The following is a 57,671-nucleotide window of genomic DNA, read 5'->3' as shown; positions in this document are numbered from 1 at the left end:
TATGGAGTGGCGGTAAATCAAGGGTTTGGAGTTTTGGAGAAGTTTGTTATATAAGTTGGTTCCTGGTGGAATTTATGAAAGGACTATTAAAAATGATACTTACAAAGTAGTTATTGAAACTTATAAGAAACATGTTAAACAAGTTGTTACTGCATATATTACAGGGAAAGAAGGCTTTACAGTAAAGCATGTGCTGTGTGTATGATTAAGATACATTTATAGATTATGAAGATATAGAAAAAGAATTTGAAGATGACAAGGAGTATTTTTATGAATCATTTAATATAGCTGAGTAATGAATTAATAGAAGTAGAGACAACTGGATGAAGAATTAAAAAAATTCTATAATTTAAGAATATAGGAACTCTTAAATAGGTAATACTTCTTTAATGGGATATATACTTTTTAGCGTTGTTGAAATGCTGCTCAGAATATGTTTACAGTATTGTTACATAGGTAAAGAAAAGCAATAGAAATAATAGATGTTTATGCTACAATATAACTATAATGTATATTACAAGAAGTTAATTTAGAATTCATAATAAAAATATGAGGGGAAACTTGAAATTTATATGGATAAGATTTTAGATAAGATACCAAATAGAATATTAAATAATCTAGAAGTTCATGAAATGATAGATTATTTAAATGAAACACTAAAAGGTTTAGATGTTGTTGTTTTAGAAAGAATAAATAATTCTGAAAAAGATGCCTTCATTGTTGAACCAAAGGAAATATACGAAGAAAATTTGAGAAGAGAAAAAAATGATGAAAAAATCATCAGAGAAAAGAACGTAATAACATGTTGGGAATACATGAATTCCATTACGATAACTATAAAGCCAAATTTACAGCCTAAAAAGTTTTTTAGTAAATCACAGTTAGAAGAAGAAAAAGTACATGAGCTGATTATTAAAAAATACAATAACTTGCTGGATAAGAATGGTTTGTATGTAAAAATACACAATTCAGAAATTTTAATAGAGAAAGAACCCCAAAGTGAAGAAAGAGAGGTGGAATTAAATATGAATGGAAACAAAAACTTAATATTATAGGGACCACCTGGAACAGGAAAGACTTTCAACATAGTAAATAAAGCATTAGAAATAATTAATCCCAGAAGATATAGAGAGATGATGGAAGACAATTGCAGCAGAGAAGAATTAAGCAATGAATTTAACAAATTGCTTGAAATAGGCCAAATTTCATTTTGTACTTTTCATCAGTCATATTCATATGAAGATTTTGTTGAAGGATTACGAAGTGATGAGGAAGGGAACGGATTTGTTCCAAAGGATGGAATCTTTAAGCAAATCTGCAAAACTGCATCTGAAAAAATTGAAAAACGTGGTTCAAAATATGAATTTGATGAAGAGAATATCAATTTTTATAAAATGTCACTAGGAAGCAAAGATGGGGATTACGATATATATAAATATTGCATAGAAAATGACTGCATAGCCTTAGGCAAAGGGGGAGATGTAGACTATAAAAACTGCAGTAATAAAGAAGAGATAAAAAATGAATATTTAAAACAATATCCATCAGCTAAGAGTGATGAGTTTGACATAGATGCTATGAACAGGTTTAAGCTTTGGATGGAAAAAGATGATATTGTGATAATATCATATGGAAATCTAAAAGCTAGAGCTATAGGAAAAGTAACAGGAGATTACTTTTATGATCCTAATACAGAAATTTCTTATAGTCATTTTAGAAAGGTTGAATGGCTATATGTAAGCGATGGAATAGATGTAAAAAGAATATTAAATGAGAAGAAATTTTCTCAACAATCAATATATAAATTTTATAAAAAAGATTTAAATATTGAAAATATAAAGGAACTTATTTCAGCAACAGAAATAGACAATGAAGAAAAGAAATATGTTTTGATAATAGATGAAATTAATAGAGGTAACATTTCTAAGATTTTTGGTGAACTGATTACTTTGATCGAAGAAGATAAGAGATTAGGTGAGAAAAATCAAATAAAGGTTACATTGCCTTATTCAAATGAGCCTTTTTGGGTTCCAAGCAATCTATATATTATAGGAACAATGAACACAGCAGATAGATCTATAGCGCTTTTAGATACAGCCCTAAGAAGAAGATTTGAATTTATTGAATATATGCCAAATCCAGAATTATTAAGTGAAAATGTTGATGGAATTAATCTTAGAGAACTTTTAAAAGTTATAAATAAAAGAATAGAGTTTTTGTTTGATAGAGATCACACAATTGGACATGCTTTCTTTATAAAAGATAATTTGAGCTTTGATGGAATTGTTGAAATTATGAACAAGAAGGTCATTCCACTACTTCAAGAATATTTCTATGGAGATTTTGAAAAAATAGAACTTATTTTAGGGGGAGCAGGAAAGCCAGGAGATAATAACTACTTCATATCAAAAGAAGAAGTAAATCCAGGAATGTTATTCAACAAGAAAAACATTTCAAATGAATATCCTTCACAATATAAATATACAATTGTAGAAAATCCAACCAAGGATGCATTTATCAATTTGTATAGTGATGTTGAGATAGAGGATTAGTATTATGAAACATATTACTCTTTATGAATCCTATGATAATTTAGTAATTAGTGAAAATCGTGAGTTGAATACAATAACTAATAAAGAAGCAGACGAACTTTTTAGGTATGTTGAAAAAAATAAACTAGGTAAAGATAACTTTGTTTGGGGAAGAAATAATATAACATTTATAAACTATGTTGGTTATATAAAATTATCTAACTTTTCTATAGAGATACTGCCTAAAATTAATCTTAATGAAAATAATTATGAAGAAGGAAGAAAGTCATTAATTAATATGCTTCAAAAGTGTGGAATAATAAAAGTTAATTATTCAAAGATAGGGCTTTTAAATATGTATAAAATGAATTTAAACGAGATTTTTGCATACCTTTTTGCTAAAACATTACAAGATGAGTTAGCTAAAGGACCATATCTTGAATATGTTTATTTTGAAGATAATATAACAGCATTAAAAGGAAAGCTATTAGTACAAAAGCATATTAACAATATAGCTGCACATAGCAGCAGAGCAGCTTGTAGGTTTGAAGAATTTTCTAAAGATAATGTTCTAAATCAAATATTCAATTACTGCATATTAAAATTACTTACTAATGTAAAAAATAACGATACAATAAAAAGTTTACGTCATTCCATGGCTAATTTGGCCGATGTATCAAATATACAAATTTGTAGCAACGAAATACTTAATTATAAATTTAATAGACTTAATAATAGATTTAAAGAAACTTTTATATTGGCTAAAATGCTGATTAATGGGTATTCTTCTCTTGGAAGTAATGGTACAAATGAGTCGTTCTCAATATTATTTAAGATGAATGAAGTTTTTGAAAAGTATATATGCAATCTTTTAATCAATAATATTGAAGATGGTATTGTTTATCCTCAGCATAGCAAATATAAGCTTATGATTAAAGAAGATAATAATAGAAGTATTTTTCAATTAAAACCTGATATTGTAGTAGAAAAAGATGGAATGGAAAAAATAATTATTGATACAAAATGGAAAAGAATAGACAGTAGTTACAATAGACATGGAGTAAAAAGAGAAGATCTTTATCAAATGTATGCATATTTAACAAGATATAAGGATGCTGAAACTGTAATTTTATTATATCCATATAATGCTTCAATAAATATTGAAGATAGAAAATACCTTGAGTCTTGGTATTTAGATGACATGCCCGATAAAAAGATCAGAGTATATACTGTTGATTTATCTGAAGAAAGTAAAACTATTTATGAATTGAAAAAGATATTGGAATTGAATAGAAAAAGTAGTTAAATGTATTTTGAGAGCTTATGTTACAGTAAGTTCTTATTTTTATACAAAAATGTTAAAAGTATACTGGAAATTATGATAAAATGTACATAAGTGAGATTAAACTTCACTCTACTATGATATCTTTAAAGGAGAATATTATTTATGAAGCAGAATTTTTGTGAAAATGCTATTAATACATTTATATCAATAAATAACTCAAATGTTCAAGGAAGGACAGAACTCGCAGATAAATTTGGAGTTACTGAGAGAACTATAAGTAGTTATATTAAATATTTAAATGATGAACTGAATACTTGCATAAGATGGGACAAAAAATCTAAAAAGTATGTAATTGAGGACCAGGGAATATTCAAAGAAATAATTAATAACAGCAAACTTGAGCCAATGGATGTTTGGTTTATATTGATTATCTTATTAAGATCCCAATATATATTACCTACTAAAGTTAAGATAATAGAAAATGAATTACTAAAATTTGTTGGCAACAGAGAGAAAAAGGAAATGGAGAAATTATTTGCTTTTGAAAAGACTAATCATTTAGATGAGTATTATCATGAAGACATTTTAAAAAATATCTATAATGCATTTATAAATAAGAAGAAAATTAAAATTCGATATTATAGATCAAGTGAAGATATACGTAATTATATTATAGAACCTCAAAATATAACCTTCAATGAGGGAAGGGTATATCTTATAGCATTAAATGAAAAGAAGGAAGATAGAACCTATAGACTAGATAGAATAAAGAGCATAGAGATTTTAAATGAAGATAAAGAAGAATCTAGTTTTTCACTTTCAGATTATCTTTCTAAGTCATGGCATATGTTTGGTGGGAGAGAAAAAGAAACGAGAATCGTTGTCAAATTTAATAAGAGTGCTGCAAAGATAATTGATGAAAAAGTTGCTGTTAACAAAAGAATAATAGAGAAAGACAATGATTATGTTATATATGAATTTATATCGTATGGAATAGAGGGGATTTGTATTGAATTATTGGGATTAGGCGATAGATTTGAAGTTTTAGAACCAGTGGAACTTAGGGAGAAGATTTTGGAGATTGGGAAGAGGATTGTTGAGAATCACAGTAATTAAAAAAAGTATTATGAGTGATAGGAGAGCACTATAATGAAAATTGAAATGGGAGAGTCTTTGATATATTCATGGCTTAGACATATACAAAATTGCCAAATAGTTCAAACTAATTGGACTGCATCAACTGGAGTATGGAATTTATTAAATCGTGATGAATTAAAACAACTAATGGAAGATACAAATGTATATTTTTATAAAAAATATGGATATGCGATCTACAAAAACAATTCATCCTTAGAACAATTATTACAGCAAGCAGAAATAGATGTTATTGGTATGTCATTTGTAGAGAATGCATCTTCTATTATGGCAGTTGACATAGCGTTTCATGAGTTTGGCTTAAACTATGGTTCAAAAGAAGAAACAGTACAACGTGTTATAAAAAAATGTTTGCGCAGTGTTATGTGTTTATTAGGGTATTTTGGACATACTGGTGGGAAAGTAATTTTTGCATCACCTAAAATAAATAACGCTACAATAAATATCCTCTTACCTTGTATTGATGATATGAATGAACTTTTAAAGAATAACAATATTAGTTATGAAATTGAACTTATAGCAAATGAAGATTTTAACTTTAAAATTCTTCAACCTGTAGTAAATAGAATTAGTAATATATCTGATACAAATGAATTATTTGTGCGAAGCGTGCAAATGTTAAATCTATTTAGTAAGAATGAAGAAAAGTATAATACTATGATACCTAAAACAAGTGTCGATAGACATTCAGAAGACTATAATGTTCAAGTATCAAAAGAGGAAACAAATTCAAAAGAGTATCTAATTGAAGAATATAAAAATTTGAAAATCGGAAAATTAGCTCAAACAGTTATTCCTAGAATATTAAATAGCGATAAAATAACTGATGAGGAAATTAGGCTAGTGCAGGATAAGGATTATTCAAAAGAGACTTTTGATTTACAATTTCCTTTATTAGTTGAAAAATCTAATAATTTTGAGAAAATTAGATATTACTCCGATCCAATTATAATAAAGGGAAAATACTATTATTTATGTTCTCAATGGTATGAAACAAGCGCTAACAATGATAGGCTATATTTGGAAAAATGGCTTTTGTTGCATAGTTAAGAATTTAAACCGTATAAATTTTCACGATATTTAAGAGGTTTTAGACTACTACTATGTGAAGATCTACGTAAGGGTTAGATTAAATATTATATTACGATTGTAAAGAAGGAATTTAAATGGAAGCTTTTAATTTATCATGGACTAAATACGCACCATTAGAAGATGAAACAAGTGTATTAGATCCATTAGCCTTTGATTACTTTGCTCAGATTCTTGGGAATGTGGTTTTACCAAGTTTTACAACAAGAACATCTAGGGCAAGATATTATAGCATGGTTTGTTATGGAATATATATTTCAAAAAAATATTTGCAATTAGAAGGTAATCTTTACTATGAAAAAGATGTATTAGAAGTGTTTAAACTATATGAAAAATATTGGGCGAGAGCTGTAGTTGAGAATTATCAAGGAAAGCTTTTCGAACGTGATGGGAAGGAAAGAGATTTCAGAGGTAAAATGGGTGCTTTAAAATCTTATGAAAAGAATATAACTACTTTAGGTTTGGAATACAAGTTTTTATCAAGACAATTAGAACTTGGAGGCTTAGGTGCTTATAGGACTAGCCTAGAAGCTCTTCAATTAGTTGATGCATCATTAAATTTAACTCATAAAGGTGAGAAGTTAGCTAAGGCTTTTGTTGATACTGCTATATATGACAAATTAGTTTTAAAAGCTATAAGAGATCAAAGTGTAGTTATGAAGGAAGGAAGAGGATCAGTAAAATCCTTTGGATATCATGCTAGTCTTGATGGGTTTATAAATTTTGATGAATATCATGAAGAGGAAATGGGTCTATTAAAAGATTATATATTAAATGATGCTAAATCTATTATACCTGTTAGCTATATTTATCATAACTATGATTATGAAAATTCTAATGCTATGGAGACCATTAAAGATATATCGAATTCTAACGGAAAAACTGATGGAGAAACTTACATTATTCAAGGATATAAAACCATATTAGCATTTGAAAGACTTGCTATTTTATTCAATAGATTATGGTGTAGTATTATTAAAGCAGCAGAGGAGCAGTTTGGGAGCATTACTATAGATGAGTGTATACAAGCTTCCAGAGAAATATTAGATGATATCTTTGAAAATAACTATATTGGAAATCTTGTTACAAAACAAAATTATAGCAGCGTATCAGGAAGTTACCATGGAGGAAGTTTTAACATTTTTATATCTAAATATTCTAAAGGCGAAAATGTAAATTATGAATCTTTTATAATGGATTTAATTAAATATCATATTAAAGTTATGGAAAAGAGAAGAAGTGGAGCTTGGCTAGCAATTGATGGAAACAAAATAATTGTTTTAACAGGATATGACTATCCTAAGAAAACTGAAAATTTAGCTTATCTTCATAGTTATAAAATACCTAATATTATAACTTTAATAAATGATTTGAGGTGGGAACCAAATGATGAAGTACACTGATTTTTTTGAGTTAGTTGATAATGGGGGAAATAAACCTATTGCAGCTGTATTCATGACTTATGGATTTGATGCTGGATTATTTGAGCATCATATTCTTCCAGCTTTTTTAGGAATTGTTGATGATCCAAATGAAAATGAATTAAGATTTAGAAATCAAATAGCACTTAGATTAAAAGAAGTGCCTATACTTGTAATATCAGATGCAAATCAATTTAATGGAGGAAGAACTTTTTTATATGACCATATAGTAGTGGATACTGAAACATTCCATCCAAAATGTTATCTACTTTTATATAAAGAATTTTTAAGAGTTATAATTTCATCAGCCAATATTACAAAATCTGGTCTTTGCTATAATGCTGAACTTGTGTGGCACTATGATACTTATTTAGATGAAGAAGCAACATTATCAAATGATATAAATGAAATATTGTCATTTTTGCAAACAAAATATAATATTCATGATGTTCAAGCTATTAAGGAAATTATAAAATATCTAAAGCAAGTTAATAGAATTGAAGGTTTCCCAAAAGTAATATCAACATGTGCTAAAGAGTCTATATTTACAAGAATTATTGAAGAAATAAAAAAATGCAAAGGAATTTGCAAGTCTATGACAATCGTGTCACCATTCTTTGAAAATGATAAGGAAAAAGCTATGGAAGGCAGTCTTTTAGTTTCGTTTTTTAATGAGTTAATAGAAATTTACCCTGATGTAAAAATTAAAATATGTTTTCCAGCTAGTTTTAATGATTTAGAAAATAAGTATATGGTCAATGCTCCTATTGGCATTTTTCAAGAATTAGACAATAAATTCAAAAATATAAACTTTTTTGTTGTACCTAAGGAATGGGAAAGAGAAGATGAAGAAGCAGTTCCAAGAACACTCCATGGAAAGCTAATAATGGTTGAATTTGATAATGGATATAATCTTTATTTAACTGGTTCAGTTAATTTTACAAATAATGCAATGAGGTCTAAAATATCTAAACTTAATAATATAGAAGTTGGTGTTTTAAATTATACTAAGTCTAAACTTTTTATCCCTGATTGCACAAAGGTAGCTGTTTCAAAACTTAAGGTAATAGAAAAGGACATAGATGAAAATAAGAAACCTTATTTTGTTGAAAGTGCTATTTTTGATGGTGTGGATTTAACTATAAAATTTAAAGAAGATCAAATGATTCTACCATGTGAAATAAAATACAGTGATCATGTGATTTTTAAGCTTATAAAAAAGCAAGATGAGCTTATAATAAATAAATTTTCATTAGAAAAATCACAGGATATTGAAATAGTCTGCAATGACTACAGTTTCTTTGTTCCGATTTTAATTCCAAACAAAGACGAAATTATTACAGAGGATCTTAAGTTAAACTTTGAATTTGATATGAAGGATATTATTGATTACTTAGCAGGCAGATATAGGAGTTTAATTGAACTTGAAAGAATGAAAAGATTAAGTAGCCAAATGAAAGCAGATAGTAATTTATCAATTAATATTTACTTTAGGCAAAATCTTCAGCGTTTTTATAAGGCATTATCTTCTTAAAAAAATGGATTAGAGCAGCCATATTATTCAGAGTGTTCATTTATAAATTATATTAATAATCCAATTGGGATTAAAAATTTATTATCAATGATAATAAGAGATTATAAGAATAAGGTTTCAAGTGAAGGGGAAACGTTTCTATTTTTAGTTGAAATATTACATATAGTTAAGCACTTAGAATTTGAGGAAGATTGGTTAAGAAGTGAATATAAACAAAAATTCCTTATAGACTTAACAGGAGAAGCGGAAAAAATAGTTAAATCTATTGTAAAAGATTCAAAAGGACAATTGAAAAAACAATATCAGCTTATGATAAAAAGTTATGGAGTAGAGGGATAAGGTATGGATATAAAAGAATTAGATGATCTTTTTGACTTATCAAAAAGAATTGATATAGGATCAGGTAAATTACAAACTAAAACTTGTGCTGCAATTATCTCAATGCTTAAAAATACGCCAGGAATCATATTGGGTGATGATGTTGGAATGGGAAAGACTTATATAGCATTTGCTACTGCAGTATATTATCTTTCTAAATATAGAAGTAAACCAGTAATAATTGTAACACCAAGTACTTTATTAAATAATAAATGGTATGAAGATATCAGTAATTTTATAGAAGTAAATTTAAATAAGGGAATTACCTTTCTTAAGAAGGAGCATATTGCTAAGATTGATGACAACTCAACATCTTATATATATGATATTGCTCATAAAGCTCTAAATGCCAAGGTATTACTAATTCCAGTTAATGTGTTTTCTAATATGGGGCATAAGTACGAAAAAAGCTTTTTCTTATCTTGTTGGTTTAGGCATAAAAGATTTCATGGAAAAACAAGAGAAAAGGTGCTTAAAGCTTTAGGCGGAGATGAAAGTGTAAGGAATCCTTCAGACTTTTATGATATGGGAATATCTTATGAGAATATTCCGGATTTATGGTATGAAAAGTTAGATGAAGTGGATGTGAGTAAAAGCATAATCGATGATTACACGATTAATTGTATCTGGAATGAACTAAAAGAACTAAGATACAAAGCAATAAACTCTGTTATGCCTAAATCTTCTTTATTGATCCTTGATGAAGCTCATAAAATAAAAAATGAGTATACAGTTAAAAGGCAAGCCTTAGAACATTCAATAATGGGAAAATTCAATAAAGCAATCTTTTTAACAGCCACACCTTTTCAACTAGATGAAGGTGAACTAAAAGTTATAATGTCTTTATTTGAAAAGGGAAATTCTACTAAAGCTGAAATTTTACAATTTAGAGAAAAAGTAAACAGCTTGTTTTTAGAAATGAGAAAGTATATGGAATTAACAAAACAATTTGAAGACTATGTAAGAAACTTGAATGCAGGTGATAATTTTTTATTGGAACAGTTAATACTAGGAAATATCCAAGAAGAAATTAATTATGATGTAGAGGAAACTTACAAGGTTTATAAATCAGTATGTGAGCAAAAGGCTATACTTGAAAAAGTAATGAGAACTATTATTGTGAGGAATGTAAAGAAAAAGGATGTTTATAGAAAAGAAATTATAGGAGCCTTAGACTCAAATGAAAAAGAAGGTATTTCTTTATCAAAAGAAGCTTATTTACCATTTGCATTAATGGAAAAAGCAATATATGAAATATTAGATAGAGGTGACATGACTTTTATAGCTAATATTAAACAGTCCTTTACTTCATCTTTTGAAACGGCCAGCAAAGTGAGCATTTATAATAAAGATTTACCTTCATTAAAGATGCTTAGAGATATGGAAATAAACAATATAAAGCATCCAAAGATTAATCATGTATCGGATGATGTGGTTAAATATCTTAAAAAGGGTGAGAAAACATTAATATTTTGTAATAGGATTGAAACAGCCAAAGAGCTTAAGGCTAAAATATCAGATAGACTAAATAAATCCTATGAAAGTGATATTAATAAGCTTTTTCAGAGTAATCTTGAAGGATTTGATAATTATTGCAGAAGGTTTTACAACAAGCAAGATTCTTTATGGGTTTTATTGCAAGAAAATTATATATATTCAGTTCTTATTCCAATCATTGAAGCATGTGGAGAAAAGAAAACTGTTCTGCCAAAAGCAAGGGATATAAATAAAGAAGTATCTAATTTATATTCAAGGTATAATTCTGGAGTAAAGGCTAACTATATGTATCTTAAAAGAATAATTGAGCATTTAGTCTTTAAGGTAGTATTAGATAAATTGAAGAATTGGGAAAAGAAAATTTCTAAAGAGCAAAAACAAACAGCAGAAAATATTTTAGATGCTAAATATGTATCCCTTGGTTTAAATTTAGAGCAAGATGATTATGAAGTTGATTCTGAGAATGATGAAATCAAGGAAGAGTTAAGAAATATATCAGATAGAATAATATATAATATTTTAAATTACAAGGGGATATGGGAAAGGTATAGGGAAAATCTAAACAAGTTAAATCCATCTGAACGCGATGAACTTGTTTCGTCTATGATAAGTTTTCTTAGAAAAGATAAGAGATTTTTTGTTGAACTTAAAAATATAAGCGAAAAATATAAAGATAAGGATGAAAGTTTTTGGGTTAATAAAACCTTTAAAAAAGGAGATTTATTAGATTGGGAAAAGGCATATGAAAGATTTATAAATAATTACTTAAATGCCCCAACAGCAACAAGAGAAAACATGAAGCTTGGATTAAAAAGCAGTGATGTAGTAGGAGTAGCAACAGGAGAAACAGGAGATGTTTTAAAAGAAAAGTTAAAAGCAGGATTTAATACGCCATTTTACCCTCAAGTATTAATTTCAATTAAAACATTGCAAGAAGGTCTAGATTTACAAATTGAATGTAAAAGAATAATTCATTATGACTTAGAATGGAACCCAGCATCTTTAGAACAAAGAGTTGGAAGGATAGATAGAATAAATAGCCTTACAGCGAAGTTAAGGGAAGAAGATAAGGACGTTACTTTAGATGTATTTTATCCTTATATTAAAAATACAATAGATGAAAGTATTTATAAAACAGTTAAAGATAGAGAAAAGTGGTTTAATTTGATTTTAGGGGGAACACCACAATGGGATACTTTTGAGATAGATCCTGAGGTTAGTAATATTTCTCCTGGTGTTTTTAAGGAGATACAGGTTGATTTGGGTGTTAAATAAAAGGAGGTTGAAAAATTAAGATTTACTATATTATTCATTAATTATAAGTGTATTAAATATGGCTAGATATGTTATTGATATTGCAATTATATGGGATATGTTTATGAAGTTAGTTTAAGAAGTATGATTGCACAAAGACATTGAATGTTTTTCATAAAATTATAGAGGTTCTCTCATATTTATTGAAACTATAGCTTAAGAGAAATATATATTATAACTTATATAAAAAAGTTGATATGTATTGAAACATTTTGCTTTTGGAAAAATCAATTATTTATATAAATAAAATGGTAATAATGATATAATTAATACAAATTAATATTTAAAGGAGTGTGGGAATATGGAAATCTGGAGTGTAGGAACTGCATTAAGAAATCCTTTAAGAATAACAGGATTTTTAGGAGTTTTAAATAACTTTTTGGGAGCTAATTGGGACAATCAATGCCAATTAGATTATTATATAGAGCTAATACGAGTAGGAGAAGTATCGCCTAGAAATATTAGTGCTAACCAACTAATGGTTATTCAAACACAAGCACGAAGCATAATGTTAAGCAATTATGAGGATGCGCCAATGAGAGGAAGAGTATTAGGCAGCTTATTTGAAAAACTTGGACTTGTTGATTTAAATAGAGGTGTACTTGCTTTAACTAACCGAGGAAACCAATTACTAAATGGTAATATAACACTTAGTGAGTCACTTATTGAAGGTCTTAGTGAATGGCAATATATTCATGCGCAATCACAATGGTCTTCTATAGTTAATGGATTACCGATTAGCCGAAGATTTAGTCCATTTGTTGCCACTTTATATTTAATAGGAAGGGTTAATATTTTAAGTGGCTCAAATACTGGAATATCTTACAGAGAGTTTAATTATTTTGCAAAGACTTTAGATAATTATAGTTTAGTAGATATTTTTGCAAACTGTATTATAAATATAAGAGCTAATCCCAATAATGCAGCAACATTCATAACTTATGTAAATAATAATTTTACTAATATTAAGAATGCAAATGACTATATTGACAATGATATAAAATACTTTGTTCAATCTGAATTAATACAATCTAATTATATTGGAAATGGATTGAATTGCAATTTTGCTAATTTAAATTATGTTCATTTAAATGAAATTATAAACATAGTTCATACATATATACCAAATGCTTTGCAAATTTAATTGTGCAGGGTCTTGTGAATTTTAGGATTTAGATTAAAAAGTTTAGTTGGTAGATATTTAGTAATTATTAGATTTTTAGCAATAAACTAAATTAATTAAAAGATGATGCAAAAATGTATCATCTTTTTTAGATGAGCATAGAAAGTTTAAACGATATATATAATAAAATTAACAAGATTTAAATTTTATCTAAATATTAATAATTATCATTTGACAATTGATTAATTGAAATTATATGTAAAGGCAATACTAAATACAGATTATTTCATTTAATATTTAGGAGATATATTGAAATTTGAATAAATGGATGCTAAATGAAAAAACATTTTACGATAATACTATGAAATAGCATCATAGTATATAATGATAATAAATGGTTTGACTAGTATAATATATTGAGAAATGCTGATTTTGATGATATAATGTCTTATGATGAACATGATTTAGTTGCATTAGGAGGAGTTATTATGGCACGTATATCAGCAACAAAAATTGCTGAAAAATTGGACATTTCTCGATCATATCTTTATTATCTTAAAGATCATGGTGTTTTTAAGCTTAAATTATCTAAAAAAGGTCATATAATATGGAACGATGAGATTGTACCACAAATAAAGAAATATTTAGATAGCAAAAAAGTGATTGAGGAAAAGCCAAAACAAATGAAATATAAAACTTCAGAAATTAATAATAGAAGATATTTGGGGAATAAATACAAGTTAATTCCTTTTATTATTAAAGTTGTTAATGATGAATGTAAAGATATAAATACAGTAGCTGATATTTTTTCAGGAACTGGTGCAGTTGCATCAGCGTTTAGTAATAAAAAGATTATTACAAATGATATAATGTATAGTAACTATATTTGTAATTATGCTTGGTTTGGATCAGAATCATTCTCGCAAGATAAAATTGTAAATATTATAGTTGGTTATAATTCTATTGATATAAATGAAGAAAACTATATGACTCAAAATTTTGCAAATACGTTTTTTAGCTTAAAAGACTGTGCTAAAATAGGTTATATAAGAGAAGATATTGAAAACTTATTCAATAGTAATAAGATAAATTTAAGAGAGCGAGCAATACTTATTATGTCTTTAATGTATGCTATGGATAAAATTGCAAATACATGTGGACATTATGATGCTTACAGAAAAGGCATCAATTTTGATAAACATTTGGAACTATATGTCCCTACTCCAGATGCAAATAATAATAAAAATAACATGTGTTTTAATACTGATGCTAATGAATTGGTAAGAAGTATAGAGGCTGATTTAGTTTATATTGATCCACCATATAATTCGAGACAGTACTGCGATGCTTACCATCTTCTTGAAAATGTAGCTAGGTGGGAGAAACCAGCTGTTCATGGTGTTGCAAGAAAAATGGATAGGACATTATTGAAAAGTAATTATTGTACTATAAAAGCAACAGAAGCATTTGAAGATTTAGTAAATAACATTAAAGCTAAATATATATTATTTTCATATAATAATATGGCTGAAAAAGGTAATGAAAGATCAAATGCTAAGATATCTGATAAGGATATATTTAGAATATTAAGTAAAAAAGGAAAAATTAAAGTTTTTTCTGAAGAATATAAAGCGTTTACTACAGGAAAGTCAAATATTTCTGGAAATGAAGAAAGGTTATTCCTATGTGAGTGTTATGATGATTCAAAAGATGTAATAGCCTCTCCTTTAAATTACATAGGTGGAAAGTATAAGCTTTTACAACAAATATTGCCTCATTTTCCAAGTGATATAGAGTGCTTTATAGATTTGTTCTGTGGTGGTTGTAATGTTGGAGTTAATGTGAATTGTAGCAAGGTGATCTTCAACGATTTGAATGAAAATCTTATTAATTTATTTAATACATTCAAAAGTCTTGATAAAAAGATAATTCTAGAATTGATTAACAAAATTATTGACAAATACGAGCTTTCACGGTCTAATTTGCAAGGATATTCATTTTATGGGTGTGAAAGCACTTATGGACTTGGTAGATATAATAAAGATAAATTTTTAAAATTACGTGAAGATTTTAATAATAAAAAAACAAAGGATCATGAGTATTATATAATGCTTTATGTATTGATAGTTTTTTCATTTAACAACCAAATTCGATTTAATAAATCAGGGAAATTTAATTTACCAGTTGGAAAAAGAGATTTTAATTCTAAAATGGAAACAAAGCTTGTAAAATTTATTGATAGAATTAAAAGTAGTGATTATTCTTTTTGTTGCTTAGATTTCAGAAGTTATGGCTTGGAAAAATTAGATGATAAAAGTTTTGTTTATGTCGATCCTCCATATTTAATTACTTGTGCAACATACAATGAACAGGAAGGATGGAATGAAAAGGATGAAAAAAGTTTGCTTAGTTTCCTTGATAGAATCCATGAAAAAGGACTACGATTTGCGCTATCTAATGTTTTGCGTAGTAAGGGGAAAGAAAATAATTTTTTGATTGACTGGCTAAATAGAAACAGTTCTAAATATAAAGTAATTTATCTAGACTATAATTATTCTAATTCAAATTATCAGACTAAAGATAAGGTTTCTAATTCAGAAGAAGTTTTAATAATAAATTATTAGATAGGGGATAGAGTATGGCTTTTGATAATATTCCATATAAGAGTTATTGTTGGAGTTTAGGCACAACAAGTTACAGAACTAAAAATTTTAATTTAAATATTGAGCTACAATTGGATTTACTTGATAAATTTTGGAAAATACCTAATAATTGTAATGTAGATTGGGTTGCTAATAATGTTATCCAATCAAAATATTATGATTTTATGAAGGAGAACGAATTTGTTACTGGTGAGGCACCGTTGAAGGCAAAAGATGCAAGGGAAAAAACATCTGGATTGGTTGATATTGGTCTAATATATGATAATCGAAAATTGACTGAAGCAGGAGAGGCTTTATTAAAGATAAGTCAAAACAAAGATTTTGCATCTAATAATCAACTTCAAATACCTAAAGATAGCTACTTATATATGAAGCAATTATTGAAAGCATCAAATGAGGTTAACGGAAATGTAGTTCGTCCATTTATAGTGTTGTTATTTCTTTTATCAAAAGTTGATTATTTAACCTTAGAAGAATATACTTATTTACTTCCATTATGTATTAACAAAGAAATTACAGACCAAATGCCAAGAAAAATACAAGCGGTAAGAAATAGTACTATGTCAATTGATGAAGTTATATTAAATATAATTTTAGGAATGAGTAATTATAATGTCGCTTTAGCTTTATTACTGGATAATGATGTAACAGAAGAATTGATTTGCACAATTGGATTTAATAGAAAAAGCCGAACATATGACAAACCTTATTATTCGTTTTATTGTGCACTAAGAGAAGTGTGCTTAAATAAGAATACAGACTTTATATATCAAGTATATGAGAGTAGCAGAAAAATAAAAAATAAGCCAGGAACGTTATGGCGTAATTATCTATTTAACACATCTTCTTCACGTGCAATAGCTAAGGATCCTAAGGCGCATTTAAAATCGACTGAAATATTACATATTAAAGATGAAAGAGAATTTAAAACTGTTTTTTTTAAGATGATGCATTTATTTAAGGTTAAAGCAACACTAAGTGATTATCTAGATTTAAATAGAAGATATATTAGGACTTCAGATATTATTTTGTTTGAAGATAGTGAAGTGAAATTAGATATTGTTCCAAAACAATTTTTTAATTCTGTAATAGAACAATTATATAATGAAGCCTTTAATGTTTCGAATAGAATATTTAGTGATTGCGATTTGGTTGAAATTTCTACTTGCTTGCTTATAAATGAACAGAGAATAGTTAATGGAATTAATAATGAATTAGGAACAAATATTTCAACCATGGGACAAGCTAAAGCAATTGTTGAAAATGAACGATATCGAAGACTTTCTCATTTAATCGAAACACGATTTACTGATGAGATTCTTCTTAAGTTACTTTGTATGTTTGAAAATAGAGATGATGAAGGAATAAACAGTCTTGTTACAGATAATGCAGATATTCCAACTATATTTGAATATGTTTTGGGAATAATTTGGTATAAAGTTAGTGAAAGACACGGAAAAATACTAGATTATATGAAATTATCGCTAGAAGCTGATTTATTACCTAAAACACATGCAGGCGGTGGTGAAGCTGATATTGTATATGAATATTCTGCAACTGAAGCTTATCCAGAACATACCCTTTTATTAGAAGCAACATTAGCTGACGGTACTAACCAACGTAGAATGGAAATGGAACCTGTATCAAGACATTTAGGACAACATATCTTGCGAACAGGCAATCATAATTCATATTGCATTTTTAATACTACATACTTGGATATTAATGTTGTATCAGATTTCAGAGGTAGAAAATATACTCCTTACTTTGATACTAGAGATTATTCAAGGAGTGTAAATTGTATGAAAATTATTCCTTTACAAACATCAGAGTTAAAAAGTATTATTGAAAATAAGTGTACGTATAAGTCGCTTTATTCAGTATTTGATAAAGCTTATAATTCTGGTGAATCAATAGCAAATTGGTATGAAAAGTGTATTGTACAAGAAGTAACTCCCCAATATGAGTATTCACAAATTGTAGAAGAACGACTAGTCGTAGCAGAAAATACAGATATATAAATGAAAGATCTTAAAATCTTATAAAACTTGAGAGTATAAGTGAGTATTTCATGCAAGTTAAAAAATTGTATAATATGATTATTAAGATAGAATGTAATTAATAAAATCAACACAAAAGAGTGAAGCGTTGCTTCACTCTTTTGCGTTATAATATAATAATAATGTATATATAAGGAATAATATTTATATTTTTGATAAAATTCAGGAGGCATAAATGAATTCAGAATCTATTATGTTACTATATTCCACAAAAGATGCAATAGAAGAACTTGATACACAAAAGAAATTAATAAAATTAAATAAGTTATTGCAGCTTATTACCAAAACTCTAATTGAAAATAATCAATATAGTATTCCAACCAATATCCCAGAACTACTCACTTTTCTAAAAACAACATCAGTTAACCAATATATAATCGGAATAACCCAAGAAATATATGCAGTAAATGAATATTTAAATCTTACAGATGAATTTTCTGAATATATTGATGAAGAAAATAGTGAAGAAAAAAGCCAAAAGATAATGTATGATTTATTAAAATTTTTAAGGCAATCAGATTATATCAACAAGGAAGATATTTATAGGGATTTAAGAACATTTATTAGATATAATTACTATATTTCAGTAAGAGAACTGGAACTAGCTATAAAAACTGAGTATGATAAAGAGATATATTTAAAAGTAAGGAATATGTATGAAAAAGCAGATGATTTAATTGGAGAATATGAATTGTGTCCTGTATGTGGAGGGCGTTTAAATTTTAGAAATAGTAAAAATGGTGAATGTATTAAGGTATGCAATTATTACATAAAAGCACAGAACTTAAAACCTATAGTAAAAGAATTTAAAGAAAAAATGCTAAAGCTTAATGATGGAATATACAGATATAACTTAATGTCTAGCATAGGTGAATTTGAAATTTATAATAAATGTTTAGATTGGTTTAAGGATAAAGATGTAATTTTATATCCAAATGTAGATGAATATGATATTTCAATTGTTGATGATATTGAAGATGTTAGAGTGAATCTGGATATAAAAGACACAGCAGATCCAATGAGGTTAATTAAGATATTGATAGAAAACACTAATTTAGAAAAATTAAAAAAGAAAGAAGCTAGCACATTTAATTTCATAGTTATACCAGATCATAGAGAAAAAATATATAAGTTAGAAAATGATAAAAGTTACACCAAAGAGTTAAATGATTTAATGAAAGAGAATAATATTTCAATAGAAGCAGTAAGTGAACATCATTTGAAAAATAAACTTATAAAATTGTTTGAGGAGGTGTAAAGATAAGTGAAATTATTAAAGAAAAGGTTACATGAAGTTTTTAAAAAGCATGGTATAGATGAATTAACTATTTCGCAATTTACGGATGTAGAAATATCCTTATATGTTTTGTCGAGACTAAATAATAAGATAAAAATATATGATGCCTGGAGTTTATTTACAAAATATTTTAGAGATTTATCTTGCGTTGATGAAGATGAAGAATCTATAAAAAATATATTTGCAGTTAGAATTAATAATATCGAATTAGGAAAACAAGGTAAATGGAAAAGGTTAATAGATAATTACTTAAAAATAGGCAATAAGTTAAGGATATATGATTTAGATGATAATGGTTTTATAAAGAGAATTATTGCTCAATATGATGATGAAAGGGAAAAATATTATGATGATGAGATAAAACGATTACTAGAAGAAGAAAAAATAGATGAAACATTGATTGGAGAATATGAACTAGGATATACAAATAAATTAATTAAGCAAAATAAGAGTGAATATAAAAAATACAGTGTACCAGTTATAGAAATAAATAAGAACTATCAAGATCTATTACCTAAATATAAAGATAAAAAGCGAAGTACTATTAGCCAAAATACAAATTGGAAAGAAATTTTCAATATGATGGGTAAAAAATTTGTTAATAGACCTAGTATATCTTTAAGTATGCTTCATGAAGAAGATAGAATTGAAACTAAAGGATTAATTCATGTTGTTGGAGCTTTAGGTGCAGGTAAATCTACTTTTAAGTATTCTCATATTTATAATGAAGTAAAAAGCAATAATTTGAAAATTGGAGTCATAGAAGATACTGTATCAAATGTTATTGCAACAGTTAAAACTTTGAGGAATCTAGGAATAAATGCTGTACCCATAATAGGAATTAGTAATGAATTTAATCATTTAAAAAATTATTACAATTCAATAGAAAATAAAGATAATATTGAAGATGATGAAATACTTAAATATTTATCAGGAAGCTGTATTGCTAAAGCTTTAGCAAATGATATAGAAAAAGCTTTAGAAAAACCTTGTAATAAATTAAGAGAAGGAAAAGAAAAGGTAATATGTCCATATTATAATTCATGTGGGAGTATGTATAGATTTAGGCAGCTTCAAGATGCTGATGTATGGGTAACAACTCCACATAATATTGTAAAAGGAATATTACCAAAGTTTATAGATAAATATCAAAGATCCATATATGAATTATTTTATGATAATTTAGATTTAATAATAGTAGATGAAGCCGATGGAGTGCAGAGCATCTTAGATTCACAGCTTATGCCAAGTTCTCACCTTAACTATGGAAATGAAAGCATTCTTAATAAATTAGTAGATTTCAAAAATGAAATTAATAGTAAAAATATAAACATAAATAAAATTGATGCATATAATTTAATCACAAATATAGGCATACTAGAAGTGCTTTTAACTAAAATAACAAGAATATGTTTAAAGCTAAATAAAGCACAAAGATATTTAGCTAATAAGATGATCACACCTACTGAATTATTTAAAGAAATAAAATTTGTATTAGAGCAAGAAGAATCTAATAAGGAATTTACTGATTATTTAGAAGAGTATGTGAGGTTTACAGATACTTATGAAATTAAAGAAGAAGAAATAAACCATCAGCTAGCAGAAAAATTTAATAAGATTGATTTGATGCAAGAAGAGGAAAAATACCCTGAAGATAGATTTTATAATGATGTAGATAATATATTAGAGAAATTTAATGTTAAACTTCCACTTAATAATAGAGGCAAGAATATTGATAGACAATTGTTTGTTGAAAAGATAGAAATATTGATATTACTTGTTCAATTAGATTATTTAATAAAACTTATTGCACTTCAATATTCTAATTTTCAGCAAAAAGATTATAGTGAAATGAAGCATTTAGATGGAATAGAAATGCCAGCAGATAGATTAATTAAATGGGTAAAAGAACCGTGTATTGGAACTATTTATGGATATAAATTTAGTTTTAAAGAAGGACTTCAAATAGATATGATGAGATATGCAGGTGTTGGTCGTAGTTTACTTGAAAATTGGGCAACATTAAAAGATGATATAAATCTTGAAGGACCAGGAGTCATATGCTTATCGGGTACAAGCTATTCACCAGGATCAGCACATTATAATTTAAAGGCAGAACCAGATATTCTCCTTAAAGGCATAAAAGGTGAAGGGAAAATTACTATGCATTTTGTACCTAAGTTAGATGATAATAATGATCGTTTTATAAGAATATCAGGTGGAAATTATGATTATAAAGAAGATAATTTGAAAGAATTAGTTAGAAAAAATTTAAGAACTATAAAATATCAATTGGAAAAAACTAAAAGAAAAGTATTAATAATCGTCAATAGCTATGATGATTGTGAAAGTGTTGGGGAAATTTTAAGCTATAAAAATGAATTTACTTATAGAATTGTTGGAAAAGAAAACAATGAGGATAAATTTATGATTACAAAAGATAATTTGGAAAATTTTGAAGCACTAACAGATGGAGCAGATATTTGTGTTGTACCATTATCAATAATTTCAAGAGGTTATAATATTTTATCAAAAGAAAAAAATGAAGACGGAAGTGAAAATTCATTTTTTGGAAGTGCATTCTTTTTAATAAGACCTTATATGGTACCAGGAGATTTTGATTCTTATATTCAAATGCTCCACCATAAATTAAATAAGATTATAGAAGAAGTTCAGAATAAATCTGTAGATTATAATACAAGATTAGAAGCCTTTAGAAAAAATTGCTTTGCTGAATATAAAAATATATTATCAATAAGTTATTGGTCAAGGCTAAATTCTGAAGATAGAGATATCATGTCTTGGTTTATGCTGGTTCCAATAAAGCAGGCTATTGGAAGAATGCAGAGAAATGGAAATGACTGTGAAGTGTTTTTCTGCGATGAAGCTTTCTGCACAGCTATTGAAAAGCAAGAAGAACAAAATATAAAGAATAGCGTGTTTTATGCTTGGAATTTATTACTTAAGAAACATATTAATAATGATGTTATTAGAAATCTCTTTGGAAATTTCTGTGATTCATTAGAAAACCTAATTACAGATATAGATAATAAATATATAAATCAATATGAAGAAGAAAATTATTAATAATTTTAGAAATTCAAAAGTTAGTTAATTAAAGGAGAGAGATTGAGATTATGAAAAATGATTTACAATTATTTTCATTTGTATTAGATGAAAATTCGATAGATGATGTTAAGCTTTTTGCTTTTAAGCTTCCTAAAGAAGTTAATGATGTAATTTACAAAATGCAAGAAGGAAAAGAGAAAAATGAATCAAGTTCATATAGGACAATATATAAAATAGCAGCTACTTTATTTGATAAGGTCATTTATAGTAACAATAGTTATAAGGATATCATGGGGGATGAGTACAGGTGGGTATATACTTTAGAAAAGTTTGATTTGGAAATTATAAAAGTAAAAATTATAGATTGGCTTAATAAAGAAATATCATTAAGAAGTGATATACCTATTGAAATTAATTTTAAAGAAGAATGGGAATATGAGACGTTAAGTATAAAAGAAATAGTAAGGAATAAAATGAAGAGGCGATATACTATAATTCCTAATTATTATATATACAAATTAAGTCAAAATGAATATGACTTTGAATATTTAGAAAAAACATTAAAATTTCATAGAGTTATTGGAGAAGTAAACGCTGAAATGATGACTCTGCCTGTTAAGTTAGAAAAAAGAAAATATAATCCATTTTCATATTGTATAAAAATGAATATGAAAGATCCAATTGATCTACCTTATACTGTATTGAATGTAAGTTTATCAGTTAGAATATGGGAAGATAGAAATGTTATAGATGATAAAAAATCATATTTAAGGGGAGATGAATCCACATCAGTATATATTTATAAGGAGAATCCATATTATTTAGGCAAAGATGTCATATTTAATAAAATCAGCATTGAAAGGAATAATGCTAACTACTTTAAATTTAAGAATACTTGTGATGAACAATATTGTGATATTTTAGATATTGATGTGTTTAATATATTAAAAGATACAAAAAGTTATCAAGCTGGAAATGAAGAGATTATTGCATTAGTAGGGAAAAAATATACAGCTGGTATGTTAACTCAGTATGGTGCTGGTATTCCAGAGAGAAATGAAATGCTAAAACTTTTAAATAAGAGTCTTTCAAATTTTAACTTGAGAGAACCAATAACTTCTTTGCGAAGAACGCGCAAAGATGGAAATAGAAAAGAGAAAGATTTAACTAGAGATGAGCTTGCAATATATGGTTTTGATAAATATATAGGAGATAAACTGCATAAAAGTTTGCCTAAAGAGTGTTATAAACTGCAATTTGAAAACAAAGATGTAAGAATTATTGTAGCTACAATGGACGAAAACTTGAGAGAGAAGTTAACAGTAGCTATAAGAACATTATTAAGATTAAATAATAAAATTAAAGATAATACTTATTCAAATGAAGACAAATTAAAAGTTGAATTCAAATATATTAGCAACGATTTTGCAATTCATCTAAGAGAAAATAAAAGTGAAGTTAAAAAAGAAAGAATTAATAAAATTCAAGAAATATTTGAAAAAGAAGATCCTAATAAATTAAAAGGAATTATTGTTGATATTGAACCTTATCATAATATGGAATGTTATGAGGACTTAGATCCAAAAGATATTGTTAGAAATGCCTTGAGAAGATGTGGAGTAATCAGCCAGTTTATAAATTATTTAGATGAAGGCGATGTTAAAAAAGATTCAGATAGCAAAGATAAAGAGGAAAGGAAAGCTACTGATATAAATACTATATTAAGCACAGTTAAAGATTTAATTTCAGCATTAGGATTTCATGAAAGTAATCTTTATGATGAAAATCTAAAAAGCAGTGATATCCTTATAGGAATAGATAAAGTCAGTACTTGTAACAATGATAATAGGCTTGCAATAAGTAAAATAGATAATGGAGTAACTTATTACAAGATGTACCCAGATAAAATGTGGACAGAAAGTACAAAGTTTATATTCAATTTAAATAATAAATCAATACAAAATAGTAAAATAAATTTATTCAATAATAATAAAATAGGCTTTGAAAACTGGATAAAGGATAATATTGCAGAAGTCTTAGAAAAAAGAAGGAAAGTTTATTGCTTTGTAAATTCTGTGCTTAGAGAAAAAATATGGTCTTATGTTACTAATGGCAATTTAAATAAATTTGATGAATTAGATATCCCTAATAAAGAAAATTTAAGAATAATAAGAATGAATTGTACTGATGAAGTTCCGGATTACTTTATATATGATGATGATAAAAATATTAATAAACGGACTGGGATTTTTAAAGGTGAAAACAAAACTTACTATTTAGTAGGTCAAAAACCTGATGGCGATCAAAAATCAAATTTTTTGACAAAATGCGGAAGTCCTAATAAATCTATAAAAAGACAAACTTTATATGAAGTTAACATTCAAGGAGCAGAGTCTGAAGAAGAAAGAGATTCAATAGCTAAGCTTACTCAGAAATTAAGAAATATGAATATCACTTATAATAAAGAATCATCTGCTCCGCTTTCTTTATATTGTATATCAAGAATAGGAGAATATATTAAAGCAGAATTGGATGAAAAATAATAGTTTTTCATTGTTTTGCTTTAACCTTTAACAACTTATCATAATGGTTTTAAGCTTTGAGTAATTATGATTTATATACATAATTATTTAAAGCTTAATTTATTTTATGAATGCCTGAAAATAATTGATGACTATTTTTACGCACTTAAATATAAAAAGTATGTTAAAATATACAATAAAATGCAATTAAGTGAAGTTATAGTTCATTAGACTATGATATTCTAAAGTAGGTTTAAAAACAAAATTTTTATAAAAATATTAAGTTATTTTCAAACAATTTTAGGAGGGGGTTAAATGATAATTGCTAGCAATATTACTAATAGCGTTCCAACTGCTGTTTGGATTGCGGCTCTAATTAAAACATATGAAAATTTTGAGTTAGGAGGAAAAAAAGAATATTGGTTAAATCAAAGAGATATTCAAGATATTGCAAGGTTATTATGTCCTAAAAATATAGATAATGCGAGAATAAGTCAATGGTGTAATGGTGATCATCCTAATAACACTTATAATTATTTAAAGGCAAAAGGAGCACTTAGAAGACTAACCAAAGTTAATGAATTCTCAAAACAAAAAGAACAACCAAAGGAATTACCAATAGATGCAGTTATTTTTGAAAACAGGGATATTAAGCTTATAGATATTATTGAATGGTATAAAAAAACATATTGTAATATTGAATTTGAAGAGATTAATATTACATATAAAGTAAATAATCAAAGTAATGTAACAATAAATAATGTTTTCGAAGAGAAAGTCGGACATAGCTTTGTCAAAGATGAAGAAAGACAAAATGAGTCAAAGAAAGAAATATTTATTCCTGAGTTATATGAATCAGATAATATAAGCGAAAGAGCTGTTTCAATGATTAAAACTGCTTGGGATATATTTTCTAAAAAAGTTGGAAATGGTTTGATATTAATAAATAAAGAAGCATCAATGCAGCTTCAATATGCATATATTCTTAAACACATGATCCCGTTAATAATATTTAAAGATGATGAAGAAATAGAACTTGAGCTTGAAACGACAGTAAGTGATGGGATAAGTAATAGAGAAGTCGACATTATGGTTATTGTAAATAATGGTGAAGAGATTTTTAAAATAGCCATAGAGTTAAAATGTTATAGAACAAAAGCAGCATCTGGAGGAAATCGAGGAGCTACAGATATCTTTATGAAAGATGTATACCAAGATCTTCATTTGTTAGAGCGCTATTGTGAAAATAAACAAGCAGACATAGGAATAGGCTTAGTTATGAATGACTATAAAAATTTTGTTTATCCAAAGAACAAAGATGCAAAATGTTGGGATTATGATATATCTCAAGGAGCTAAAGTAGGTAATGTCCATTTAACAACTCCTATTGGCGGAAAGCCAATAGATATAGTGCTAAATAAAAAGTATGAATTTAAATGGAATGAAGTAGGAGAGTTTTCGTTTTTGTTACTGATGGGAGTATAGTTTATAAATACTTAATGGAAATATCTATAAATAATAAAAGTTACATTTATAAGTGCCAATGAATTGTACTAGAAAGTGAGGAAAATATGAATAATAACAACGAAGTAACAGTCAAAGTTTGCAGTTTTATTGACTTTTTTACAAATGAAGCTATTTACCCTGTGGCTATTGATACTTATCAACGGCCATATGTATGGAATATCAATAAAGTTCAGGAATTAATAAATGACTTAACTGAATATTTAAGTGAGCGTAAAGGTTTATCTTATTATATGGGGAATGTTTTATTGCATCAAGATAATGCAAAGGGAAAATTATATATAATTGATGGACAGCAGCGACTAACAACCTTAAGTATTCTGTATTTTGTGCTTTATGGAAAATTATTAGATGGAGATAAAATGGCAATGGAATATTATTCGCCATTATCTGCACAAAATATAAAAAATGCTCAATTGCTTTTTGAAAATAAGAAGGATGAATTTAAAGCTCATGCTGACGAATTATTTTCAAAAATAAGCATTACTTTTATTACGACCTTTAATAATGATATTGCATTTACTTTCTTTGATACACAAAATAACCGTGGTGTGAAATTATACTCAACAGATTTATTAAAATCATATCATTTAAGAGCTATAGGTAATGCTGATAATATCAAAATCCAAATAGATTGTGCGAGTAGATGGGAAAAAATACAAAATTATAAAACATTATTTGGACAGAAAAAAGATTTTGTAGCTGAACTATTTAATCAGTTTCTTTGGAGAGCAAGAGTTTGGCGTGGCCAGCATGTTATAAATAGAGAGACAGATGAAGACATATTAGTAGAATTTCAGAAAAGAACTTTACAGAGTGAAAGTCCTGACACCATACCATTATATCCAAATCAAAATAATACCTTTGGCCAAAAACTTATTATTAGGATGAATAATGGATATGCAATACAGCCAGTAAATATAGAGAATACGAATAATAGTGCTGATCTACCTTTTACTTTGAGACAGCCCATAAATGAAGGTCTAGGATTTTTCCTTTTCGCCAAAAAATATGCTGATCTAATATCTTATCTAATTATTAAAAAGGATATAGAAGATATTGAAATTAATGCCTTTAGGAATTTTTATAATCAGGTATGGTCAAATATTTCAATTTATTTAAAGGAGTTGTTTATTTTAGCTGTAGTAATGTATTACGACAAATTTGAGAGTACTAAGCTGCTGGAATTTACACTTTGGCTTGATCATGTATTGGGAGCAATACGTATTGAAAAACAATATGTTTTTAGGGAAGCACCTTTAAAATTTCTTAAAGGACCTGACAATAATTTGCTTGATATAATAAGTCAAGCCTTCCGCCCGGAAGAAGTTATTTTATATTTAAAAGAGCATAAGGGTATAAATGAAAAATATGAGAATGAGGAAATTGAAAGAAGCAAGGGCGTTCAAGGAATTTATAAAGACAATATATTAAATTATTATGGCAAGTCAGAATTTTTTCATAAAGCTTCATGGATAACTGATGCTTTTGTTAATGAAAAGAGGGATAGTATATGGAAATAAAATCAAGATTAATTTCGATAAAAGAAGTTGTAGAAAGTCAGTTTTTTTTCAATATTCCTATTTACCAGAGATTATATGTTTGGGAGGAAGAGCAAATTAAAACCTTGCTTGAAGATATTGAAACGGCATTTTCAGATGGAAAAGAACTATTCTATCTAGGAGGTGTACTGGTTGTTGAAAATGAATTGCTTAAAGATGGAAAAGTATATGATCTGATTGATGGGCAACAAAGATTCACTACATTATGGATGATTGCCATAGTATTTGGTGGAGCAATGAAACCCTTTATTGAGAGAATAGAAAAAGAAAAAAACAGACATCGTGTTAGATTTGCTATTAGAGAAGATATATACATTTTCTTTAAGGAGTATATTAGTGGAAATATTAATGGTGTAGCTACTTCTAATATAGTAAATGCACTTTCATTAATACGTAAATATAAGGAGCAATTTGATAGAGAGAAGCCTCAAAAGTCGTTGGAAATAGCAAAATTTATTTATAATAAAATCAAATTAATCTTTACTGAAATTCCTAAGGAGACGGATTTAAATAAATTATTTGAAATAATCAATAATAGAGGTGTTCAGCTTCAACATCATGAAATTTTAAAAGCACAATTGTTAAATAAAATACCTTCAGAGGACATGCTAAAATACAGCTATATATGGGATGCTTGTTCCTATATGGAAAGTTATGTTGAAAAAAACATTAGAGATATAGCAAAAATTAAAATTCAAGATATGTTTGATAATGATAATGCTAAATTAGGTAGTGAAAAGCTTTCTGATCCTAAAGAAGTATTCAAATTTATTCAGGGAATACAAGAGGAAAGTTTTAAACCACTAAGTCTCTCATATATTCTAAATTCTAATGAAAATTATAATTTGGAAAGAAATTTAGAGGTAGAAGAATATGAAGCAGATGAAGTTAGAAGTATTATTACATTTCCAATGCTGCTTCAACATACATTGAGAATTTTTTTGGTAAAGAAAAATGAGAAAGATATACCTAAAATACTTGATAAGGAATTATTGCAAATCTTTTCTACTAGCTTTTTTACACCAAATAGAAAAGATGATGAAATTAAAGAATTTATTGAGCTTCTTTGGAAAGTAAGGTACTTATTTGACAAGCATATTATCAAATGGGTTCGTCAGGAAGATAGTGAAACTCACTTAATTTGTAAACTGGAAAAATATAATAATTATCTAAGAAGACGACGACCTACTTCAAATGAAGGAGAAGCACTTCTACAAAGTATGCTTTATCATTCACAACAAATTACTACTCATTATTGGCTTACACCATATTTGAATTATCTATTAAATCATAATGGTCAAAATGGATATGAATATTTAAAAAATCTTGATAATTATTTACTTTGTTCCATAGAACAGGAATCTTTATCTGAAAGGACAAGAAAATTTTTAGAGGATGAAGACTATAAACCAGAATTAAGCACAGCTATATTAAATGAGCCAGTAGGAACAGCGTTTCCACATTATTGGTTTTATAAGCTTGAATATATTCTTTGGGAAAAGCTATCACAGAAAAGAGATGATGATAGATGGAAGAATTTTAAAATGACTGCGAAAAACTCCGTTGAACATATATCACCTCAAACTCAAAGGGATACAGATACGAATACAGTTTCTAAGGATATGCTCAATAATTTCGGTAATTTAGCTTTAGTTTCTAGAAGTATTAATTCAGAATACAGTAATTTACCTTTTAATGAAAAGAAACAACGATTTGAAAATAATAATCGTGTTAAACTTGATTCTTTAAAAATGGATTTGATATATAAAAATGATGTATGGAATGATGAAAAAGCAAAAGAACATCAAAGTGAAATGATTAAGATGTTTAATGAGTATTTAGAAATTGATGATGACATTTAAGAAATAATAATTAGGAAGATTGTTAATGTTAGCTTCAAAATAATTAATAATAGTAGTAGTAGTTTTTTATAAATATAAAAAAGAGGGTAAGGTGGAAAGTATGTCAGTAGAAAAGTTTATTAAAGAAAATGTTAAATCCTTAGGTGATAAGGTATTTGTTGCTCCAGAAATACCAGAAAAGAAAATTAATGGTGCAATTGCTGGAATAGCACAAGGAGTTAATCCAGAATATGTTTTAGCCGTTGTAGATACAACTATATTTGGTAGTGCTAAAGAAGGCTGTTTGTTTACTGGAGAACATGTATATATACATGCATTAGGTTTTGATGCTGTTAAAATTCAGTTAAGTACTATTTCAAAAGCGGAATATGTATGCACAGAAATAAAAAAGGATAATGGAAAATTTGATCAGAAAAAGGATGTTATTATTTATTTTAAAGATGGTGGAAATAAAAATATTACTGGGGATATTTCAATGATTTCACTTGAAAATTTTGCAAAATTAATTAATGGAATTGTTGAACAAGCACAAGATGAAAGTGATTTTGTTAGTACTTCTCAAACTTGTCCTTTGTCAATGATGGATGTGGGAATTAAGAAGGCTTACATAAAATTAGTTTGTAATTTTACTTTTTCGGATGATAATCAAATTGATGCAGAGGAATATGCAGAAATTATATCATTAATCGTAAGAATAGAAATGGCAACGGAAGATCGTTTAGAAATAAGAGGATATATGGCTGACTATGAAAAAATTGAAAATAACGAAGATCTATTAATTTACTTAGATAAAAATGTAGATGAAGGAAGCTTAGATGTTGTAAAAAAATCTTTATTAAAAGATATAATTTATATTTTTAGAAAGAAAGATAAAGAACAAAACTGGAAGGAAAATGAATTTATTGTTAAGTTACATAAGGATTTAAATATTGACGAAGAACAAGTAGAGTATATTGTAGCAGCAATAATAAATGATGAAGAAATATTGTCACAAAGAAAGAATGATACTGAAATTACTAAATCTATGAAAGATCTAGCATCTAAAGCTACAGCGGTTGGTGTGCCGCTTGCAGCAATTTATTTATCAGGATCAGTAATGGGTGTTAGTGCGGCAGGTATTACATCAGGGTTAGCATCCCTTGGAATGGGTGGAGTACTTGGATTTTCAAGTATGTTTACTGGAATAGGGGTAGCTGTTTTACTTGGAGTTGGAACTTATAAAGGAGTAAAGAAAATTACAGGATTAAGTGATTTAGAAAATAATAAGCAAAGAGAATTAATGTTACAAGCAATTATTAGAAACTCACAAAGATCATTAAATTATTTAATAGAAGACGTTAATGAGATTACTAGACAATTAAGAAATGAAATTGAAAAAGGCTTACAATCAGAAGTTAAAATTAGAAAAATTTCTGCAATGATAAGCATGTTAACAAAAGGTGCACAAGTAACTTCTGACAGAATTCAATATGCTGAAACTGAAAAGATTATAACTAAATTACCTAAACAATTAGATATTACACGTGTAAATGAATTAACAGATGGTGCAACAAAGGAAAAAATACGTGAACTTATTTTCGCTTGCTATAAGACAAAGAAAACTACTAATGAAGATGGAACTACAGAAGAAAATATGGTACTAGATGATAAAATGCCATGCGATAAATTACAAGAATTGCATGATGCTTTTGAAGGTATTGGTTATTTCAATGTTGCAGATGCAGCTATGGCATCTGTAAAAGGCGCAGCAAAGAGTCTTATGAAAAATATATTGGGGTAATGCTGGAGGAAATATGACAGTAAATATTAATAACCAAATGATGGATGACGCAGGGAAAGCTCTCCTTGCGCAAAAAAATCAAATGGAGAGTGTAGAAAAACAATTAGTAAAAGCGTCGGAGGCTATTTCAAATTTAGGAAAGTTAAATGATGATAATTTATCGGATCTTGATAGCCTGCTATTACAAGCAGAACAGCTTTGCGCAGCTAATGGAATAGATACATCTGAGATTTCTCAAACAGAAATTAAAATGGGAGAAAAATTAGTTGAATTAACTGATGAAGAAAAGGCGAATATTAGAGTTCCAGTTTTTGATGAATTAAGTACCATTGCAAATGACAATTCAACAAGTTGGGATGAGTATCTTACAAATATTGATAAATTTGCACTTGAAAATAATATAGACTTAAAGGTTGATCCATTTGAAAAATTATTATCACAAGCTGAAAAAGCAGAAATTGCTAAGAGTATACGCTCTGATTATACTATGAAAAAAGCTAATTGTGACAAATATGATTATATGATTGCAGCGTTTTGTGGAGTTGTTGCTGGATTAATTGACAGCTTTTTTGTTGGTATGCCAGATCATAGCAAACTAGGGAAGTGGACTAATGACCAGACAGATAAGTTTGTTGTGAAGATTGCTAAGATGAAAGGATGGCAGCTTACAGAAGGAAGCGGGAATAATATTGCAAATGCTATTCATTGGTTAGAAGAAAAATATAAAGTCAGCTATGACCAGGCAACTGGTAAAGCAGCAAATGATTTACTAGGAATGAGTTTAGCAAATCATCATATTAAATCACTAGGACATGCACCTGATTTAGTAGGTTTGATTTTTGCAATTGTAGATCAATTTACATCAACTTCACATTTTTTAGATAATGGAAGATTGATAACATTCAATACAAAAACTTCTACGTTAGAAGGAAACACTTTTGTAGGAAAATTATTTTGTGGTTTTTCTAATTGGCTTGGTCATTTGATTTCAGATGTTGCAGGAAGTTCAACTGGACGAAGAAATAATCTAGATGGATATGGAAGCGGAATACCTATGCCATTATTTGAATTATTTCAATTGTGCAATAAAGGTTCATTTAAGGTTTATCAAGGTAATAATAAAAGTAATAATCCCACAGAAATATCTTTGGCAGATTTATCAGTAAAGATATTTGAAAACCATTATGATGCAAGATTTGGTATAGCACAGACAATACCAGTAGCTATTAATGAAATATCAATTAGGTTATTATGGGCTATAAAAAGCAGATTTTATTCTAATAAGAGTTGGGGTGAATGCATTCCGATTGGAAGTCATCCAGATTTACGAAGAATGTTGCTTACAGGGCATGGGGTATTGTGTTTAGTAGATGGAATAGATGCAATAGCTCGATCAAAAGGACAAATTTTATTATTTGCACTACACCTTAATTTTGTAGCATGGAAAAGATTGGCTTTTTCGGGACTTTTGGAAATTAGAGCATTGTATAAAGAAAATGCTCTAGATATTACAGCATTAGATCATGACTTAAGAAACGAGTGGACTAGATTATATGGAAATATTTAAATATGGTGATGGCGCTTTTATTTATTCAGTACAATGGAAAGGAATTGCTAATCTTAAGCAATTCCTTTTTTGCACTTTAAATCTAAGATTAAAGTTGAAGATAATTGTAAAGAAGTTTATTCATTAAAATTCAAATCTAATGTAGTAGAGTGAAATTTTAGTTCACTTTAGTATGATATTCTATTTTTAAGAAATAAATTATTAAATCAAGTGATAAAAATATGGATATTTTGTCTAATTTATATTAAATAGAAAAATATTATATAATAAAGTAAATAATTACTGTATAATATGAAACATGACACGAAAAGTATAATTCTAAATAATTAAGGATGGTGTGGATGCAAAATGGAAGGAACAAATTCATTAAGTATGAATCCAGAAATATATCTAGGTGAGTTAAACAGGAGAATAAATAAGATATATTTAGATTCTTTAGCATTTGGAAATGATAAACTTCAAGAAGAAATACGGAATTTATTAAAGAAAACAATAATTTCAGAAGTATTTAATGAAAAATATATTATTGCTATAGCAGGTTTACAGGGAGTGGGTAAATCTACAATAATGAAAATATTATATGATTTACCAGATGATATAATTCCTGAAACAAGAAGCATTGGAGAAAGAATACCGGTAGTTGTTACTGAATGGGAGGAAAATTATTACGGATTTAAGGCGAAAATAATTAATATTAATAATAAAAAAATTGAAATAAAAGATAAAATAATAGATAATGCTGTGGAGTTTTTCGAGATTTCTAGGAATCCATCTATGGAATATATTATTTTAGAGTTGATGGTTCCTCGCAAATTTTTTAAAACTACAAACACATCGTTTGTTTTATTACCTGGTATAAATCAGAAAAATGATTCATGGAATGAACTTGCAAAGTATGTTCTATATTCTGCGGCTAATAGTATTTTAGTATTTAATGAACAAAGATTTAATGATCCTAATAATACTAGCCTTATTCAAAGTATTAAAAGTGATTTTAATAGTGCAAAACCAATAGTGGCATTAACTTTTGGAGATCAAAGTGCTGATGGCAATGTAAGTTTGAAAGAACAATTTATAAAGCAATTTAATGTACCTTCAGTAGAATCAGATAGAATTATTAGAACAAGTACAAGAGAAAATGATATCTCTAGATGGTGTAATGAAATGATTGCTGCACTTGGGAAATACTCTGATATAGAAAAAGAATTTAGATTAAAACAAATAGAGGTATTAGATCAATTGTTATTAAAAGATCTTAGTAGCATTCTAAACAATATGGAAAAAAAGAATTGCAGTTATGATTTGCTTGAAGATTCTGGATCAAAAGATTCAGTCAGAAGAATAATGAATAAAGTAAATAAAAGAAAAGACTCAATAAAGAAATATTATCATAAAGAAATAGAAAAACAAATAGAGAATATTGCATTTGAAGCTTCAAATAATATGAAGGATTATATAAAAGATGAAAGTATATTATATAAGCTTAAAAAGCAAATATTTTCAGAATCAATAGAGGATATTGATCAATTTAATAATAATATAATGAGCAGTTGGAAGAGAGCAGAAAATAATAAATTAAATACGCTAAGCTATAGAGCAATCGAACAAACTATGTATAATGAATATCCGGAAATAAAGCAAATTAATGGGTATGGAATAAAGCAGCTAGATCAAGAGGAAATTGCAGTTACAACGGTTGAAGGGGGTTCTAATAGAAAGCTAGCTAGAAATAAAGAAAAAATTGAACGTTCAATAATGGATATAATGCAATTATTTAAAGTTAGAAATGGTGAACTATCAGGTGAAATACTTGAATCAGTTGATTATATCCCGCTACTTGCATTGCATGTCATGTTGGTTATAGATAGTAATTTTAATAATTTAAATGACACGGTATATTCTAATTTGGCATATAAAAATAAATCTGAAGTAGTAGATACACTTGGAGAATCTGCTAAGCAGCAATTAAATATTTTAAATGGAGTAGCAGCAATTTTAGGTATTGATGCGACTGATGGAACTGGTAATATAGTACAAGATATATTAGCGAGTTTAGGAATTCAAATTAGTGCATCTGCATCGGTTGCAATTACAGGATTTTTGGGAGCTAGTCTAGTAGGAATTAATTTGGTTTCAAAATTAAATAAAGCAGATATTAAAACTTGGGGGTACTCACGAGCAATTATTGGTTCTATAAAAGAAGAAGTATACAATGACATGAGAGAAAAATTTGATGATCTTGTAGATAAGATATTTAATAAAATCGAAGCTGAACTTGAAAAAGGATTTGGATTAAATGAAAGAGAGTCCAGATATTTTATTTGTCAAAAAGATATAAGCGAAACAAGAAGTTTTGGTCTAGAACTTAGGGAGCAAATTAATGGATATAGATGTTATTTGGGATAAGCTATATGAAAGAAAGTTAAATTGGGCATATAAGGGTAGAGAAGATTTTTATAAAACAATTAAAGATAAAGACATAATGGAGGTATATAAAAATTCTGATCAGGAAATAAATGTTTGCGTTTATGGTAGATCTCAAGTTGGAAAGACAACTTTAATTCTTAAGTTAATAGGGATTAAAGAAGAGTACATTCAGAAAGTAGGAGATATATTAAGGGGTGGAAGACCAAAGGGAAATTCTGCTACAATTGTTGCAACAATTTATAGTATGTCAAATGATAATTATTTTTATTACCAGGAGACTGGTGGAAATGTATTAAGGTATACGGAAGAGGAAATTATAAAACAATTAGCTGAACTTAGAGAAAAAGCATATATAGGAGTGGCAGCATTAGATAGAGTTAAGATAAGCATACCTAAAAAATTTTTTGAAGAGAAAATTGAAGAAAGAAATATCAATATAATAGATTTGCCTGGAATTGAAAGTGCGGATGAAAGAGAATATAATCATGTAGCTAAAATAGTTAAGAAATTTGTGCCCATTTCTAATATGATAATTTTAATAGAAAGAGCAGATCAAGTAGCGTATCTTGGAAAGTTAAAACTGCCAGGAATTGATTATTGGTATGAAGAAATGGAACGATTTAAGCTAGTGTTAACTCGCTCTGTTTCTAATAGGTCAACTCAAAAAGAGTTAAGAGAAATAATTGATATTGATAAAGAGAAATATGTAAGACTATTTGAGTCAGATATTTGTAAAGATGCAAATATGATAGAATTAAAAAATAATATAGTATTTCCATTAGAATACGGTGAATCATGGGATGAATTAAAAAAAAGTGATAAGGATCTAACTACTAAAATAATTCCTATCCTAGATGAATTATATGACCAACTATTGCAAGATATAGTAGAATCTCAAAATCCATATAATCAATTCATAATGAGTATGAAAATGCATAATAGAATTAATAAAGTTATACAAAGAAAAATAGATGTTTTTACTGATGAAATAAATTTACTTGAAAATGATATGGTAGAAAAACATGAGATACTTGGGAAGAGAAGAGCTGTTTTGAATCAATGTAACTGCATTTTACAGGAGAAAGAAGAACAGTTAGATAAATTAAAAGAAATAGAAGCAATAGAAAAAATAAAATTTGATTCAATAGAATATAGCTTTACTAAGTATGCTAGCTCGCTAAAAGGTTACGTTGAAGAAGAAATCTCAATAATTGTAGAAAAGGCTAATAATTTAATTAAAGAACTAGATAATGAAAATATAATAATAAAAAATCAAACAAATTCAATTGCTTATAAAGAGGCAGCATGTTATTTAAAAAGATTAGATGATTATATTATAGATATTTATTTTATTGATTCTAATTTTTATGAAGATAAAAATCAGGCTGAAAAAACTGTAAGTAAAATAAAAGAAAAGGTATCTGAATATTTAGAAGATCAAATAAAAAATTATGTGGCAAAAGAAAAAAAAGAAATTCTAAAACAAATTACGAATATGCAATCAAAGAAAAGAGTAATTGATAAAGTATGCATAGACAGTACTAAAGAAATAGAAGTTAATGAAAAAGAGATATGCAAAAAGAAAAAGGATCTTGATATATTTAAAATAAAGTCAGAAGAAGATAGAAAAACGACTGAGAATTTTACTAAAAGTATTTATAGTAGTTATCATGATGAAATGAATGCTATTTCAAGAAATATAAATGATAATAAAACTCCAGTTGAGATTAAAATACTGAATTTATTTTATATGTATCTAATTTCAGATGAACTAAGTAAACTGGAGGGATTATTAGGGTGAATAATAATGATAAATTATTAGTAGGAGACGAAGCTAAAAATAGTATAAAAGAACTATTTAATAAGCTTGTATTAAATGATATTAGAGAATTAAGCACAGCAAATAATAATGAGCTTACTAGGAAGATTGATAGTATTAAAAAGGATGTTACTTTAGAACTTAATGTTCCTATGATAAATATAAATAGAAATGTTGAGGAATTAAAAGAAGAGAGTTCAAACATCAAAAAAACAATAGAAAATTGTAGCGATGATGCACTTGATGAAGTTGAAAAAATTATAGGTGAAAATGGTAATAATACAAAAGAGCTTATTAAGAATAATAAGGATTTTCTATTAAATGAGATAAGTATATTATCAAAAGAGGTAGCAAAACAAAACATATTCTCAAAGGATAGTATTCTTAATAAAATCAATGAAATTAAGGAACAACTTGATTCAAATGCTGATGAATTACATAATCATAATAATGAGGCATTGATAAAAGTTGCTGATTGCAAAAAGACAATAGAAGAAAGATTAATATTATTGGAGAAGGAACTATTAACAAATAAAGAATCTATGGAAAAAGAATTTGATGATTTTAAGGAAGTTATATTACCAAGAATTACTGAAATAGAAAGTACTTTTCTAAGTAAAAATGATGAGCTAATTAAATTTTATGAAGATAAATATTTAAAGGAACGAGAAGTAAGTGTAAAAAGGGAGAAAAAAGTAACATTATTATTTATTATAGTTATTGTACTACTCGTAGTTTGCACTGGAATGATCATGGTTATGAAATAGAAATCAATATATTAATAATATTATTTAGTTACGAATTGATTAAGCAATTGAGCGCAATTTAAAAACTAATAATTATTATAAAGTTAAAGGCGCTGTGGTAAGAAACCTTATTTTAGTCCCTTAAAGAGATAGTATTCAAACAGAAATAGAAAAAGTCATTCAAAGAAGAATGACTTTTTCTATTTCTTTCTTATATTATTAAAATTTTCCTTAGAACTATAGTATAATAAGTATATGAAATGAAGGTAACTATTAAATCAATCTTGCAAATACGAGGAGTAATAATATGATTAATATTAAAGAACTTAAAGAAATATTTGATATTGAAGATTTAGAGGGAAGAAGAATTAGTGTTGAAAACAATGCGATACCTATTATAGAGCAAATAGCAAGCTCTTTTTTAAATATGATTCAGAATCCTATACTTAATCGATGCACTATAAAAAGTGGTTTTGATGTTAGCGTGAAAAAGGCATGGGCTGTATTACAGCAAAGTTCTATTCAGGATGAAAATACAGTAATAAATTATTTGAATATAGAGTTTAATTTTAGTGAAGATAGCTTAAATATTAATATGAATTCAGAATTTTATAGATTTGCAGAGGGACTTGCAAAGAACAAAGGTGAATTTAGCCAGGACAGCAAGAAGAATTTTGATGAAATGTTAAATCAATTAAAAGAACAACAAAATATTAATATTTGTGGGTTTATAAATGATGAAAGAATAATGTTAAATATTGAAACTTTTAAAGCATATCTTGAAGAGTATTACCCAAGGGAGAAAAAAAGAAAACCAGTATTAATTTTTGGTAACCAATCAGCAATAGATGATTCTATGGCAGAACAAGAAATACTTAAAGTAATTCAAAATGTATGGAATGATTTAAGTCCTATTAGAAATTACATAATTTCTGATCAGGAAAAAAGAGATAAAGTAATAAATTTAATTTCGCTTTTGAAGGATCACACAGGAAAAACAAAAATAAAAAGTTTATTTGGATATGAATATGATGTTGATTTCCAGATTCCAAAGAGGAAAAAAGGGATTTCAGAAGAGTCTTTTGAGCAAGATGTATTTCTGTATAGTAATAATCAAAAGATTTATAGATGCACAATAAAATATGTCTTGTATTTTGCGAAAGAACCACATGGAATGATACAACTTAAGTATGGTAATAAAGATGTATTAAACAATCATATTACGGAGTTATTATCGGAAGACGTATGTAGATATTATATTTATGGTAATTTTAGAGATAGCAGGCAAAACATAGAATTAGCATTAGAAAGTAATAATTTCAATAAGGATGAAAAGGCATACTATATTGGCACATATAGCAATATAAAGCAAAATTTCACCGAATCAATAGAAGAAATTAAAATTAATATGGTAAAGGCTGCCTTATTGATTGCTGATGGTAAAGGGATAATAAAATTGCTTAAAAAACCATCTTTAGATTCTACAATAGTAGAGAATATCGAAAATGATAATGAAGATGAAATGGTTTCAGATTATTCTGACCTAAGTATGAAATTTAAAGATATCTATTGGGCCATAGAACAAAGTCCTTATGTTTTTGAAAAAAGTATTATAAGAGATTTTCATTTAAATTTGACTTGCTTAACTAATAAGGAGAAGAATACAGCTAAGCATTTTGTAATATTAAACGGAATTTCAGGAACAGGAAAAACTAAGATATGTAGTCTATATGCCAATGCAGTTTATGGAATAGATTTGGAGAGTAAAGATAACAAATATCTTCAAATAATACCTGTAAAACCGGATTGGACAGACTCAACGGATTTATTCGGGTATTATAATAACAGGGACAAAAAATATATCAAAACTGATTTTCTTGATATGATTTTAAGAGCAGAAAAAGAACGTGAAAAACCTCATTTTGTAGTACTGGATGAAATGAATCTTGCAAGGGTTGAATATTATTTAAGTGATTATTTAAGTGCTGTAGAGTCAGGAAAAGAAGTTACACTTCATAATGAAGAGCAATTAAAAGATGGCATCCCAAGGAAGATATCTATTCCTTTAAATTTTTATTTAATTGGTACCGTGAATACTGATGAGACAACTTATAGTATCTCAGATAAAGTACTAGATAGAGCTTTTGTTATGACTTTTACAGAAGTAGATTTTAAAACATATTGGGCTAAGGAAGAGAATGAAAATCTAAAACAACAATTATCTGAAGAATTTTTATGGATACAGGGTATTCATGAGATACTTAAAGAAAAAGGGCTTCATTTTGGATATCGTTCACTAGGCGAAATGCTTTATAAAATGTATGGAAATCTGCAATTAGGAGAGGATGGCATGTCAAGAACAGAAGCATTTGACAGTGTCATAACTGAAAAAGTTTTACCTAAAGTAAGAGGTGATGCTGGAATTGAATCAACATTAGTCGAGCTTGGGGAGTATTTAAAAAATAATTGTGGATTTAAAGAAAACTCAAAAACATTAGTTCATTTAGCACGAATGAGACAGGAGTTAGAGACGTATGGAACAACTCAATTCTGGCATTAACAGTATAGATATATATATAAAAGCCGAAAATAGTGATTGGATTAAGCTGGAAGAAGTGTGTGAATCTAATGGCCGTTTTTTTCGGGAAGCTGCAAGTTATAAATGGAAGTACATTACAGAAAAAAGAGTAATATTTAAAATAGAGGAAGAATCCTTATCTGCTTATTTAAGTAATAATGAAAGATATGGTGAATTCACACTGCCTTTTCATACTGGAAATATAATTTTTCAATTGTTAGATGCTGATAATCCTAAGCAGCAGCTTTATTTAGGGAAATCCTTTGTGTATAGTGATGAAAGAAAACTATCACAAAAGGATTTTGAAAAGATGATTGAAGATATAAATGAGATTGCTAATGTTTGCTTTGGTTATACAGGGTTAAAATACAATTTTAGTATTAAGAGCAGAAGTCAGGATAATTATGAACCACTGTGGAGTTATATTGAAGAGCACTTTTCTGATTTACAATTATTATTTAGAAGCATTGAAAATGCGCCTAAAAAGCAATTAAAACCACAAGAGCAATTCATAAAAATACATAAGGTGAGAAAAGTTAACAACCAGACTAACAATTGGATTGATAAATATGAGGATAAATATGGGAAAGAACCAAGATATGTGAGGACAAGTAAGGCGACAGAAAATTATAATACATTTGAAAATCGTATAATTAAATTTCAATTAATAAAGCTTAAAGCTCTTTTGAATGTTTTTGCCAGATGGTTCACTAATAAGAAATCAGATAATGAACAAGAGAAATTAAGTTACAGTAATAAAGCAAAACTTGCAGACAAGTATGGTGATTTAGTTTCGTATTGGCTTAAGAATACATTTTTGTTTGAGGTTACAAGCGAGCATATTGTGCCAAGAATTACTCAAGTATTTAGAAAAGATCCACTATATAGGAAGTGGTGGTTATGGTTTGATGAATTATATAAAAATGAGAAGTATAATGTAAATACTGAAGGCAGGGAAATTCCTTTGACAAAAACTTATGACTTGTATGAGATATGGACATTTATGAAAATACTAAAAGTCTTTGAACAAAATGGACTTATTAATGATACAAGTTCTTTGTATATAGTTAAACGAGAAGGAATCTTCTTTAATTTAGCGAGGAATAAGGATTGCGTGGTAGAGTTAAATAATGGATGGAAGTTAACATATCAGAAGACATTTAGATGGGATACAACCCCTTATAAGTCCTTTACACAAAAAATGATACCGGATATTGTCTTGGATACTGGGGAAAAAATGATAGTGCTTGATGCTAAATACAGAGTTCAGGGTAATTTAGGTAATGCACTTTCAGAATTGCATAAATATAGAGATGGAATAGTGGAAAAAAGAAGTAACAAAAGAATCGTCAGAGAAGCATATATTTTGGCACCTAGAACTAATAGTCAAAGGAAGTATAATGACGGTTCTAATGAAATAAATGAAGAGCAAGAAGGAATAAACTTCAAAGAGATTTTCTCGGAAGTATATAGAAAAGAATACAAAATGGGTGCCTTCGAATTTATGCCCTTTGGAAATTTATATGAGTTTGAAAATTGGCTAGATGATTTTATAAGGAATGAATTACATTTTGAAGAGGTGATACTATGATAAGAGAATTGCATTACTTACCCTTATACACGAATTCTCGAGAGCAGCTTATTGAGCACTCAATTAATGCAATAAAAAAAGGTAAGAAAGTTATATATATTGCACCATCCCGTGAAGTTATGTTTGATGTCCGAAATAGAGTTATTGGAATGTTAGGTGGATTGATGAATATCACTATATGTGGATTTGATGACTTGGAGATGGAGATATTTGAAAGATCTAATAATAATCTAACTGTTATAAGTAAGGATGAAGCTGCTATATTACTGACAAGGATTATAGACAAGTTAAGCGAAGACAGAAAACTTCAGTCTTTAAAGGTAGAAGATAATTTATCAGGGCTCGTAAATTCTATCTATGATTTAATTAAATTATTTAAAAGGCAGGCCATCACCCCAGAAAAGTTTCAGAAAATCATAGATCAGTTTAAAAATAATACGGTAGATAACTATACAATAAATAAATTTGTAGATATCTATAACATTTATGAGTTATACAGAAGAGAACTCATTTCATTAAAGCTTACAGATGTTGATGATAGATCATTTATTGCATGCGAGGAAATTGGAAAGTGTGGCATTATGGATGGTGTGGAAGAGTTTATTATTGATGGCTTTATAAATATTGATCCTATAAATGTAAGTTTAATAAAGACCATAATGGAAAGTTTTTCTGAAATCAACTTAAGGTGCAGTGTTCCATTTAGGACAGATAGTACTGAAGCATTTCTTGAAGAGAATATTGTAAAAGACCTTTTAGGTTTGGGTTTTATTGAAAAGGAACAGATTTCAACTTCTGAATTATTAATTGATCCAAGCATTAGAGTTTTATCACAGGGACTATTTAATTTAAGCACCGAAAGAATTTCTAAAGGGGAAAGTATTGCAATATTGAATGCTCCCTGTATTGAGGATGAAGTGCGTCAAACAGCAAGAGAGATAAAGAAACTTGTAATGGAAGAAAAGGAAAGTCTGGAAAATATAGCTATAGTAGTAAACGATGCTGAGCAATATGAAGATTATATGATTGAAGTTTTTAAGGAATTAGGCATAAAACTTGATTATATTCAAAATAAAAGTATAAGCAGTCATCCTATTTTTAGGCTTGTGATTGAAATTCTTCATTTGGTGGAGCAGGCAGAAGCTAATAACTTTATTGACAAGGAGAAATTTGTTGATATTATATTATCTCCATATTTTAATTTTTATCAGTCTTCTAAAGAAACTGCCAAGGAATATCTTTATGTTGTTAAGAATCTAAAAGATACCGTTAATTATGAGGCTTCACTTGAAAAGATAATAAATAACATTAAGTCAACTGGTGAAAGTAAAGATATGGTTGAATATGAATTTAAGCTTGAGACTATTACTCAGGTGAAAGAGATAATAAATTTTTTCTATAAGAGTAATAATGATTTTCCGAGGGAAGCAATTGCAAAAGAGTGTTTTGAATTCTGTATTAAAATAATCGATAGTTTTATGATTGCTCAAAAGATAAAGGATCTTTATAAAGAAAAATGTGATATTATGTTTTACCGTGAAAATATTGAGGTTTACAGACAAATATTAAATATTTTTGAACGAGCTAATGAAATTCTTGCTCTTACTAAAACTGATGAGAATATTAGCTGCAGCCGTTATATAGAACTTATAGAGAATATAGCCAATAGTGCACATTATACAGTTTTCTCAGGAGCTAATGGTGGAGTAAAAGTTATAGAACCTGACTTGCTTAGAGGAGTTAATTTTGATTTTATCTTTGTATTGGGACTTAATGAAGGAGCATATCCTAAACTTAACCAAAAGCATTTAATTCTAAGCTCAGTTGAGTTGGAGTTAATCAGAAATTATGGAATCCGCTTAGAAGACCTTGATTGGGAACTTCAGAGAGAAAAAGTCAGGTTTATTTTAACCTGTAGTTCCGCGGTTAAGGGATTATATTTAAGCTATAGAACCGCAGAGGAGGATGGCGGATACATGATAAAATCCGGTTTCCTTGATGAAGTTCAATCAGCATTTTCTGAGACAGCAATAGAAAATATTGTAAAACCAAAGATAGCAATGAGAAACAGATTTGATTTTAATAGTAAAGCAGTTTGGAGTCCAAACGAATTGAATAAAAATATTCTTAAAGGTATATGGCAGGAAAGAGATTACAATGTTTCATGTGTAAGCCAAAATTATAATAGTTTAGTTGAGGAGCACAAACAAAATCTTGGAGTTATTATTCAGCTTGGTAAAATTGAGCACAGCAGAGATTATTATAAAAAGTATAATGAATTTGATGGTAGGTTAAGTAATGAAATAGATTTAAATTCTCTTGGACATTTTAGTGCTTCAAAGATAAATACCTACAAAAAATGTCCTTTTAAATTCTATCTTCAAAATATGCTAAAACTGAATAATTTCGAAGAAGAAGAGGATTTAGATCCAAGAAGCAGAGGTACACTGATTCACTCAATTTTAGAAATGTATTATAGATGTGGAGATTCTAATGGAATATATGATGCTGAAACTGAAAAGTATGCTGTAAATGAAGAATGGTTACGGAATTGCATTGATAAAGCAATAGCCAAAGCTGGGTTTACTAGTTTGAATGATTTTGTTCTTAAGCAATATTGCGAAGAGCTTTTTAATAAGTTAGGTTCATTTGTAGAAAAGGATTCGCAGATGTTAAATAATTATAAGTCTCAAAAAAATGCTATATTGAGGCCATATATCTTCGAACTAGGTTTTAAGGATAGTGAAAGTTTTGCACCATATACGTTTAAAGGCTTTATTGATAGGATAGATTTAGAATTTAATAATGATGGCAAGTTTACCGGAAATTTTGTTATATATGATTATAAGGGTTCCGTTGATTCAAAATTTAAAGATTCTGTTACGGGTAAGGATCTTCAACTAACAATTTATTATTTTATTATAATGAGGCTTTTAAAAGAAGGATTTGAGTATGAAAAACAGTGGATAAAACATGACAATCCAAAATGCTTGGGTTTATTCTATTATAGCTACAAGGATAAGCATGTTACAGCTAAAATAGATGATTATTCTAAAGAAGGCATGTACCTAGATGTTTGTCAGGACATTCTGACTCATAAGAGAGATAGTATGAACAAACTAAGCTTTGATACCTTGATACAGCTTTTAAGTAGTAAGATTTATGAAGCAATTAAGAATATTGAATCAGGAAATTTTACATTGCCTTTCGAGTGCAGTTCTTATGATAATGAATTTATTAGCTGTGAATTTAGCCATATTTGTCGATATAACGAGCAGAGGCTTGAAATTAAAATAAAAGAGGTGGAGTGATGGAACAGTTTACGGCTAGGTTGCTAGAAAACTTAAATGAAGAACAAAGGGAAGCAAGCAGAATTGATAAAAATATAGCATTAAAGGCAGGAGCAGGATCAGGCAAAACAAGAGTTTTAACCACACGCTTTATCCGAATACTTCATGAAGATAAATCTACAAACTTAGATAACATAGTTGCAATTACCTTTACTAAAAAAGCTGCCCTTGAAATGAAAGAGAGGGTTAGGAAGAATATTGATGAAATAATTCAATGGTTTAAAGAAAATAAGAAATCAAATTCGGAAGAAATTTCTCGATGGATTAGTTTCAAAGAAAGGATTACTGATGCAAGAATCAGCACATTTCATAGTTTTTGTGAGAAAATTATAAAGGAAAATTGGTACCTTATTGGAATAAATCCGGATTTTGCTCTTATAGATGATATAGATGGACAGTTACTGGTAAAGAAATTAATTGAAGAAGTTATTGCAGAATTTACTGATTACCAATCTGAAAAAATGAAAGCAATAATTGATTTATACGGGATTGATTTTATACTAAAGGGTAATTTAGCGAAGTTTGTTCGCAGCATATATTTTAAAAGTGTATCAGATGAAAAAAGTATCAACGAAATTAAAGAGAATATGAAACTTGCAAACAGAAAAGCGAAATGCAACGATGATGTTGAAAACAAATTTGATATAAATATTGAAGCTAAATTTCAGAGTATGTTTAATATTGAAAATGTAATTGCGGATATTATAGCGCTTTTAGATAGTAAATATAGCGACATTAAAAAGGATAGTAATGTGCTTGACTATAATGATTTGGAGAAGTATGCAATACAACTTCTGGAAAGCAATGATAATTTGCATAACTACTATAGAAATAAGTTTAAATATGTCATGGTAGACGAATTTCAAGATACTAACAGTGTTCAGAAAAAGATATTATATCTTCTTACAAGGAATATAGATGGAAGTTTTCCTAATGGGAAGTTATTTATAGTTGGTGACATCAAACAAAGTATTTACCGTTTTAGAGGAGCAGATTATAGAGTCTTTGATGAAGTATGTGAAGATTTGAAAAAACAGTCAGTAGATGACGAAGAACCTGTGAAATATCTCTCTTATTGCTATAGAAGTCAACCTAAAATAATTAATACTGTGAATTCAACCTTTAAAAATATAATTGATGATTATCAGATGCTTAAGTTTCCAGAGAACAGTGAAACAACTGAAGAAGTTGATAAGAACGTGGAACTTATATTATATGATAAACCTCCTGCAAATAATGAATTTAATAATAACAAAAAGTACATTATAAAGAATAATGGCGATAGTATAAGCCTTCATGAGGTTATTGCAAAACTAAATAATAACCATTTTAAATCTGCTAAACAGATTGAAGCTGAAGCCTTAGCATCCGCAATTAAGGGATTGATCGATCCAAAAGGAGTATATAAATTTCAACCTAGGGATATAGCAGTATTATTGAGAAGTAGAACAAACCTGCAAACATACGAGAATTCTTTAAAGAATGCAGGAATCCCATACTGTATTTTAGGTGGTATCGGCTTTTTTGATAATCAAGAAATAAAAGATATTATAAATCTTTATAAGTTTTTATTTGATGATACAGATAGAGTTTCATTTGTCGGGATAATAAGATCTCCTATTTTTGGAATATCTGATGATATGCTGATAGATGTAATGAAGGACAATGAAGAGAGCGAAAATTATATAGAAGCGCTTGAAAAGATTAATGTGGATAATAAGGAATACGAACTTTTAAAGAGAGCTGCTCAAATAATGAGGGAGCTTAAAGGAATGGTAGGCATTTTAAATACATATGATATGTTCAAACATATAATTGAAAAAACAGATTATATGGGTATTATGCTTACATTGAATCAGGGACAGCAAAAGTACAGAAATATAGAAAAGCTACTACAAATAGCAAGGGAATTTGATAAAAAGTTGATATACTCTGCAAGAGAGTTTATAGGCTATATTGAGACAATTCAGGAAAACTCAGATAGAGTTGAAAATGCTAGCTTAGATACAGAAGATTCTAATGCTGTTAAGATTATGACAATACATGCATCTAAGGGACTCGAGTTTAAAGCTGTATTAATTCCTGATATGAACAATTCAGGAAAGCATTTTAAGGATAAATTAATTTATGATAAAGAATTTGGTATTCTTGCAGTTGGATTAAAAGAAGATGGAGAAGTGGATGTTAATTTAAATCCATTCTACGGATACTGCTATAATATGAACAAAATAGAGGAACGGGAAGAACTGATACGATTATTCTATGTTGCTAGTACAAGAGCAGAAGAATATTTAGGTCTTATTGGTTATAAAGAAGAAGCAGCAAAACTTGAAGAGTTTAAATCATTTATGAAGCAATTAAACTACTCTATGAGTAAAGACTCAGAGAAGTGTGGAATTAATGTTTTGCAAGCTGATACAGAAGGTCATAAGGATGAGGATATTAATAGTGGTATAACATCAGATAAAATAGATGATAGAATAAGAGAACTTAATTTTTGTAAAGTGGAGCAAGGGTTAATGCATGGCTCCATTAATAAGTTAGAGTTTAATAAAAGAATGATAGCAAGTATAAGTCAGTATCAATTATATAAGCATTGTCCACGAAAATATTTTTGGAGGCATAAGCTAAGATTAAAAGACATATCTGAATTTACAGAGCAGAAAAGCCATGAAGGTATGAATGCGAATATTTCAGCCGCAGATAGAGGCATTGTAATTCATAAAGCATTGGAGATGGCTAATTCAGATAAATTGAATAAGGAAGAAACCTATTTTTTACTGAATAAACTTCTGACTTCTAGATATTCAATTGGAAATGAAGAGCAAATAAAAGATACATATGAAGATTTCAAAAGGTATATAGATAACTACATTAAAATAGAATCGAACCTTGGCATAGATTATGATATAAGGATAAAAACTGAGGCTGAGCTTGATTTTAGATTTAAGCTTGATAAAGAGAATATATATATGGATGGAGTTTTTGATAGAATCGATGTATTTGAAGAAGGTGGTAAAGTATATGCGTATATAATTGACTATAAAACAAACAGAGTACAAAATGAACAAACAAAATTGGAATTGAAAAAGAAATATATGCCTCAGATGTTATTCTATGCTCAGGTATTTGAGAAACTTTACTGGCATGATGGTGTAAAACCAGAGCTTAGAGGAATATATCTATATTTACTTGATTCTGGTGAGTACATTTCAATTAATAATGATGATGAATCAAAAGTAAAGTTTATGGCTGAATTTCGTAATACTTTTAAACAAATACGTGATACAGATGAGATAAACGATTATAATTGTAAAATTGGCAAGCAATGCAACTTTTGTGAATATAAAGTACTATGCTCAGAATAAGTTTTAAGATAATAATAACATTATAAATTGTTAATTAAACCAAAATGGGCTGTCTACCTTTCTAAGTAACATGAGATGGTCCATTTTTTAGTACTAATAGTATTTTGTTAATTAATATTTACTATAAGAATCTATCTAAAATAACATAATAGATTAAATATAGTTTAAAGAAGTCAATTAGAGTAATAAATTTACTTTAATTGGCTTTTTTATTAGTACAGTAAAATTAATATTAAAAATTTCTGATCATTTACCCTAACTGTGAAAATTCTTCCCATATTGAGGTATAAACTAAGGGTGTAAATTAAGTGCGAGATAAATAGGAGGAATTATTATGTCAACATGGAGTTGTAACCAACAAGTATGCGCATCTTGTAGATACTGGTGCGGAGCAAGAAGCATTGATTTTATGGCAAATTTTTTTGATGCTAAAGAGGAAAAAGGAGAATGTGCAGGGCCAAGTGGAAGTTTTAGAGGAATTGAAATGTGGGAATCGTCTTCTTGTAGCGTGTGGGAAGCATTTAGAAAAGAATAATTAGGATTATAATCCTGCCTCCTGCAATGATAATATTGGATAATAAGGATCAAGGTGGTATAATGATTGTTAATATAAATTGTCGGGGGTTGGAGATGGGAAACAAATTAGGCTGTAAAAAAGCAAGAATTGTAGTCGAAACATTTTTTCTAATAAAATCAGGACAAGCAACTACAAAAAGTGAGCTTAGTGATGCTTTAGGCACAAAGATAGATAATATAGAAAATTATATTGAAGAATTAAATATGGATTTTGGAACAGATATTTATCTTAAAAGGAGAGCAGGAGATAATCAAGAAGGAAAGTATTTTGTCAGGGATGATGGAATATTGGGTAACTTAAAAAGAAATAACACTATAACCGCTGATGATGTTATGATTATACTTTCATCCCTAATTCAATCCCAATCTTTTATGGAGAATAAAATGTCTATTATTAAAAATAATCTTTTGGACTTTTTACCTAAAAATGAAGGTGAAAAACTAAAAGAAATGCTCCATTTTGAAAAAAGAAAAAATCACAGTGATGACGATATAAAAGATAATATGGAACAAATAAGAAAATCTATAGCTGATGAAAAGAAAATAATTTTTATGTATAAAAATTCTGAAGGAAAATTTAAGAGACATAGAGTAACTCCATATAGTTTTGCTTCTAATCTAGGAATGTTTTATATAATTGCAAAAAGTGAAGAATGGGATTCCTTAAGTCATTTTAGAATTGATAGAATGCGAGAAGTAAAAATATTAGATGAAGAAGGGATAAAAGAAGAAAAATTTAATGTTAATAATTATTTAAAGAAAACTTGGAATATGTATGGAGGTTCTGAGACAAAAGTATTAGTTAAGTTTAAAGATGGCTGTAAAACAGTTGTTACAGAAAGAAATATGGTCGAAGGAAGAATGGTTGAGGAAGATAAAGATTATTTTATATATGAGTTTATTTGCAATGGTACAAAAGGAATAAAGCTTTGGATTATGGGTTTTGGTGGAGATGCAGAAGTTTTAGAGCCCGTGGAGCTTAGGGAAGAGATTAAAGAAATGGCAGAAAATATGATAAAGACATATATGAAATAATAAAAAAATATAACATTAACGTGAGAAAGAGGTAAAAGAATGAAATTAACAGATAAACAAAAAAGAATAATTGAAGAGGCATATAATCGTTATTTAAAATATATTGAGCCAGAGGAACAAAAATTAAAATATAAAAATTTAGAAATTGCACTTAATGAATTTAAGGGGAAATTAAGGAGATGGAAAGCAAGTGATAATGTAGATTTTATTATAGATTTTGCATTATCAAAAGAAGCACAAATTTTTGCTTCTGTAAAAGTAGGGCAAATTTTTATTGATGATTTCAAAATGTTTCTGAATAAGAAATCTATAAGGGAAGAACTTGAAAAGATGATTTATTATAAGTTTAACATAGATGATGATGCTCAAGAGCATTTTAGCATATCTAAACACGATATTATAGATTTTTTAGAAAAACAAGAAAAAGTAGATAAAGAAGAATTTAAATTAGGAAGACCTAAGATTTTAACTGGGCGATTAGTATTAATGATGTTTACAGAGTTATATACAAGTATAGCTGATATAGATGCTCTTAAAAATGTATGTAAAAAATTAGATAATCCTTTTCTAAAGAATGATAGATATTTAGCGAAGCATCGTCAAATAAGGTGCATGACTGATACTTATTTAATAGAAAATAATTTATATGAAGGTTTAACTGATCTAGATAGAGGACGTATAGGTTGGTTTGTTACTGAAATTTAGAGATAGTAAATATGACTAACTAGAATAAATAGAAAGTCCCCAATATATTATTAGAGAAATAATTTTCAAAAAAATTATTTCTCTAATTTTTTTAAATCAAATCAAATAGGGAAAATTTTTCACTATACAGGATGTATCATATAAGCATAGTTCTTTGATAATTAAATATTTATTATTAAAAATCCTAGATTAAGTTGTGGTCCCATCATGTCTAAAAATCGAAGGGAGAGGGTATTATGGAAAAAAGAAATTATAAGGTTACTTTGTCTGTAAACTTTAATAAGGAGATTAATCTCGTAGAGGATTTAGATAAGATTGTTAGTGAGGCATATGACTTTTCAGAAAAAAATAACAATAAAAGTTTAAATATATGTTCTGTAGAGAGGGAGAAAATAGAAGTTTTAACTGTGATTAATTCTAAAAGAAAATCTAATAATTTTATGATTAGTTCTATAAGTGGATTTTTAAGAAGGGTCTGTAAATTATATGATTTAGAATATGATAAGGAAAAGAATTATTTCTCTATTGAAAAATTTTCAACTGTACCTGAAGAAGTGTATTGGACTGTGTTTAGAGATGGTGCATTGAATATTGGTGAATTACTAAAGAAGAATTTTAAAGCTAAACAAATTAAAAACTCTGAGTCTAATAATAAGGATTTAAAAGATAGTATTGATGGAAAATCAGAAGATACAAGTAATTCTAATTGTGATGTGGAAGAAATTAAGAAACCTAAAAGGCAATTTCCAGTTATATTAAATGGATTAGATAGAAATGCTGAAAATAATAAAGATGAAGATATAGAGTTTAAAAACCTCGAAGATTCATTAAAACATCTAGCTAGTTTAATTGGACTTGATAATACAAAAGAACAAGTTAAGGAAATAGCTTCATTTATTATAAGAAACAATGAGAGATGTGTAAATTTAAAAATAAAAAATCCAGGTCTATATTACAATGTAGCTATTAGTGGTAATAAAGGTACAGGAAAAAGTACAATAGCTAAAATTTTATATCATATTTATTATCATTTAGGAGTTATAGGGAAAGGCAAATTTATTGTTCTTGACAGCAAGGAAGTGTATCCGGGAAACAATTTAGAGAGATATATAAGAAATGCACAAAGTGGAGTTATATTAATTAATAATGCACATTTTATAACTGCAAGTAATAGAAGTGGGGCAAGGGATAACTTTACTACCCTTGATGAATGGTTTTCAACTTATAAAGAAAATTTTGTGTTTATTCTTGCTGGTGAAATAGAAGGAACAGATGAGCTTATAAAAAATGATAAAGTTAAAAAGCACATGAATTTCTCTTTAAATATATCAGATTTTACTGAAAAGGAAACTTTAGAACTAATCAATAAATTTGCTGCAAAGGAAAAATACAGTATTGATAGTACGGCAGAAGAAACAATCTTAAAATATATTGAATATTTAAAGGATAAAAAAATCTTTGAGAATGTTTATACTTCTAGACGAATTGTTGAACAAGCAATTATAAATAATGGAATTTTAAATAATTCTAACTGTCTTTTTAGAGAAGATTTTTTATTTGAGGATATGCTTGAATTAGAAAGTGAAAAGGCAGACATTAATGATGAAGGCGATCCATTTAAGGAATTAGAAGGATTAACAGGCTTGAGTGAAGTAAAAGAAAAAGTAAAGGAAATTTCAGCTTATGCTGGAGTACAGCTAAAAAGAAAAGAATTAGGATTAAAAATTGAACCGCTTTGTCTTCATATGAATTATGTTGGTAATCCTGGTACGGGGAAGACTACTGTTGCTAGGATTATGGGAAGAATATTGAAAAGTATGAACATATTAAGTACTGGAAAGTTTGTTGAAGCTTCTAGAGAAGATTTAGTTGGAAAATATGTAGGACATACAGCTATAAAGACTGCTGAAAAGATAAAGGAAGCTGAAGGTGGAATACTGTTTATTGATGAGGCGTATTCTTTAAGCACTGAATCTGAAAGAGATTATGGTTATGAAGCTATAGCTACATTAGTAAAGAAAATGGAGGATTTAAGAGAAAACTTAGTAGTTATTTTTGCAGGATATCCTAAAGAAATGTCAAGATTTATTGATATGAATCCAGGCCTAAAGGATAGGATACAATTTAAATTAGAGTTTATAGATTATAATCCGAATGAGCTTCTTGAAATATGGAAAAAGTTTTTTCATGACAGTGAGTATAAAATAGATGAAGAGGCTTTAAATGAAATGGAGAAAATAGTTACTAAGATTTATAAAAACAGATATAGCAATTTTGCAAATGCAAGAATCATGAGAAAGTGCTTTGAACGTGTAAAAATGCATCAGGCTATTAGAATAACTAAATGTAACTTAACCGAAGTTTTAGATATTTTAAAAATAAACGTTGAAGATATTAAAAGTCTTTATGAAGAAAAAGATATAGTAGAATTGCAAGATGTAGTTTTAAAAAGATGTATTGGCTTTATCAAATAAAATTTAATGAGAAAAGGAAGAAGATGTTATGAGTAAATATGTAATTTCTGATATTCATGGATGCTATGAAGAGTTCATAAAAATGATGGATTTAATTAATTTTAAAGAGGATGATGAGTTATTTATTTTAGGAGATGTTATTGATAGAGGGCATAACCCTTTGGAAATAATTGATTACATTATGAGTCATTCCAATATAAGTTTAATAAAAGGGAATCACGAAGAAATTTTTATTGATTATTATAATGGAGATGAGCCATATGCATGGTTTTTTAATGGTGGAAAAACTACTTATGACCAGTTAGAGGAAAGAGGAACTGAATATGCAGAAAGATTGTATAAATATATTTCATCTTTACCTTTGATTAAGGTAATTGACAAATATATTTTAGTACATTCTACTTTAGATTTTATAGATAATTACAATGACTTATCATTAGAAGTGTTTTTAAATAAACAAGAAGAAAATATTTGCTTATGGGGAAGAGAAAATATAGGTGAAGAAAAACAATATAAAGATTATACAGTTATTTGTGGTCATACTCCAGTGCAGGTTATAAATGAAACTAAAAGAGATGAAGAAGTTAAGATTTTGTATAGAAAGGGTACTATTTATATAGATTGCGGCTGCTTTATTGGAAAACATGAAGGCGGTAAACTTGCATGTTTAAGATTAGATGACAAGCAAGAATTTTATGTGAAATCAATAGATTAAGTATTTTTACTTATAAAACATTTTTTAGTGTATCAATAATAAGCTGTAACGCTTCGGTAAAATTTAATATCTTGCATTTCATTTCTTTGGTTTAAGTTTTTTTTGCAATTCTATTATACTAAAAGGGATTTTTCTTTGTTTTATTTATTGAAAATAAATGCTTTCGCGCCTATTTTTATCTGCGAAAGTTGAGTCTATAAGAGTATTTGAAGAAAACATGTTGCATGTATGGAGGGGATGAAACAAGAGTATTAGTGAAATTCAAGTATACATGTAAAGCGGTAGTTACTGAAAGAAATATGGTTGAAGGAAGGATGATTGAGCAAGATAAAGAGAATTTTATATATAAATTTATTTGTAATAGTACTTTTTGAATAAAACTTTGGCTTATGAGTTTTGGAGGAGAACCTTAAGTCTTGGATCCTATGAAACTTAGAAAAGAGATTAAGGAAATGGCAGAAAGTATGGCAAAAGTTTATGACCATTAAAAACAAGTTGATTCATTGTAATTAAATTAAGAATAATTATCACTACATAAAAGTGAAATTTATAATATTTTTACGAAAAGGGGAATAACTAATGAATGAAATTGAAAAAAATCCAGTATCAGAATTATTGAAATATTATAGGAGAATATATCAATCAAAAGATCCAATAAAGGAGATTTTAAAAGTTGAAGGAGAAATTCCAAAGAGTGTAAAAGAAAAAATACAAAGCCAGTTTAGTCCAGAACCTTTTTATGGGTATAAAGATGCATTGCTTTTATTAATTAATCCTGGCGAGGTTAGCAGTGAAAAAAATGTTTGTAGTGATGAAATGTTTAATAAATTTCATAAGGATCGTTATTTAAATTGGACGCGAAAAGAGTATCTTGAAGAGGGAGAAAGATTAAAAGAAATTCACAGAATTGGTAATAAATGGCGTGAAAAAAGAAGAGAAGAAATTAATAATATTGTATCACCGGAAGAAGTACCGTTTATGCATACTATGGAGTTCTTTCCATATCATTCAAAGCAATTTAATTTTGGTAGTAAAACCAATATGGAATGGATGTGTGATTTAAAGACGTCAGAACTTTTAATGAAATCAATAAAATATATAGCCGAACATAATAAGGTGAAATATATTTTTGGAATTGGACTTCCTTGGGTTACAATTTTTGAATATTATAGATTAAAACCATGTGAGGTAAAAGAATGGAAAAATCCTAATACTGGAAAATATAGATTTAGATTATTTAAATATAAGTTTGAAGGAAATTCTGTTCCAGTTATAATATCAATTTTGGGTAGTGGACGAATAGCATTACCTAAAAATTCTGAAGTAGTTGAAGTAATTAGAAAAATGTTGTAATCTGTTTATCAATATGAGACTTTATATTCAACAGCTGAAATATTGGAAATGACAGTAATTTAAAGACAAAATGTTAGAAGATTTATTATATTTTAATAAATTTCAATTAATTATTTCTCTAAATTTTTTCGAAATTTTTATTAAAGCAGAAAAAATATCCTAATATATGATGTATTATGTATTTGAAAATAAAATATTTCTTACTGTGGGTAATAGAGGTACAGGAAAAAATAAAATAGCCGAAATATTATATGACATTTAGTATCATTTAGGAGTTCTAGGAGAAAGTAAATTTATTTATATGATAATGATAAATTGAGTAAAACTTATGGGAAAAGTATAGGTAATATCCTAAGCACAACTATGAAATTAGATAGTTTAAGAAATGAAGATATCACTGATAAGTTAAACAAAGTATATGATCTTTTAAATAAAAACTTATATGGCACAAAAGAATTCAAAAATTTATTTGATTATTTAAGAGTGTATTTAGGAGATTTAGATAAAGATATTATGAGAATAAGATTGGATATATCAGTTAGGAACAAAAAGAATGCTAAAGATTAATAAAGAACAAGAACCTGACTTTTTATTATAATATAAGAAAAAACATATTCTTAAATCGTGGGCAGATTACAATAAGTATGATATTAGAAATAAAATTAAAGAAAATATATTAGCTGTTGAGCAGGAAGAATATTGTCCCTATTGTGAAAAAAGAATATATACAAATATTAATATTTTCAAATGATAAGAAAATTAAAGCATATAACCTAAATAAGCTGAGGCTTTCTAAATTCAGAAAGTTTCAGCTTTAATTATTTTCTAGAGATGGCTTTTTATATTTAAAAATAAATATATTTGTAATAAACAGACTTATTATGGTAAAATATACCTAAAATGAAAAGCAATAATTATGAATATTAAAAGGTGATAATATGGGATTTTTAGAAACATTAAAAGAAACTATAACAAACAAACCATCAAATTTAAGAGAGCCAAGCTTTATCAAAGAATTTAAGGAAGATGATAAGCAGCTTAATGATTTAAAAGACCTTTTAAAAATAGCACCAAAGGAAATTATGGGCAAAATTGAGCAAGATGAAAAGTTACTTTCTTATGGATTAATTGGTGAGAGAAATGTTGCGTATGAGCTTAAGAATAGTCATATGCCTATATTGATTTTACATAATTTATATTTGAAGTATAAAGATCTTACTGCACAAATTGATTATGTTGTAATAGATCAAAGATTTATTTTAATAATTGAGTGCAAGAATATGGTTGGAGATATAGAGATAACAAACAATGGAGACTTCATTAGATATTTTAAAAGTGCAAATGGAAAAGTATATAAAAAAGAAGGCATGTATAGTCCAATAGTTCAAAATGAGAGGCATGTTGAGATTATACGAGATATATTAAAGGAAGAGAAGTTTTTTGGTAAAGGTGATTATGGTATGGTTCAGCATGTAGTAACAGTTGCAAATTCTAAATCGGTTATAAATAGTAAATATGCTAAAAAAGAATTAAAGGAGCATATAATCAAACATGATCAGCTTATAAATAAAATGAACCAATTACACATAGCAAATGCAAATTGTCATTGGTTTCCTGAGTCAAGCATGTATGAGGTAGCCAATGCCCTACTTAAGTATAATAGTGAATATGTCGTTGATTATAAGAAAAAATATGGAATTT

General features: G+C 27.8%; 37 protein-coding genes (1 of these 37 running past the window's edge). All 37 read left to right on the top strand.

Annotated features, from left to right (window positions below; genetic code table 11):
• Positions 1-54: the 3' end of an HNH endonuclease domain-containing protein gene (locus CLOBL_RS10285; protein ID WP_077858948.1), read on the top strand. 1,107 nt of this gene lie to the left of the window's left edge; the window shows 54 of its 1,161 coding nt (coding positions 1,108-1,161); its start codon lies off the left edge, out of view; its stop codon occupies positions 52-54.
• On the top strand, positions 44-205 hold the full coding sequence (locus tag CLOBL_RS27950; protein ID WP_179117729.1) for a hypothetical protein: 162 nt from the start codon (positions 44-46) through the stop codon (positions 203-205). Before CLOBL_RS10285 ends, CLOBL_RS27950 begins: the two co-directional genes overlap by 11 nt.
• Positions 206-572: 367 nt before the next feature.
• Positions 573-1,055, top strand: a complete 483-nt coding sequence (locus CLOBL_RS10280; protein WP_077858947.1) for a hypothetical protein — start codon at positions 573-575, stop codon at positions 1,053-1,055.
• 78 nt (positions 1,056-1,133) lie between these two features.
• Positions 1,134-2,552, top strand: coding sequence for an AAA family ATPase (locus CLOBL_RS10275; RefSeq protein WP_077858946.1), 1,419 nt, complete (start codon positions 1,134-1,136; stop codon positions 2,550-2,552).
• A 4-nt stretch (positions 2,553-2,556) separates the two neighbouring features.
• Positions 2,557-3,837, top strand: coding sequence for an McrC family protein (locus tag CLOBL_RS10270; protein ID WP_077858945.1), 1,281 nt, complete (start codon positions 2,557-2,559; stop codon positions 3,835-3,837).
• 141 nt (positions 3,838-3,978) lie between these two features.
• Positions 3,979-4,932 (top strand): WYL domain-containing protein, encoded by a 954-nt coding sequence (locus tag CLOBL_RS10265; protein ID WP_077858944.1) that lies wholly within the window; start codon positions 3,979-3,981, stop codon positions 4,930-4,932.
• Positions 4,933-4,965: 33 nt separating this feature from the next.
• On the top strand, positions 4,966-6,021 hold the full coding sequence (locus CLOBL_RS10260; protein ID WP_077858943.1) for a hypothetical protein: 1,056 nt from the start codon (positions 4,966-4,968) through the stop codon (positions 6,019-6,021).
• Between the two features lie 116 nt (positions 6,022-6,137).
• The gene (locus CLOBL_RS10255) at positions 6,138-7,463 is read left to right on the top strand and encodes a hypothetical protein (protein ID WP_077858942.1); all 1,326 of its coding nucleotides are present in this window, start codon (positions 6,138-6,140) and stop codon (positions 7,461-7,463) included.
• Entirely contained in the window at positions 7,447-9,015 is a 1,569-nt protein-coding gene (locus CLOBL_RS10250; protein ID WP_077858941.1) for a hypothetical protein, read from the top strand. The genes CLOBL_RS10255 and CLOBL_RS10250 overlap by 17 nt, the downstream gene beginning before the upstream one ends.
• Before the next feature lie 87 nt (positions 9,016-9,102).
• On the top strand, positions 9,103-9,354 hold the full coding sequence (locus tag CLOBL_RS10245; RefSeq protein WP_077858940.1) for a hypothetical protein: 252 nt from the start codon (positions 9,103-9,105) through the stop codon (positions 9,352-9,354).
• A gap of 3 nt (positions 9,355-9,357) precedes the next feature.
• On the top strand, positions 9,358-12,165 hold the full coding sequence (locus CLOBL_RS10240; protein WP_077858939.1) for an SNF2-related protein: 2,808 nt from the start codon (positions 9,358-9,360) through the stop codon (positions 12,163-12,165).
• Between the two features lie 340 nt (positions 12,166-12,505).
• A complete protein-coding gene (locus CLOBL_RS10235) occupies positions 12,506-13,348 on the top strand; it encodes an AlwI family type II restriction endonuclease (RefSeq protein WP_077858938.1) in 843 nt (280 codons plus the stop codon).
• 467 nt (positions 13,349-13,815) lie between these two features.
• On the top strand, positions 13,816-15,951 hold the full coding sequence (locus CLOBL_RS10230) for a Dam family site-specific DNA-(adenine-N6)-methyltransferase (RefSeq protein WP_077858937.1): 2,136 nt from the start codon (positions 13,816-13,818) through the stop codon (positions 15,949-15,951).
• 14 nt (positions 15,952-15,965) lie between these two features.
• Positions 15,966-18,011, top strand: a complete 2,046-nt coding sequence (locus tag CLOBL_RS10225; RefSeq protein WP_077858936.1) for an AlwI family type II restriction endonuclease — start codon at positions 15,966-15,968, stop codon at positions 18,009-18,011.
• Positions 18,012-18,225: 214 nt separating this feature from the next.
• Positions 18,226-19,308: a hypothetical protein gene (locus CLOBL_RS10220; protein ID WP_077858935.1), complete on the top strand. Its 1,083-nt coding sequence runs from the start codon at positions 18,226-18,228 to the stop codon at positions 19,306-19,308.
• A 6-nt stretch (positions 19,309-19,314) separates the two neighbouring features.
• Positions 19,315-22,434 carry a hypothetical protein gene (locus CLOBL_RS10215; protein ID WP_077858934.1) on the top strand — a complete coding sequence of 1,040 codons (3,120 nt, stop codon included), beginning with the start codon at positions 19,315-19,317 and terminating at the stop codon, positions 22,432-22,434.
• A 50-nt stretch (positions 22,435-22,484) separates the two neighbouring features.
• Entirely contained in the window at positions 22,485-24,959 is a 2,475-nt protein-coding gene (locus tag CLOBL_RS10210) for a DUF3962 domain-containing protein (protein ID WP_077858933.1), read from the top strand.
• A 294-nt stretch (positions 24,960-25,253) separates the two neighbouring features.
• Complete coding sequence (locus tag CLOBL_RS10205) at positions 25,254-26,423, top strand: hypothetical protein (protein WP_077858932.1); 1,170 nt, start codon at positions 25,254-25,256, stop codon at positions 26,421-26,423.
• A gap of 86 nt (positions 26,424-26,509) precedes the next feature.
• Entirely contained in the window at positions 26,510-27,985 is a 1,476-nt protein-coding gene (locus CLOBL_RS10200) for a DUF262 domain-containing protein (RefSeq protein ID WP_077858931.1), read from the top strand.
• Positions 27,976-29,886: a DUF262 domain-containing protein gene (locus CLOBL_RS10195; RefSeq protein WP_077858930.1), complete on the top strand. Its 1,911-nt coding sequence runs from the start codon at positions 27,976-27,978 to the stop codon at positions 29,884-29,886. Before CLOBL_RS10200 ends, CLOBL_RS10195 begins: the two co-directional genes overlap by 10 nt.
• Before the next feature lie 100 nt (positions 29,887-29,986).
• Positions 29,987-31,666, top strand: a complete 1,680-nt coding sequence (locus tag CLOBL_RS10190) for a hypothetical protein (RefSeq protein ID WP_077858929.1) — start codon at positions 29,987-29,989, stop codon at positions 31,664-31,666.
• A gap of 13 nt (positions 31,667-31,679) precedes the next feature.
• On the top strand, positions 31,680-33,233 hold the full coding sequence (locus CLOBL_RS10185) for a hypothetical protein (protein ID WP_077858928.1): 1,554 nt from the start codon (positions 31,680-31,682) through the stop codon (positions 33,231-33,233).
• A gap of 348 nt (positions 33,234-33,581) precedes the next feature.
• Positions 33,582-35,639, top strand: a complete 2,058-nt coding sequence (locus CLOBL_RS10180; protein ID WP_077858927.1) for a hypothetical protein — start codon at positions 33,582-33,584, stop codon at positions 35,637-35,639.
• Positions 35,614-37,461: a hypothetical protein gene (locus CLOBL_RS10175; protein WP_077858926.1), complete on the top strand. Its 1,848-nt coding sequence runs from the start codon at positions 35,614-35,616 to the stop codon at positions 37,459-37,461. The genes CLOBL_RS10180 and CLOBL_RS10175 overlap by 26 nt, the downstream gene beginning before the upstream one ends.
• Positions 37,458-38,246: a hypothetical protein gene (locus tag CLOBL_RS10170; protein WP_077858925.1), complete on the top strand. Its 789-nt coding sequence runs from the start codon at positions 37,458-37,460 to the stop codon at positions 38,244-38,246. The genes CLOBL_RS10175 and CLOBL_RS10170 overlap by 4 nt, the downstream gene beginning before the upstream one ends.
• Positions 38,247-38,532: 286 nt before the next feature.
• A complete protein-coding gene (locus tag CLOBL_RS10165) occupies positions 38,533-40,785 on the top strand; it encodes an AAA family ATPase (protein WP_077858924.1) in 2,253 nt (750 codons plus the stop codon).
• Entirely contained in the window at positions 40,760-42,394 is a 1,635-nt protein-coding gene (locus tag CLOBL_RS10160; protein WP_077858923.1) for a DUF2357 domain-containing protein, read from the top strand. The genes CLOBL_RS10165 and CLOBL_RS10160 overlap by 26 nt, the downstream gene beginning before the upstream one ends.
• Entirely contained in the window at positions 42,391-45,705 is a 3,315-nt protein-coding gene (locus CLOBL_RS10155; protein WP_077858922.1) for a PD-(D/E)XK nuclease family protein, read from the top strand. Before CLOBL_RS10160 ends, CLOBL_RS10155 begins: the two co-directional genes overlap by 4 nt.
• Complete coding sequence (locus CLOBL_RS10150) at positions 45,705-49,112, top strand: UvrD-helicase domain-containing protein (RefSeq protein ID WP_077858921.1); 3,408 nt, start codon at positions 45,705-45,707, stop codon at positions 49,110-49,112. The genes CLOBL_RS10155 and CLOBL_RS10150 overlap by 1 nt, the downstream gene beginning before the upstream one ends.
• 334 nt (positions 49,113-49,446) lie before the next feature.
• Positions 49,447-49,647: a hypothetical protein gene (locus CLOBL_RS10145; RefSeq protein WP_077858920.1), complete on the top strand. Its 201-nt coding sequence runs from the start codon at positions 49,447-49,449 to the stop codon at positions 49,645-49,647.
• A 95-nt stretch (positions 49,648-49,742) separates the two neighbouring features.
• Positions 49,743-50,723: a WYL domain-containing protein gene (locus CLOBL_RS10140; RefSeq protein ID WP_179117728.1), complete on the top strand. Its 981-nt coding sequence runs from the start codon at positions 49,743-49,745 to the stop codon at positions 50,721-50,723.
• 39 nt (positions 50,724-50,762) lie between these two features.
• Positions 50,763-51,428 (top strand): hypothetical protein, encoded by a 666-nt coding sequence (locus CLOBL_RS10135; RefSeq protein WP_077858918.1) that lies wholly within the window; start codon positions 50,763-50,765, stop codon positions 51,426-51,428.
• A 236-nt stretch (positions 51,429-51,664) separates the two neighbouring features.
• Positions 51,665-53,902, top strand: a complete 2,238-nt coding sequence (locus CLOBL_RS10130) for an AAA family ATPase (protein WP_077858917.1) — start codon at positions 51,665-51,667, stop codon at positions 53,900-53,902.
• Between the two features lie 28 nt (positions 53,903-53,930).
• On the top strand, positions 53,931-54,617 hold the full coding sequence (locus CLOBL_RS10125) for a metallophosphoesterase family protein (RefSeq protein ID WP_077858916.1): 687 nt from the start codon (positions 53,931-53,933) through the stop codon (positions 54,615-54,617).
• 579 nt (positions 54,618-55,196) lie between these two features.
• On the top strand, positions 55,197-55,970 hold the full coding sequence (locus CLOBL_RS10120; RefSeq protein WP_077858915.1) for a hypothetical protein: 774 nt from the start codon (positions 55,197-55,199) through the stop codon (positions 55,968-55,970).
• Between the two features lie 315 nt (positions 55,971-56,285).
• Complete coding sequence (locus tag CLOBL_RS10115; protein ID WP_077858914.1) at positions 56,286-56,537, top strand: hypothetical protein; 252 nt, start codon at positions 56,286-56,288, stop codon at positions 56,535-56,537.
• Positions 56,538-56,908: 371 nt separating this feature from the next.
• Positions 56,909-57,671 (top strand): nuclease-related domain-containing protein (locus tag CLOBL_RS10110; RefSeq protein ID WP_143323856.1); only part of this gene is annotated, 763 nt, incomplete at its 3' end.

The sequence above is a fragment of the Clostridium sp. BL-8 genome, assembly GCF_002006495.1.
Lineage (GTDB): Bacteria > Bacillota > Clostridia > Clostridiales > Clostridiaceae > Clostridium.
The sequence above is the reverse complement of the archived record's forward strand: the minus strand, read 5'-3'. Positions and strand labels throughout refer to the sequence as shown.

Bases quoted from the DNA above. Each gene is read 5' to 3' on its own strand.
- CLOBL_RS10280 (WP_077858947.1), top strand. From the start codon at position 573: ATGGATAAGATTTTAGATAAGATACCAAATAGAATATTAAATAATCTA.
- CLOBL_RS10275 (WP_077858946.1), top strand. From the start codon at position 1,134: ATGATGGAAGACAATTGCAGCAGAGAAGAATTAAGCAATGAATTTAAC.
- CLOBL_RS10270 (WP_077858945.1), top strand. From the start codon at position 2,557: ATGAAACATATTACTCTTTATGAATCCTATGATAATTTAGTAATTAGT.
- CLOBL_RS10265 (WP_077858944.1), top strand. From the start codon at position 3,979: ATGAAGCAGAATTTTTGTGAAAATGCTATTAATACATTTATATCAATA.
- CLOBL_RS10260 (WP_077858943.1), top strand. From the start codon at position 4,966: ATGAAAATTGAAATGGGAGAGTCTTTGATATATTCATGGCTTAGACAT.
- CLOBL_RS10255 (WP_077858942.1), top strand. From the start codon at position 6,138: ATGGAAGCTTTTAATTTATCATGGACTAAATACGCACCATTAGAAGAT.
- CLOBL_RS10250 (WP_077858941.1), top strand. From the start codon at position 7,447: ATGATGAAGTACACTGATTTTTTTGAGTTAGTTGATAATGGGGGAAAT.
- CLOBL_RS10245 (WP_077858940.1), top strand. From the start codon at position 9,103: ATGATAATAAGAGATTATAAGAATAAGGTTTCAAGTGAAGGGGAAACG.
- CLOBL_RS10240 (WP_077858939.1), top strand. From the start codon at position 9,358: ATGGATATAAAAGAATTAGATGATCTTTTTGACTTATCAAAAAGAATT.
- CLOBL_RS10235 (WP_077858938.1), top strand. From the start codon at position 12,506: ATGGAAATCTGGAGTGTAGGAACTGCATTAAGAAATCCTTTAAGAATA.
- CLOBL_RS10230 (WP_077858937.1), top strand. From the start codon at position 13,816: ATGGCACGTATATCAGCAACAAAAATTGCTGAAAAATTGGACATTTCT.
- CLOBL_RS10225 (WP_077858936.1), top strand. From the start codon at position 15,966: ATGGCTTTTGATAATATTCCATATAAGAGTTATTGTTGGAGTTTAGGC.
- CLOBL_RS10220 (WP_077858935.1), top strand. From the start codon at position 18,226: ATGAATTCAGAATCTATTATGTTACTATATTCCACAAAAGATGCAATA.
- CLOBL_RS10210 (WP_077858933.1), top strand. From the start codon at position 22,485: ATGAAAAATGATTTACAATTATTTTCATTTGTATTAGATGAAAATTCG.
- CLOBL_RS10205 (WP_077858932.1), top strand. From the start codon at position 25,254: ATGATAATTGCTAGCAATATTACTAATAGCGTTCCAACTGCTGTTTGG.
- CLOBL_RS10200 (WP_077858931.1), top strand. From the start codon at position 26,510: ATGAATAATAACAACGAAGTAACAGTCAAAGTTTGCAGTTTTATTGAC.
- CLOBL_RS10195 (WP_077858930.1), top strand. From the start codon at position 27,976: ATGGAAATAAAATCAAGATTAATTTCGATAAAAGAAGTTGTAGAAAGT.
- CLOBL_RS10190 (WP_077858929.1), top strand. From the start codon at position 29,987: ATGTCAGTAGAAAAGTTTATTAAAGAAAATGTTAAATCCTTAGGTGAT.
- CLOBL_RS10185 (WP_077858928.1), top strand. From the start codon at position 31,680: ATGACAGTAAATATTAATAACCAAATGATGGATGACGCAGGGAAAGCT.
- CLOBL_RS10180 (WP_077858927.1), top strand. From the start codon at position 33,582: ATGGAAGGAACAAATTCATTAAGTATGAATCCAGAAATATATCTAGGT.
- CLOBL_RS10175 (WP_077858926.1), top strand. From the start codon at position 35,614: ATGGATATAGATGTTATTTGGGATAAGCTATATGAAAGAAAGTTAAAT.
- CLOBL_RS10165 (WP_077858924.1), top strand. From the start codon at position 38,533: ATGATTAATATTAAAGAACTTAAAGAAATATTTGATATTGAAGATTTA.
- CLOBL_RS10160 (WP_077858923.1), top strand. From the start codon at position 40,760: ATGGAACAACTCAATTCTGGCATTAACAGTATAGATATATATATAAAA.
- CLOBL_RS10155 (WP_077858922.1), top strand. From the start codon at position 42,391: ATGATAAGAGAATTGCATTACTTACCCTTATACACGAATTCTCGAGAG.
- CLOBL_RS10150 (WP_077858921.1), top strand. From the start codon at position 45,705: ATGGAACAGTTTACGGCTAGGTTGCTAGAAAACTTAAATGAAGAACAA.
- CLOBL_RS10145 (WP_077858920.1), top strand. From the start codon at position 49,447: ATGTCAACATGGAGTTGTAACCAACAAGTATGCGCATCTTGTAGATAC.
- CLOBL_RS10140 (WP_179117728.1), top strand. From the start codon at position 49,743: ATGGGAAACAAATTAGGCTGTAAAAAAGCAAGAATTGTAGTCGAAACA.
- CLOBL_RS10135 (WP_077858918.1), top strand. From the start codon at position 50,763: ATGAAATTAACAGATAAACAAAAAAGAATAATTGAAGAGGCATATAAT.
- CLOBL_RS10130 (WP_077858917.1), top strand. From the start codon at position 51,665: ATGGAAAAAAGAAATTATAAGGTTACTTTGTCTGTAAACTTTAATAAG.
- CLOBL_RS10125 (WP_077858916.1), top strand. From the start codon at position 53,931: ATGAGTAAATATGTAATTTCTGATATTCATGGATGCTATGAAGAGTTC.
- CLOBL_RS10120 (WP_077858915.1), top strand. From the start codon at position 55,197: ATGAATGAAATTGAAAAAAATCCAGTATCAGAATTATTGAAATATTAT.